The organism is Streptomyces sp. NPDC008163 (assembly GCF_042956885.1).
Lineage (GTDB): Bacteria > Actinomycetota > Actinomycetes > Streptomycetales > Streptomycetaceae > Streptomyces > Streptomyces drozdowiczii_A.
Genome location: NZ_JBIBHG010000015.1, coordinates 73,142 through 130,812, shown reverse-complemented (window position 1 = coordinate 130,812; position 57,671 = coordinate 73,142). Strand labels below are relative to the sequence as shown.

The 57,671-nt window shown below is 70.8% G+C and carries 44 protein-coding genes and 1 pseudogene (2 of these 45 running past the window's edge); 35 read left to right on the top strand and 10 right to left on the bottom strand.

Annotation, left to right across the window (positions count from 1 at the left end; translation table 11 throughout):
* Positions 1-505, bottom strand: partial view of a trypsin-like serine peptidase gene (locus tag ACFZAT_RS29055; protein WP_391268500.1) — the 5' end (the start) only. 728 nt of this gene lie to the left of the window's left edge; only the first 505 of its 1,233 coding nucleotides appear in the window; its start codon is at positions 503-505; the stop codon falls past the left edge of the window.
* Between the two features lie 326 nt (positions 506-831).
* Between ACFZAT_RS29055 and ACFZAT_RS29050 the strand changes: the two genes are divergently transcribed.
* From ACFZAT_RS29050 to ACFZAT_RS29030, 5 genes are read left to right on the top strand one after another with little or no spacing between them, the layout of a single operon-like run.
* On the top strand, positions 832-2,211 hold the full coding sequence (locus ACFZAT_RS29050) for a diaminobutyrate--2-oxoglutarate transaminase family protein (RefSeq protein WP_391268499.1): 1,380 nt from the start codon (positions 832-834) through the stop codon (positions 2,209-2,211).
* Between the two features lie 28 nt (positions 2,212-2,239).
* A complete protein-coding gene (locus ACFZAT_RS29045) occupies positions 2,240-4,174 on the top strand; it encodes an IucA/IucC family protein (RefSeq protein WP_391268498.1) in 1,935 nt (644 codons plus the stop codon).
* Between the two features lie 42 nt (positions 4,175-4,216).
* A complete protein-coding gene (locus tag ACFZAT_RS29040; protein ID WP_391268497.1) occupies positions 4,217-4,864 on the top strand; it encodes a GNAT family N-acetyltransferase in 648 nt (215 codons plus the stop codon).
* A 60-nt stretch (positions 4,865-4,924) separates the two neighbouring features.
* Positions 4,925-6,760, top strand: coding sequence for an IucA/IucC family protein (locus ACFZAT_RS29035; protein WP_391268496.1), 1,836 nt, complete (start codon positions 4,925-4,927; stop codon positions 6,758-6,760).
* A gap of 50 nt (positions 6,761-6,810) precedes the next feature.
* A complete protein-coding gene (locus tag ACFZAT_RS29030) occupies positions 6,811-8,781 on the top strand; it encodes a helicase C-terminal domain-containing protein (protein ID WP_391268495.1) in 1,971 nt (656 codons plus the stop codon).
* A 99-nt stretch (positions 8,782-8,880) separates the two neighbouring features.
* Here the strand turns inward: ACFZAT_RS29030 and lexA are convergent, their stop codons facing one another.
* On the bottom strand, positions 8,881-9,675 hold the full coding sequence (gene lexA, locus ACFZAT_RS29025; protein WP_026171816.1) for a transcriptional repressor LexA: 795 nt from the start codon (positions 9,673-9,675) through the stop codon (positions 8,881-8,883).
* Positions 9,676-10,191: 516 nt separating this feature from the next.
* On the opposite strand from lexA, the gene nrdR reads away from it, so the two are divergent.
* Positions 10,192-10,704 (top strand): transcriptional regulator NrdR, encoded by a 513-nt coding sequence (gene nrdR / locus ACFZAT_RS29020; protein ID WP_328902755.1) that lies wholly within the window; start codon positions 10,192-10,194, stop codon positions 10,702-10,704.
* 164 nt (positions 10,705-10,868) lie between these two features.
* On the top strand, positions 10,869-13,772 hold the full coding sequence (locus ACFZAT_RS29015; RefSeq protein WP_391268494.1) for a vitamin B12-dependent ribonucleotide reductase: 2,904 nt from the start codon (positions 10,869-10,871) through the stop codon (positions 13,770-13,772).
* A 142-nt stretch (positions 13,773-13,914) separates the two neighbouring features.
* Here the strand turns inward: ACFZAT_RS29015 and ACFZAT_RS29010 are convergent, their stop codons facing one another.
* Positions 13,915-14,451, bottom strand: a complete 537-nt coding sequence (locus tag ACFZAT_RS29010) for a TerD family protein (protein WP_391268493.1) — start codon at positions 14,449-14,451, stop codon at positions 13,915-13,917.
* A 191-nt stretch (positions 14,452-14,642) separates the two neighbouring features.
* Between ACFZAT_RS29010 and ACFZAT_RS29005 the strand changes: the two genes are divergently transcribed.
* The 4 genes from ACFZAT_RS29005 (at position 14,643) to ACFZAT_RS28990 (ending at position 19,163) form a co-directional block, all read left to right on the top strand.
* Positions 14,643-15,248 carry a DUF4937 domain-containing protein gene (locus ACFZAT_RS29005; protein WP_391268492.1) on the top strand — a complete coding sequence of 202 codons (606 nt, stop codon included), beginning with the start codon at positions 14,643-14,645 and terminating at the stop codon, positions 15,246-15,248.
* 89 nt (positions 15,249-15,337) lie between these two features.
* The gene (locus tag ACFZAT_RS29000) at positions 15,338-15,997 is read left to right on the top strand and encodes a histidine phosphatase family protein (protein WP_391268491.1); all 660 of its coding nucleotides are present in this window, start codon (positions 15,338-15,340) and stop codon (positions 15,995-15,997) included.
* A 10-nt stretch (positions 15,998-16,007) separates the two neighbouring features.
* Positions 16,008-16,910: an ADP-ribosylglycohydrolase family protein gene (locus ACFZAT_RS28995; RefSeq protein ID WP_391268490.1), complete on the top strand. Its 903-nt coding sequence runs from the start codon at positions 16,008-16,010 to the stop codon at positions 16,908-16,910.
* 756 nt (positions 16,911-17,666) lie between these two features.
* The gene (locus ACFZAT_RS28990; protein ID WP_391268543.1) at positions 17,667-19,163 is read left to right on the top strand and encodes a DUF4153 domain-containing protein; all 1,497 of its coding nucleotides are present in this window, start codon (positions 17,667-17,669) and stop codon (positions 19,161-19,163) included.
* A 126-nt stretch (positions 19,164-19,289) separates the two neighbouring features.
* Here ACFZAT_RS28990 and ACFZAT_RS28985 read toward each other — a convergent pair.
* Positions 19,290-19,724 (bottom strand): annotated as a pseudogene (locus ACFZAT_RS28985) (MFS transporter); the annotation flags it as partial.
* Between ACFZAT_RS28985 and ACFZAT_RS28980 the strand changes: the two are divergent.
* The 3 genes from ACFZAT_RS28980 to ACFZAT_RS28970 all read left to right on the top strand — a co-directional run bounded on the left by ACFZAT_RS28980 (position 19,699) and on the right by ACFZAT_RS28970 (position 21,567).
* Positions 19,699-20,061, top strand: a complete 363-nt coding sequence (locus ACFZAT_RS28980) for a TetR/AcrR family transcriptional regulator C-terminal ligand-binding domain-containing protein (protein WP_391268489.1) — start codon at positions 19,699-19,701, stop codon at positions 20,059-20,061. The pseudogene ACFZAT_RS28985 and the gene ACFZAT_RS28980 sit on opposite strands and share 26 nt — an antisense overlap.
* Positions 20,062-20,178: 117 nt before the next feature.
* On the top strand, positions 20,179-20,889 hold the full coding sequence (locus ACFZAT_RS28975; protein ID WP_391268488.1) for a ribonuclease HII: 711 nt from the start codon (positions 20,179-20,181) through the stop codon (positions 20,887-20,889).
* 60 nt (positions 20,890-20,949) lie between these two features.
* Positions 20,950-21,567 carry a hypothetical protein gene (locus ACFZAT_RS28970; RefSeq protein WP_391268487.1) on the top strand — a complete coding sequence of 206 codons (618 nt, stop codon included), beginning with the start codon at positions 20,950-20,952 and terminating at the stop codon, positions 21,565-21,567.
* A gap of 60 nt (positions 21,568-21,627) precedes the next feature.
* Here the strand turns inward: ACFZAT_RS28970 and ACFZAT_RS28965 are convergent, their stop codons facing one another.
* Together ACFZAT_RS28965 and ACFZAT_RS28960 are read right to left on the bottom strand one after the other, a co-directional pair.
* Positions 21,628-22,257, bottom strand: a complete 630-nt coding sequence (locus ACFZAT_RS28965) for a hypothetical protein (protein ID WP_391268486.1) — start codon at positions 22,255-22,257, stop codon at positions 21,628-21,630.
* Between the two features lie 227 nt (positions 22,258-22,484).
* A complete protein-coding gene (locus tag ACFZAT_RS28960) occupies positions 22,485-24,656 on the bottom strand; it encodes a RecQ family ATP-dependent DNA helicase (protein WP_391268485.1) in 2,172 nt (723 codons plus the stop codon).
* Positions 24,657-24,766: 110 nt separating this feature from the next.
* Here ACFZAT_RS28960 and ACFZAT_RS28955 point away from each other — a divergent pair, with 110 nt between their 5' ends.
* From ACFZAT_RS28955 to ACFZAT_RS28930, 6 genes are all read left to right on the top strand, one after another.
* Positions 24,767-26,071, top strand: coding sequence for a DUF4192 family protein (locus ACFZAT_RS28955; RefSeq protein WP_391268484.1), 1,305 nt, complete (start codon positions 24,767-24,769; stop codon positions 26,069-26,071).
* A gap of 173 nt (positions 26,072-26,244) precedes the next feature.
* Positions 26,245-27,009 carry an NUDIX domain-containing protein gene (locus tag ACFZAT_RS28950; RefSeq protein WP_391268483.1) on the top strand — a complete coding sequence of 255 codons (765 nt, stop codon included), beginning with the start codon at positions 26,245-26,247 and terminating at the stop codon, positions 27,007-27,009.
* A 348-nt stretch (positions 27,010-27,357) separates the two neighbouring features.
* Positions 27,358-29,217, top strand: a complete 1,860-nt coding sequence (locus tag ACFZAT_RS28945; protein ID WP_391268482.1) for an ATP-binding cassette domain-containing protein — start codon at positions 27,358-27,360, stop codon at positions 29,215-29,217.
* Between the two features lie 181 nt (positions 29,218-29,398).
* The gene (locus ACFZAT_RS28940) at positions 29,399-30,268 is read left to right on the top strand and encodes an FCD domain-containing protein (protein WP_391268481.1); all 870 of its coding nucleotides are present in this window, start codon (positions 29,399-29,401) and stop codon (positions 30,266-30,268) included.
* A gap of 321 nt (positions 30,269-30,589) precedes the next feature.
* The gene (locus ACFZAT_RS28935) at positions 30,590-32,137 is read left to right on the top strand and encodes an RNA polymerase sigma factor (RefSeq protein WP_391268480.1); all 1,548 of its coding nucleotides are present in this window, start codon (positions 30,590-30,592) and stop codon (positions 32,135-32,137) included.
* Positions 32,138-32,302: 165 nt separating this feature from the next.
* On the top strand, positions 32,303-33,133 hold the full coding sequence (locus tag ACFZAT_RS28930) for a trypsin-like serine protease (protein ID WP_391268479.1): 831 nt from the start codon (positions 32,303-32,305) through the stop codon (positions 33,131-33,133).
* 104 nt (positions 33,134-33,237) lie between these two features.
* Here ACFZAT_RS28930 and ACFZAT_RS28925 read toward each other — a convergent pair whose 3' ends face one another.
* A complete protein-coding gene (locus ACFZAT_RS28925; RefSeq protein WP_018105354.1) occupies positions 33,238-33,468 on the bottom strand; it encodes a hypothetical protein in 231 nt (76 codons plus the stop codon).
* A gap of 435 nt (positions 33,469-33,903) precedes the next feature.
* Between ACFZAT_RS28925 and ACFZAT_RS28920 the strand changes: the two genes are divergently transcribed.
* From ACFZAT_RS28920 to ACFZAT_RS28890, 7 genes are all read left to right on the top strand, one after another.
* A complete protein-coding gene (locus ACFZAT_RS28920; RefSeq protein ID WP_391268478.1) occupies positions 33,904-36,024 on the top strand; it encodes a DNA gyrase subunit B in 2,121 nt (706 codons plus the stop codon).
* Positions 36,025-36,195: 171 nt separating this feature from the next.
* Entirely contained in the window at positions 36,196-36,714 is a 519-nt protein-coding gene (locus ACFZAT_RS28915; protein WP_391268477.1) for a DUF1453 domain-containing protein, read from the top strand.
* A complete protein-coding gene (locus ACFZAT_RS28910; protein WP_391268476.1) occupies positions 36,711-37,874 on the top strand; it encodes a histidine kinase in 1,164 nt (387 codons plus the stop codon). Before ACFZAT_RS28915 ends, ACFZAT_RS28910 begins: the two co-directional genes overlap by 4 nt.
* A complete protein-coding gene (locus ACFZAT_RS28905; RefSeq protein WP_391268475.1) occupies positions 37,871-38,545 on the top strand; it encodes a response regulator in 675 nt (224 codons plus the stop codon). Before ACFZAT_RS28910 ends, ACFZAT_RS28905 begins: the two co-directional genes overlap by 4 nt.
* 131 nt (positions 38,546-38,676) lie before the next feature.
* A complete protein-coding gene (locus ACFZAT_RS28900) occupies positions 38,677-39,120 on the top strand; it encodes a DUF485 domain-containing protein (RefSeq protein WP_391268542.1) in 444 nt (147 codons plus the stop codon).
* Entirely contained in the window at positions 39,117-40,709 is a 1,593-nt protein-coding gene (locus ACFZAT_RS28895; RefSeq protein WP_391268474.1) for a cation acetate symporter, read from the top strand. Before ACFZAT_RS28900 ends, ACFZAT_RS28895 begins: the two co-directional genes overlap by 4 nt.
* Positions 40,710-41,143: 434 nt before the next feature.
* Positions 41,144-42,163: a substrate-binding domain-containing protein gene (locus tag ACFZAT_RS28890; protein WP_391268473.1), complete on the top strand. Its 1,020-nt coding sequence runs from the start codon at positions 41,144-41,146 to the stop codon at positions 42,161-42,163.
* A gap of 40 nt (positions 42,164-42,203) precedes the next feature.
* Here the strand turns inward: ACFZAT_RS28890 and ACFZAT_RS28885 are convergent, their stop codons facing one another.
* Positions 42,204-43,475, bottom strand: a complete 1,272-nt coding sequence (locus ACFZAT_RS28885) for a citrate/2-methylcitrate synthase (RefSeq protein ID WP_391268472.1) — start codon at positions 43,473-43,475, stop codon at positions 42,204-42,206.
* 135 nt (positions 43,476-43,610) lie between these two features.
* On the opposite strand from ACFZAT_RS28885, the gene ACFZAT_RS28880 reads away from it, so the two are divergent.
* Together ACFZAT_RS28880 and ACFZAT_RS28875 are read left to right on the top strand one after the other, a co-directional pair.
* On the top strand, positions 43,611-44,771 hold the full coding sequence (locus ACFZAT_RS28880) for a citrate synthase (protein ID WP_391268471.1): 1,161 nt from the start codon (positions 43,611-43,613) through the stop codon (positions 44,769-44,771).
* Between the two features lie 19 nt (positions 44,772-44,790).
* Positions 44,791-45,891, top strand: coding sequence for a GTP-binding protein (locus ACFZAT_RS28875; protein WP_391268470.1), 1,101 nt, complete (start codon positions 44,791-44,793; stop codon positions 45,889-45,891).
* A gap of 27 nt (positions 45,892-45,918) precedes the next feature.
* On the opposite strand, the gene ACFZAT_RS28870 is transcribed toward ACFZAT_RS28875, so the two are convergent.
* A complete protein-coding gene (locus ACFZAT_RS28870) occupies positions 45,919-48,366 on the bottom strand; it encodes a DNA topoisomerase (ATP-hydrolyzing) (protein ID WP_391268469.1) in 2,448 nt (815 codons plus the stop codon).
* Positions 48,367-48,677: 311 nt separating this feature from the next.
* Between ACFZAT_RS28870 and ACFZAT_RS28865 the strand changes: the two genes are divergently transcribed.
* The 4 genes from ACFZAT_RS28865 (at position 48,678) to ACFZAT_RS28850 (ending at position 53,670) form a co-directional block, all read left to right on the top strand.
* Positions 48,678-50,048, top strand: a complete 1,371-nt coding sequence (locus ACFZAT_RS28865; RefSeq protein WP_391268468.1) for an insulinase family protein — start codon at positions 48,678-48,680, stop codon at positions 50,046-50,048.
* 26 nt (positions 50,049-50,074) lie between these two features.
* Positions 50,075-51,457, top strand: coding sequence for an insulinase family protein (locus tag ACFZAT_RS28860; RefSeq protein WP_391268467.1), 1,383 nt, complete (start codon positions 50,075-50,077; stop codon positions 51,455-51,457).
* A 439-nt stretch (positions 51,458-51,896) separates the two neighbouring features.
* The gene (locus ACFZAT_RS28855) at positions 51,897-52,754 is read left to right on the top strand and encodes a peptidoglycan DD-metalloendopeptidase family protein (RefSeq protein ID WP_391268466.1); all 858 of its coding nucleotides are present in this window, start codon (positions 51,897-51,899) and stop codon (positions 52,752-52,754) included.
* 211 nt (positions 52,755-52,965) lie between these two features.
* On the top strand, positions 52,966-53,670 hold the full coding sequence (locus tag ACFZAT_RS28850) for an FCD domain-containing protein (protein WP_391268465.1): 705 nt from the start codon (positions 52,966-52,968) through the stop codon (positions 53,668-53,670).
* A gap of 183 nt (positions 53,671-53,853) precedes the next feature.
* On the opposite strand, the gene ACFZAT_RS28845 is transcribed toward ACFZAT_RS28850, so the two are convergent.
* Positions 53,854-54,135 carry an HPr family phosphocarrier protein gene (locus ACFZAT_RS28845; protein WP_018105371.1) on the bottom strand — a complete coding sequence of 94 codons (282 nt, stop codon included), beginning with the start codon at positions 54,133-54,135 and terminating at the stop codon, positions 53,854-53,856.
* A gap of 174 nt (positions 54,136-54,309) precedes the next feature.
* Between ACFZAT_RS28845 and ACFZAT_RS28840 the strand changes: the two genes are divergently transcribed.
* On the top strand, positions 54,310-57,183 hold the full coding sequence (locus ACFZAT_RS28840; RefSeq protein ID WP_391268464.1) for a GNAT family N-acetyltransferase: 2,874 nt from the start codon (positions 54,310-54,312) through the stop codon (positions 57,181-57,183).
* A gap of 90 nt (positions 57,184-57,273) precedes the next feature.
* Positions 57,274-57,671, top strand: partial view of a DUF5998 family protein gene (locus tag ACFZAT_RS28835; protein ID WP_018105373.1) — the 5' portion only. Its footprint extends 199 nt past the window's final position; the window shows 398 of its 597 coding nt (coding positions 1-398); the start codon lies at positions 57,274-57,276; its stop codon lies off the right edge, out of view.

Genomic DNA, 57,671 nt, shown 5'->3' with positions numbered 1-57,671 from the left:
AGAACAGCTTGCCCGACTCCGGCGCGTTGTCGTGGTACTGCGTCTGCACGCCCACGGCCCGGACCGGAGAGGGCGTCGGGTCCGTCACGCCCTCGTCGCCCGAGATGTCGTTGTCGACCGGCTTCTCCGGCGGCTTGTCGGCGTCCTGCATGCGGTCCGGGTCCCAGAGACCCGCGATGATCGGGTTGATGTAGTCCTTGGCCTCACGCAGCCATGTGTCCTTGTCCCAGTTCTTCCACTCGCCGTTCTTCCACTTGTCGATGTCGATCCCGTGTTCCTTGAGCCGGTCCTTCAGATCGTCCGGGACGGCGATCTTGCTGTCCGACGTCGCACCGGCCGACGCACTGCTGCTCGGCTCGGAGTTCGCGTCGTCCTCGGTCGGCCCGCAGGCGGTCGCCGTGAGCGCGAGGACGGCGGTGAACGCGGCGGTGACGAGCACGGGGGAGGAGGCGCGACGCGCACTCCTGCCACGGCGTGTGGTGGTTCCTGGTCGAACGAGACGCATCTGCTGATCCCCCTGGGACTTCGTAACTCAACGCTTCGGTACTGCACTTGTGTCCGGCGCGCCGCAAGGTCCGCCGAACGGGCAGGGAGCAGCGCGGTCTTCGGGACGTGCCCGAGCCCGGCGCGGCCCCCACTATGCCGGTGCCGCTGTCGGCGGTGCGCGGCAGGGTTGCGCTCCGCAAGGATCTTCGGATTACCCGTGATCCTTTGCCCCCTCGATCGTTGGTACGCGTGGGGGGCACGGAGACAGCGTTCACCCTCGCAGGCCGTCCTTGCGAAATCGTACTGACGTGCAACGCAACTGTTACAGCGGGAGGATCAAGAGCCGTGGCCGTGACCGAACCAGCTCCGGCGCCACCCCTGGCCGCCCACGAAGGCATCCTGCGCCGTCAGTCGCTGCGTGAATCGGCCGCCCGCACCTACGCCAGGTCGCTGCCGATCGTGCCGGTGCGGGCCCGGGGACTGACCATCGAGGGTGCGGACGGGCGGCGCTACCTCGACTGCCTTTCCGGAGCGGGAACGTTGGCGCTCGGCCACAACCACCCCGTTGTCCTGGAGGCGATCAAGAAGGTCCTCGACTCCGGGGCCCCGCTGCACGTGCTGGATCTGGCCACCCCGGTCAAGGACGCCTTCGTCACCGAGCTGTTCAGCACGCTGCCGCGGCAGTTCGCCGACAACGCCCGGGTCCAGTTCTGCGGACCCGCCGGTACGGACGCGGTCGAGGCGGCGTTCAAGCTGGTCCGCGCCGCCACCGGCCGCAGCGGCCTGCTCGCCTTCACCGGCGCCTACCACGGCATGACGGCGGGCGCCCTCGCGGCGTCGGGCGGCGCCGAGGACGTACGGGTGACCAGGCTGCCCTTCCCGCAGGACTACCGCTGCCCCTTCGGCATCGGCGGCGAGGCCGGTGCGCGGACCGCCGCCCACTGGACCGAGAACCTGCTGGACGACCCCAAGAGCGGCACGCCCGCACCCGCCGGGATGATCCTCGAACCGGTCCAGGGCGAGGGCGGGGTCAACCCCGCGCCGGACGGCTGGATGCGCCGGATGCGCGAGATCACCGAGACCAGGTCCATCCCGCTGATCGCCGACGAGGTCCAGACCGGCGTCGGCCGGACCGGCGCCTTCTGGGCCGTCGAGCACAGCGGCATCGCGCCCGACGTCATGGTGCTCTCCAAGGCCATCGGCGGCTCCCTCCCACTCGCCGTGATCGTCTACCGCTCGGAGCTCGACACCTGGCAGCCCGGCGCCCACGCGGGCACCTTCCGCGGCAACCAGCTCGCCATGGCGGCCGGCACGGCCACCCTCGCGTACGTCCGCGAGAACGGCCTCGCCGAAAGGGCCGGCGTCCTCGGCGGCCGCATGCTGGCGAGCCTCAGGTCGCTCGCCGCCGACCATCCGTGCGTCGGGGACGTCCGGGGGAGGGGCCTCATGATCGGTGTCGAGATCGTGGACCCCGAAGCCCGCCCCCAGGGCACCGGCACCGAACCGCCGCCGGACCCGGTCCTCGCCGCCGCCGTCCAGCAGGAGTGCCTGAGCCGAGGGCTCATCGTCGAACTCGGCGGCCGGTACTCCACCGTCGTACGCCTGCTGCCGCCCCTCACGCTCACCGACGAACAGGCGACAGCGGTGGTCGACCGCCTCGCCGACGCCCTGGCAGCGGCAGAGCGCTCACCGCACCGCCGCCTGCCGACCGGATCGCTCCGCTGACCACGGACACCAGCACAGGAAGACCGCCGTGAACCCCACCCCCGCGCCCGAGGCCGACGGCCCTCCCCCCAGCCACCTCCCCGAGTCGGACGCCCCCGGCGGGCTCGCCGTCGAGGAGACGACGACCGTGCCGCGCCAGAAGGAGACCCCGCACGACCTGTGGCACGCGTCGCGGTCCGCTTCCCCGGCGCGGACCGACGTACACCAGCAGGACCCGGCGGCAGCCGCCCCCGACGACCCGGCCGCCGACCCCCTCGACCATCCCGATCCGCTCCGCGCCGCCGACGCGGCCGGCATCGAGAACCTGCTGCGCTGCTGGGTCCGGGAGAACGACCTGCCCCAGCCGGCCGGGGAGACCCTGCGCGTCCCGCTCCCCGCGAGCGGCACCGCCCTGCTCGTCCCCGTCCGCCACTGGTCCGCCACCGGCTGGCACCGCTTCGCGCCCCCCTCCCTGGAACAGGCACCGGCCGCCGCGCCCACCGCCGACGCGGTCACCGTGGCCGTCCTGCTCGGCCGGGAGGCCGGCCACCACGACGGAGCCGACATGGCCGGCCGGGTCGCCGACTCGGTACGGCGCACCGCCGCGTTCATCGAGGAGCGGCGCCACCGGCCCGTCGCGCCCGATGAGGCGGACCTCTTCCTCACCGCGGAACAGTCACTCCTCCTCGGCCACCCCCTGCATCCTTCGCCCAAGAGCAGGGAAGGGCTCACCGACGCCGAAGCGCGCCTCTACTCGCCCGAGCTCCACGGTTCGTTCCCACTCCACTGGATGGCCGCCGACCGCTCCGTGCTGGTCACCGACTCCGCGTGGACCGACCAGGGCCGCCCCGTGCCCGCCGCCGACCTCGTCGCCCGGCACGCCCCGGGTCTGGCCTTCCCCGAACACACCGCGCCCCTTCCCCTCCACCCCTGGCAGGCCCGCGAGCTGCGGAGCAGGCCCGAGGTCGCCGCCCTGCTCGACGCCGGCCTCCTGCACGACCTCGGCCCGTACGGCGCCCCCTGGCACCCCACCTCGTCGGTGCGCACCGTGCACCGGCCGGACACCGACCTGATGCTGAAGCTCTCCCTCGGCGTCCGGATCACCAACTCCCGCCGGGAGAACCTCCGTAAGGAGCTCCACCGGGGCGTCGAGGTCCACCGGCTGCTCCGAACCGGCCTCGCCCGCGAGTGGCACGCGGCGCACCCCGGCTTCGACATCGTGCGCGACCCCGCCTGGCTCGCCGTGGACACCCCGGACGGCGCGCCCGTGCAGGGCCTCGACGTCATGCTCCGGCACAACCCCTTCAGCCGGTACGACGACGCCGTCTGCATCGCCGGACTCACCGCTCCACGCCCCTGGCCCGGCCGGACCGGGCTGTACTCGCGCCTCGCCGACGTGGTCCACCGCCTCGCCGCGGCCACCGGGCGGACGACGACCGCGGTGGCCGCCGAGTGGTTCCTGCGCTACCTGGAGCGCGTCGTCCACCCGGTGCTCTGGCTCGACGCCCACGCCGGGGTCGCGCTCGAAGCCCACCAGCAGAACACCCTCGTACTGCTGGACGCGGACGGCTGGCCCACCGGCGGCCGTTACCGTGACAATCAGGGCTACTACTTCCGGGACTCGCACCGCGCCGCGCTCGACCAGAGGCTCCCCGGCATCGGATCGGTCAGCGACACCTTCGTCTCCGACGCCGTCACCGACGAACGCTTCGCCTACTACCTCGGCATCAACAACGTATTCGGACTCATCGGGGCGTTCGGCTCCCAGGGGCTCGCCGACGAGCAGATGCTCATCGACGCCTTCCGGCGCTTCCTGAAGTCGGCGTGCGAACTGGGCTCGCCGTTCCCCGTCCACCTGCTCGAAAACCCGCGCCTGCGCTGCAAGGCGAACATGCTGACCCGCCTGCACGGACTGGACGAACTCGTCGGCCCGGTCGACACCCAGTCCGTCTACGTCACCATCACCAACCCCCTGCACGGCTGAGGGCCGGGGGCGAAGAGCCGATCGCCGAAAGCGCTACCGAACGTGCCGCCGAAGGCGCCGCCGGGAGCATCGCCGAAAGCTGAGAGAGGAGCGCCACCCGTGTCTCCCTCCGACGCGCCCGCCGGTCCCGGCCTCCGGGCGGACTGGGCCCCCGTCCCCACACCGGCCGGGGAGTTCCAGCTCGTGCCCGTCCGCCCGGAGCGCGATCTTCCGGTCCTCACCCGCTGGATGAACGACCCGGTCGTCGCCGCCTTCTGGGAGCTGGCCGGCGACGAGAGCGTCACCGCCCGGCACCTCGCCCCGCAGCTCGCCGACGACAGCCACAGCACCCCGTGCATCGGGGTGCTGTCCGGCATGCCCATGAGCTACTGGGAGCTGTACCGCGCCGACCTCGACCCGCTCGCCCGTCACTACCCGGCCCGGCCGCACGACATGGGCGTCCACCTCCTCATCGGTGAGGGCCGCGACCGGGGCCGGGGCACCGGCACGACGCTGCTGCGCGCCGTGACCGGTCTGGTGCTCGACCACGTCCCCCTCTGCACACGGGTCGTGGCCGAGCCCGACGTCCGTAACGCCCCGTCCGTCTCCGCGTTCCTCCGCGCCGGATTCCGCATCTCCGCCGAGATCGAACTCCCGGAGAAGCGGGCCGCGCTGATGGTCCGCGACCGAGCCCACGGCAGCCGGCCATGACCGCACCCCCGACCCGTCCGCACCGCTCGAACCCCATCGGTTCCCACCCGAGGAGTCCCCGTGCCCACATACCCCGCGCACCACGACGCAACGGAGCCGCCCGCACTGCTCACCACCCCGGAGCTCAACCGGGACGCCTGGGACCGGGCCGCCTCCCGGATGCTCGCGAAGATGCTCGGTGAATTCGCTTACGAAGAAGTCATCGAGCCGGCTCCGCGAACCGCCGGCGGCAGCACGTACACCCTCCCGCTGGACGACGGCGGCAGCCTCTCCTTCACCGCCCGGCGCGGCGTGTACGGGAGCTGGCGCGTCGATCCCGGATCGATCCGCGCGCAGGGCCCCGACCCCTCGACGGGCAGCGTCCCGTTCCGTGACCCACTGCTTTTCGTGACCCGGGCCCGCCGCCTCCTCGGCCTGGACGGCGCCACCCTCGGCCACCTCCTCCGCGAGCTGACCACCACGCTCGCCGCGGACGCCCGCCTCGACCACACCGCGCTCACCGCCGCCGAACTCGCCGGTCTCGGCTACGCGGAGCTGGAGGGCCACCAGACCGGCCATCCCTGGATCGTCGCCAACAAGGGACGGCTGGGCTTCTCCGCCACCGACGCCGCCCGCTACACCCCCGAGGCCCGCGAGCCCGTCCGGCTGCCCTGGCTCGCCGTCTCCCACCGGATCGCCGAGTACCGGGGCGTCCCCGCGCTTTCCACCCCGGACAAGCTCTACACCCAGGAGCTCGACCCGCCCGTCCGCGCGGCCTTCGCCGACAGCCTGCGGGCACGCGGCCTGGACCCGGACGGCTATCACTACCTGCCGGTCCACCCCTGGCAGTGGGACGAGTGGATCCTGCCGCTGTTCGCGCCGGCCATCGCCGCCGGAGACATCGTGCCGCTGCCCGCCGACCCGGACGTACGGCTGCCGCAGCAGTCCATCCGCACCTTCGCCAACCTCGCACGGCCCGACCGGCACACGGTCAAGCTGCCGCTGTCGGTCCTCAACACCCTGGTCTGGCGCGGGCTGCCCACCGAGCGCACCATCGCCGCGCCCGCCGTCACCGGCTGGGTGCTGGGACTGCGCGACAACGACCCGTTCCTGCGCGACACCTGCGGCGTGATCCTCCTCGGTGAGGTCGCCTCGGTCACTGTCGAGCACCCGCTGTACGACCACCTCCCCGAGGCGCCGTACCAGTTCAAGGAGATCCTCGGGGCGATCTGGCGCGAGCCGCTGCCGCCGCGCCTGGCCCCGGGGGAGCGGGCCCGTACCCTCGCCTCCCTGCTCCACACCGACCCGGAGGGACGCGCCTTCACCGCAGAGCTGGTCGAACGCTCCGGTCTGGCCCCCACCGTCTGGCTGACCCGGCTCTTCGCCGCCCTGCTGCCACCGCTGCTGCACTTCCTCTACCGCTACGGCACCGTCTTCTCCCCGCACGGCGAGAACGCGATCGTGGTCTTCGACGAGCAGAACGTGCCCGTCCGCCTCGCGATCAAGGACTTCGTGGACGACGTCAACGTCAGCGCGCAGCCGCTGCCCGAGCACGACACCATGCCGGCGGACGTGCGCCACGTCCTGCTGACCGAGGAACCGGCCTTCCTCACCCAGTTCATCCACTCCGGGCTCTTCACCGGGGTCTTCAGGTTTCTCTCCCCGCTCTGCGAGGAACAGCTCGGCGTCCCCGAGGGCGAATTCTGGTCACTCGTCCGGGCGGAGATCCTCCGCTACCACGCCCGCTTCCCCGAGCTGAAGGAGCGGTTCGAGATGTTCGACATGCTCACCCCGCGCATCGACCGCCTCTGTCTGAACCGGAACCGCCTGCATCTGGACGGCTACCGCGACCGGCCCGTACGCCCGCATGCGGCGGTTCACGGCAGTGTGGCCAACCCGCTCCACCTCCCCGAGTGAGGCCGGGAGTGCCCGTCGATGTCACTGGCGCCCCGTAGGCTGGCCCGGCTATGACGAAGCCATCCCTCCCCGAGCTCCTGCACGCCGCCGTCACCGCCGTCGGCGGTACGGAGAGGCCCGGCCAGGCCGCCATGGCCGCCGCCGTCGCCGAGGCCGTAGACGACCAATCCCACCTGCTCGTCCAGGCCGGCACGGGGACGGGCAAGTCGCTCGGCTACCTGGTGCCGGCCCTGGCGCACGGCGAGCGCGTCGTCGTGGCCACGGCGACGCTGGCCCTCCAGCGCCAGCTCGTGGAACGCGATCTGCCGCGTACGGTCGCCGCGCTGCATCCGCTGCTGCGCCGCCGCCCCCAGTTCGCCATGCTCAAGGGCCGGTCGAACTACCTCTGCCTGCACCGGCTCCACGAGGGCGTGCCGCAGGACGAGGAGGAGGGCCTGTTCGACCAGTTCGAGGCCGCCGCCCCGTCCAGCAGGCTCGGGCAGGACCTGCTGCGCATGCGCGACTGGGCCGACGAGACGGAGACCGGCGACCGGGACGACCTCACGCCCGGGGTCTCGGACCGGGCCTGGGCACAGATCTCGGTCTCCTCGCGGGAGTGCCTGGGCGCGAGCAAGTGCGCGTACGGGGCGGAGTGCTTCGCCGAGCAGGCCAGGGAGCGCGCCAAGCTCGCCGATGTGGTGGTCACCAATCACGCGCTCCTCGCGATCGACGCCATCGAGGGCGCCCCGGTGCTCCCGCAGCACGAGGTGCTGATCGTGGACGAGGCCCACGAGCTGGTCTCGCGGGTCACCGGCGTGGCCACCGGCGAGCTCACCCCCGGCCAGGTCAACCGCGCGGTGCGCCGTGCCGCGAAGCTGGTCAACGAGAAGGCGGCCGACGCGCTGCAGACCGCTTCCGAGGGCTTCGAGCGGGTCATGGAGCTGGCGCTCCCCGGCCGCCTGGAGGAGGTGCCGGAAGACCTGGGGTACGCGCTGATGGCCCTGCGGGACGCCGCGCGCACGGTGATCTCGGCGATCGGCGCCACGCGGGACAAGTCCGTCCAGGACGAGGACGCGGTCCGCAAACAGGCGCTGGCCTCGGTGGAGTCCGTCCACGCCGTCGCCGAGCGCATCACGGAGGGCTCCGAGTACGACGTCGTCTGGTACGAGCGCCACGACCGGTTCGGCGCCTCGGTGCGCGTCGCCCCGCTCTCCGTCTCCGGGCTGCTGCGCGAGAAGCTGTTCGCCGAGCGCTCCGTCGTGCTCACCTCCGCCACGCTCAAGCTGGGCGGCGACTTCAACGGCGTGGGTGCCTCCCTGGGCCTCGCTCCGGAGGGGACGGCCGGCGAGGACGTCCCGCAGTGGAAGGGCCTGGACGTCGGCTCCCCGTTCGACTACCCGAAGCAGGGCATCCTCTACGTCGCACGGCATCTGGCGACTCCCGGCCGCGAGGGCTCCCGCACGGACATGCTGGACGAGCTGTCCGAGCTCATCGAGGCGGCCGGCGGGCGCACGCTGGGGCTGTTCTCCTCCATGCGGGCGGCCAAGGCGGCGGCCGAGGAACTGCGCGAACGGCTGGACAAGCCGATCCTGCTCCAGGGCGAGGAGACCCTGGGCGAGCTGATCAAGAATTTCGCCGCCGACCCGGAGACCTGCCTCTTCGGCACGCTGTCGCTGTGGCAGGGCGTGGACGTGCCGGGGACGAGCTGCCAGCTGGTGGTCATGGACCGGATTCCGTTCCCCCGGCCGGACGACCCGCTGATGAGCGCGCGCCAGAAGGCGGTCGAGGAGGCCGGGGGCAACGGCTTCATGGCGGTGGCGGCCACCCATGCCGCGCTGCTGATGGCGCAGGGCGCCGGCCGTCTCGTGCGGGCCACGGGGGACAAGGGTGTCGTCGCGGTGCTCGACCCGCGCCTGGCCAACGCGCGCTACGGCAGCTATCTGCGGGCCTCGCTCCCCGACTTCTGGTACACCACCGACCGTAACCAGGCCCGCCGCTCGCTCGCCGCGATCGACGCGGCGGCCAAGGCGGACGGGCGGTAGCCCCTCGGGGGCGTACGGACAGGTATACGAAAAGGGGCCCCTGGGCCGACGCGAAGCCGGACCGGGGCCCCTTCTCCCAGAGAGTGTGAGGTGCGGGTCTCAGACCCTGCGCAGCACCGCGACCACCTTGCCGAGGATCGTCGCCTCGTCACCGGGGATCGGCTGGTACGCGGCGTTGTGCGGGAGCAGCCAGACGTGGCCGTCCTCGCGCTTGAAGCGCTTCACCGTGGCCTCGCCGTCGAGCATGGCGGCCACGATGTCGCCGTTCTCCGCGACGGGCTGGCGGCGCACGGTGACCCAGTCGCCGTCACAGATCGCCGCCTCGATCATCGAGTCACCGACGACCTTCAGCACGAAGAGCTCGCCATCCCCCACCAGCTGCCGGGGGAGCGGGAAGACGTCCTCGACGGACTCCTCGGCGAGGATCGGCCCACCGGCGGCGATCCGGCCCACCAGCGGCACGTACGAGGCGGCGGGCTTGCCCGTGGTGTCCGTCGGCTGCGTGCTCGGCTGGTCCGAGCCGCGCACCTCGTACGCCCGGGGGCGGTGCGGGTCGCGGCGCAGGAAGCCCTTGCGCTCCAGCGCCATCAGCTGATGGGCGACAGAGGAGGTGCTGGAGAGGCCCACCGCCTGACCGATCTCCCGCATCGACGGCGGATAGCCACGCCGCTGCACGGAGTCCCGGATGACCTCGATCACCCGCCGCTGCCGGTCCGTGAGCCCCGAGCTGTCCGCCCGGATTCCGGGAGGTCGTCCGGGGAGCGAGCGCGCTGGGCGCCCGGGCTCCGGGCCCTCCGTGTTCGTGACTGAGTCATTCATGGCATGCACCGGCTCGAGTCGGCTCTGGGAGCGGTCCTGGGCAGTGATGATGGCACTGTCTGCGGTGGTGGTCACGTCGGCGGCCCCTCTCGAATGGTCTCCCTGGCTGCACAACGGTAGTAGCTTTCGAAAGGTTGCGCCAAACACACGTTCGAGTGAAAAACGAATAAAAGACTGTCGGGGTTCCACCTCCGGGTGTATGAGGCCGCCTACAGTGCGCGACGAGCGGGTGTCGCCGAGAGGGGTGCCGCCCGCCCCGGCGATGTCCGCGGCCGCCTCCGGACCGTAGCGCGGCACTCTGTGTGGGGCCCTCCCGGGGTGGCTGCCCGGTCGTCCGCCGTCCGGGTGCTTCCCGTACCCTCTTGGTCGGCCTTACGCTGCCTTCCGGCCGCCCTCCGGCGCGACACGCGCGTAGGGCCGAATGCGCGGCCGGACCCAAGATCTAGTGGTTGGATACTTCCGACCGCCCCGAATGTAGTGGTCCCCCGTCTATCGGGGGTGCGGTCATCGCCTATGCTTGAGACCGCTTCGAAGGCCCTGAACCGGCCTGAAGAGGCTATTCAGTCGTGCTGTGAAGGAGGGTTGGGAGCCATGCACTGCCCCTTCTGCAGGCACCCCGACAGCCGGGTCGTCGACAGTCGCACCACCGACGACGGGACCTCGATCCGCCGGCGCCGCCAGTGCCCCGACTGTTCCCGCCGCTTCACCACGGTGGAGACTTGTTCACTCATGGTGGTCAAGCGCAGCGGGGTCACCGAGCCCTTCAGCCGCACCAAGGTCATCTCGGGTGTACGCAAGGCGTGTCAGGGACGGCCCGTCACCGAGGACGCCCTCGCCAAGCTGGGCCAGCGGGTCGAGGAGGCGGTGCGCGCGACCGGCAGCGCCGAGCTGACCACGCACGACGTGGGCCTGGCGATTCTCGGCCCTCTGCAGGAACTCGACCTCGTCGCCTACCTGCGCTTCGCGTCCGTGTACCGGGCGTTCGACAGCCTCGAAGACTTCGAGGCCGCCATCACGGAACTCCGTGAGCGGCGGCCCCGCGCGGAATCATGCGGGAGCGGCGAGACCCTTGAGGTCCCCGCCCCCGCCGTCGCCGCCGACTGAGCGGCAGCCGCCGGCCGCGCCGATCCGGGGATCGCGCGGGCCGGCACCTGGACCTTGCTCCGGGCGACGTATGACGAATGCGGCGGCCGAAGCATCAGACACACACTGTGCCCGGGGAAGTTCTCGGCACTTCAGGGCGTTTTTGCCCACATATGGGAGGCGGCATGACAGAGACGGCGAGCGGCCCGGCACGAGGTGCCCGCAACAAGGGGACCAAGTCGACTGCGTCCAAGCAGGGCCTGCGTATCGAGCGCATCCACACCACCCCCGGCGTGCATCCGTACGACGAGGTGACCTGGGAGCGCCGTGACGTCGTCATGACCAACTGGCGCGACGGCTCGATCAACTTCGAGCAGCGTGGCGTCGAGTTCCCCGACTTCTGGTCGGTGAACGCGGTCAACATCGTCACCAGTAAGTACTTCCGGGGCGCCGTGGGCACTCCGCAGCGCGAGACCGGTCTCAAGCAGCTGATCGACCGGATCGTCAAGACGTACCGGAAGGCCGGCGAGGACTACCAGTACTTCGCCTCCCCCGCCGACGCGGAGATCTTCGAGCACGAGCTGGCGTACGCCCTCCTGCACCAGATCTTCAGCTTCAACTCCCCGGTGTGGTTCAACGTCGGTACGCCCCAGCCGCAGCAGGTCTCCGCCTGCTTCATCCTGGCCGTCGACGACTCCATGGAGTCGATCCTCGACTGGTACAAGGAAGAGGGCATGATCTTCAAGGGCGGCTCCGGGGCCGGCCTGAACCTCTCCCGTATCCGTTCCTCCAAGGAACTCCTCTCCTCCGGTGGCAACGCCTCCGGACCCGTCTCCTTCATGCGGGGCGCCGACGCCTCCGCCGGAACGATCAAGTCCGGTGGCGCCACCCGCCGTGCGGCCAAGATGGTGATCCTCGACGTCGACCACCCCGACATCGAGAACTTCATCGAGACCAAGGTGAAGGAGGAGGAGAAGATCCGCGCCCTGCGCGACGCGGGCTTCGACATGGACCTGGGCGGCGACGACATCACGTCCGTCCAGTACCAGAACGCCAACAACTCGGTCCGCGTGAACGACGAGTTCATGAAGGCAGTCGAGTCCGGCGGCAAGTTCGGGCTGCGTGCCCGGATGACCGGCGACGTCATCGAAGAGGTCGAGGCCAAGTCCCTCTTCCGCAAGATGGCCGAGGCCGCCTGGGCCTGCGCCGACCCGGGCATCCAGTACGACGACACGATCAACCACTGGCACACCTGCCCCGAGTCCGGCCGGATCAACGGCTCGAACCCGTGCAGCGAGTACATGCACCTGGACAACACCTCGTGCAACCTCGCCTCGCTGAACCTGATGAAGTTCCTCAAGGACGACGGCAAGGGCAACCAGTCCTTCGAGTCCGAGCGCTTCGCCAAGGTCGTCGAGCTGGTCATCACCGCGATGGACATCTCCATCTGCTTCGCCGACTTCCCGACCGAGAAGATCGGCGAGAACACCCGCGCCTTCCGCCAGCTCGGCATCGGCTACGCCAACCTCGGCGCCCTGCTGATGGCGACCGGCCACGCGTACGACAGCGACGGCGGCCGCGCGCTCGCCGGCGCCATCACCTCGCTGATGACGGGCACCTCGTACAAGCGCTCCGCCGAGCTGGCCGCAGTCGTCGGCCCGTACGACGGCTACGCCCGCAACGCCGAGCCGCACCAGCGCGTCATGAAGCAGCACGCCGACGCCAACGCCGTGGCCGTGCACGCCGACGACCTGGACAACCCGATCTGGGCCGCCGCGACCGAGGCGTGGCAGGACGTGATCCGGCTCGGCGCGAAGAACGGTTTCCGTAACGCGCAGGCGTCGGTCATCGCGCCCACCGGCACCATCGGTCTCGCCATGTCCTGCGACACCACCGGTCTTGAGCCCGACCTCGCCCTGGTCAAGTTCAAGAAGCTGGTCGGCGGCGGCTCGATGCAGATCGTCAACGGCACCGTCCCGCAGGCCCTGCGCCGCCTGGGGTACCAGGAGGAGCAGATCGAGGCGATCGTCGCCCACATCGCCGAGCACGGCAATGTGATCGACGCCCCCGGCCTGAAGACCGAGCACTACGAGGTCTTCGACTGCGCGATGGGCGAGCGGTCCATCTCCGCGATGGGTCACGTGCGCATGATGGCGGCCATCCAGCCGTGGATCTCCGGCGCGCTCTCCAAGACGGTGAACCTGCCGGAGTCGGCCACCGTCGAGGACGTCGAGGAGGTCTATTTCGAGGCGTGGAAGATGGGCGTCAAGGCGCTCGCGATCTACCGCGACAACTGCAAGGTCGGCCAGCCCCTCTCCGCCAAGACCAAGGAGAAGGAGAAGGAGGCCGTCACGGCCAAGGCCGAGGACACCATCCGTACCGCGGTGGAGAAGGTGGTCGAGTACCGCCCGGTCCGCAAGCGTCTGCCCAAGGGCCGGCCCGGCATCACCACCTCCTTCACGGTGGGCGGCGCCGAGGGGTACATGACGGCCAACTCCTACCCGGACGACGGCCTGGGCGAGGTCTTCCTGAAGATGTCCAAGCAGGGTTCGACCCTCGCGGGCATGATGGACGCCTTCTCCATCGCGGTCTCGGTCGGCCTGCAGTACGGCGTCCCGCTGGAGACGTACGTCTCGAAGTTCACCAACATGCGCTTCGAGCCGGCCGGCATGACGGACGACCCGGACGTGCGGATGGCGCAGTCGATCGTGGACTACATCTTCCGCCGCCTGGCGCTCGACTTCCTGCCCTTCGAGACCCGCTCGGCCCTCGGTATCCACTCCGCCGAGGAGCGGCAGCGCCACCTCGACACCGGTTCCTACGAGCCGACGTTCGAGGAGGAGCAGCTGGAGGCCGAGACCCTCGCCCAGACCGCCCCGGTGCGGACGGAGACGCTGAAGGCGGTCGCCCCGGTCCAGGAGACCGCGAAGGCCGAGCCGAGGACGGCGCACACCTCGGCCGAGCTGGTCGAGATGCAGCTCGGCATCAGCGCGGACGCCCCGCTCTGCTTCTCCTGCGGTACGAAGATGCAGCGCGCCGGCTCCTGCTACATCTGCGAGGGCTGCGGCTCCACCAGCGGTTGCAGCTGATCGTTGAACGATGAGTGCGGGCAGGTCCTCCTCGGAGGACCTGCCCGCACTGCTGTAGTGCCGTGACGCGGCTAGGGCCTGTCCCCTAGGGGGCGTCTTGCCGATCATGGCCGAGGTCCGCCCCTGATCGATAAGACACCCCCTAGGCGCCGAACGCGCGGCCGCCCATCGCCGCGGCGAACTCCTCGGGGTCGCCGTCGAAGCCCCGGATCGTGCTGTGGAAGTGCCAGCCGCCGGATTCGTCCCGTACGAATTCGGCCACGACGGCCGCGGTGGCGCCGCCCACGGCGGAGAAGTCGTCCTCCGCGAGCGTCGCATAGCCCTCGCGGACCTGGACCCCGGTGTTCTCTATGTCGCCGAACGTCCTGCGGCCGTCGCGCTGCTGGATGGCGACGCCGACGACGACCCGGGCGTAGGCGTCGGACAGCCGGTCCAGTTCCAGTGTCATCACCTCGTCGTAGCCGAGCCCCTGACCCGTCCTGCTGTCCCGGTCGAGGATGATCGTGCCGTCGGGCGCCCGGCTGTCGAAGTGGACGAGGTACGCCGGACTGCCGTACGGCTCGTCCGCGAGGTAGGTCGCCGCGATGATGTCGAGGTCGTTGGGAGCCTCGCCCTGGTCGCTGGGATCCCATTTGATCCGCACTTCGACCTTGTCGAGATCCTTGTTGGGGGTGCTCATCGGGCTTCCTTCCTGCGTGCGGGGACGGCGCTCCGGTTCCGTCACCCGATCATGTCCGCAACGTGCCCCGGAACCAACCGGATTGGGGACGAGCGGCTGAAACGGGCCAGGATCGAGCGGGAGACGGCCGGTTCCGGTGGACTCCGTGGGAGCGTGACCCACGCCACGTCCGACGGCCGTACGATGGCGCTGTGCTGGTCAAGTGGATTCGCTGCAGTGTGTCGGACCGTCGGGGATTCGAACAGGGGCAGCGGAAGTGGGCGGGGCTGCTGGGTGAGCCGGGGTTCAGGGGGCAGGGCGGCGGCTGGAGCCGCGTCCGGCCGGAGGTGGCGCACGTCTTCGCCTTCTGGGAGAACCGGGTCTTCTACGACTCCTTCATGGCGCGCGGCCACGACGCTCTGGCCGCGGCGCAGTCCGGCACATATCAGGACCTCCAGGTGAAGCTCTTCGAGTACCGCTTCGACGTGAAGACGGGCTTCGAGCCCCGCTTCACGGACGCGGACGTGCTCAGGGTGGCCCACAGCCGGGTCCACGAGGACCGGGTCGAACACTTCGCACTGATGCAGCAGCGGGTGTGGAATCCGGCGATGGCGGGATCGCCGGGGATGCTGCGGGGGGTCTTCGGCGAGGCGCCCGGGCACGAGTTCCTGGTCCTGTCGATGTGGCAGTCCAGCGCGGAACGCGGCAAGTACCGGCCGGACAGTGTGGACCGGCTCTCACAGCGCGCGGGTACGGAGGAGGACGTGGCGGCGCTGGCGGGCGACGTGGTGCAACTCGAACCGTCCTGGACGGTGTGACGGCCCCGAGTGGCGGGTAGGGCGGCGACATGCCCCGACGATTTCCGGACAGGTGCTCGAATGGCGGCGACTCGATCTAGTGTCGTTGTATGGCACGACCGCAACGAATCGTTCTTGTCCGGCACGGTGAGTCCGAGGGCAACGCCGACGACACCGTGTACGAGCGCGAACCCGACCATGCCCTGAGGCTCACCCCCACCGGGCTGCGCCAGGCCCGCGAGGCGGGGGAGCGGTTGCGCGGGCTGTTCGGGGAGGAGCGGGTCAGCGTGTACGTCTCTCCCTACCGGCGCACCCACGAGACGTTCGCGTCCCTCGGCCTGGACGCCGGGCGGGTGCGGGTCCGCGAAGAGCCCCGGCTGCGCGAGCAGGACTGGGGGAACTGGCAGGACCGCGACGACGTCAGGCTGCAGAAGGCCTACCGGGACGCCTACGGGCACTTCTTCTACCGCTTCGCGCAGGGCGAGTCCGGGGCGGACGTGTACGACCGGGTCGGCGCTTTCCTGGAGAGCCTGCACCGCAGCTTCGAGGCCCCCGACCACCCGCCGAACGTCCTGCTGGTCACCCACGGTCTGACCATGCGGCTCTTCTGCATGCGCTGGTTCCACTGGACCGTGGCCGAATTCGAGTCGCTCTCCAACCCCGGAAACGGGGAATCACGGACGCTGGTGCTCGGCAGCGACGGGCGGTACACGCTCGACCGGCCCTTCGCGCGCTGGCGTACCCCTGAGCCGTACGGCATCTGCGGATAGAGTGGAAGCGATGACCGAATCCGCTTCCGACCAGCGCATTGAACGCACACTGGCCAGCCTGCGCGGCCTGTCCGTGGGAGACGCCCTGGGCTCCCAGTTCTTCGTGCCCGCCAACTATCCGCTCCTGAAGGACCGCGCCCTGCCGGCCGGGCCCTGGCAATGGACCGACGACACGGAGATGGCCTGCTCCGTCGTGGCCGTACTCCAAGAACACGACCGCATCGACCAGGACGCCCTGGCCCGGTCCTTCGCGCACCACCACGACTTCGACCGGGGATACGGCCCCGCCGTGAACCGCATGCTGCGTCTGGTCCGCGAGGGCGGCGACTGGCGCGAACTCGCCTCCTCCCTGTTCAACGGGCAGGGCTCCTGGGGCAATGGCTCCTCGATGCGCATCGCGCCGCTCGGCGCCTGGTACGCGGACGACCCGGAGCAGGCCACGCATCAGGCGGAGATCTCCTCGTACACGACGCACCAGCACCGGGAGGCCGTCGTGGGCGCGATGGCTGTCGCGGCGGCCGCGGCGCTCGTCGCCTCACCGGCCGGGCCGCCCGCCCCGGAGGACCTGCTGGACGGCGTCGTCGCGCTCGTCCCGCGCAGCGCCGTCGGTGCCGGGCTGCGGCGGGCGCGGGACATGCTCGACTACAAGGACGCGGGCACCGTCGCGGCGGTTCTCGGCAACGGCCGCCGCACCAGTGCGCACGACACCGTCCCCTTCGCCCTGTGGTCGGCGGCGCGGAGCCTCGGCGACTTCGAAGAGGCGTTCTGGGTGACGGCCCAAGCCGGCGGCGACGTCGACACGACCTGCGCCATCGTCGGCGGAGTGCTCGCGGCAAGCTCCGCAGGCGCCCCTCCCGCGCACTGGACGGCCCGGACGGAGTCGCTGCCGGACTGGATGTCCCCCGCTAACTGACCCGGCGGGTGCGGCTGCAGGCCGCAGGGCGCAGGGCGCTTCAAGCGTCCCTTCAAGTGTCACGGTCCTGCCACAGCACGCCCTCGCCCGGCTGGCGGCCGTGACACGGGGTTACTCTTTCGGCCACGCCGCCCTCGGTGATCATGACGACGGGTGCGCACCGAATGAGACGCCGGGGGGCCGCGCGCTGCCCAGGGCTCGCGTGAGCGGACCCCGGTGGGGAGGGGTCCCGTGTCCGAAACACCGCCAGATTCACCCCGGCCCGAGCCCGCGCCGGACGAGCCCACGCCATCCCGGCCCACGCCATCCCGGCCCACGCCGGACGAGAACGCCCCCGAGGAGACCGGGAGCGACCGGTCCCAGCCGAAGCGGGGAGTTCCCGAGCAGGCCGGCAGCAGGCAGGCCGAGCCGGACCGGAGCGTTCCCGAGGAGGCAGGCAGCGCGCAGGCCGAGCCGAAGCAGGAGGCTCCTGGGCAGGCCGGGAGCGGCCGGTCCCAGCCGAAGCAGGGGGTTCCCGGGCAGGCCGGCAGCGGGCGGGGCGCGCCGGGGATCTACGCCTCGGGGGTGCGGGGCAAGCAGATACCTGTGGGGGCCGCCGCCCCCGGATCCGTAGGCAAACGGGAAATGGGAGGCGGTACGGCGTCGATGCCCGAGCCCCCCAAGATCCCCGCCTACGCGGCGCAGCGCCCCGGTGGGCAGAGGCAGGCGAGCCCTTGGGGCCCGCCGCCGCCCTCGGTCACGACGCGGCTCCGAGCGATGAAGCCCGGGCCCGTCCAGACCGGTACCCTCTGGGCCGCCCTCGCGACGACCCTGCTCAGCATGGCTCTGCTGGGCGACGGCATCGGGCTGAATCTGCTCATCGTGGCGCTGCCTGCCTCGGCCGGCGCGTACATCTCCGCCAGGGCGGCAGGCCGCACGCTCCGCCCCTGGACCGCCGTGTGGGCAATTGGCGGGCTGGCGCTCCTGGCCGTTCCAGCGCTCCGGGATGCCGGCTGGCCCACCTTCCTCGCGATGGTGTCCGCTCTGGCACTCGGTTCGCTGGCGCTGCACGGCAGTCGGAGCTGGCTCGGGGTGTTCCTGGGGTCCCTCGGCGTGTTCACCTCCGTGTTCGAATCGGTGGGCTGGGGGGTCCGGGGCGTGCGTGAGCGCATGTCGGGGTCCCGCGGCCGGTTCGGTGTCGTGTTCCGGTCCGTAGTCGTGGCCATCGTCCTCGTGATCGTGTTCGGCGCGCTCTTCGCGAGTGCCGACGCCGCTTTCGCGGACCTGCTGGGCAACCTCACCCCGGATGTGTCGGTCGGTGACGGTCCCTGGCGGATCCTCCTGGGCCTCCTCGGTCTGATCGGCGCCCTCGCCGCTGCCTACACCGCCGCCGCCCCGGTCCGATGGGACGGGGTGACCGTAAGGCCGGGCAAGGCGCGCGGGCGGTTGGAGTGGGCTCTCCCGCTGGTCGTCCTGAACCTCCTCTTCGCGGCGTTCCTCACCATCCAGCTCACGGTGCTGCTCGGCGGATACGACAAGGTGATGGCCGAGACGGATCTCAGCTACTCCGAGTACGCCCGCCAGGGCTTCTGGCAACTGCTCTGGGCCACGGTGCTCACGCTCGGCGTCATCGCGCTCGCGCTTCGCTGGGCCCCGCGCGGCGGCGCCCGCGACCGCACCCTGGTCCGCTCTGTGCTCGGCACGCTGTGCTTCCTCACCCTCGTCGTGGTCGCCTCGGCCCTGCGGCGCATGGACCTTTACGTCGACGCGTACGGCCTGACCAGGCTTCGGATCTCCGTGGCGGCTGTGGAACTCTGGCTCGGTGTGGTCCTCGTACTGATCATGGCGGCCGGCGTCTTCGGCCCCCGCCTGCTGCCGCGTGCCGTCGCGGCCAGCGCGGCCGTCGGCGTACTGGCCTTCGGTCTCGTCTCGCCCGACGGGCTCATCGCCGAGCAGAACGTCCAGCGATACCGCAACGATCATTCGATCGACATCGAATACCTCAAGGGTCTGTCGGCCGACGCCGTACCCGCTCTCGACACCCTTCCCGAGCCCCTGCGCTCCTGTGCGCTGCAGGACATCCAGCGCACGCTTCGCAACTCCGACGAGCCCTGGTACGCGACGAGCTGGGGCGAAGTCCGAGCCCGCGACATCCTCGGCGACTGGGATCCCGGCTACCGCGCACTCGACTGCCGAGGGCTGAGCACGGGCGACAACGGCGACGAGCGCGGCGGTGGGACGGACGACGTGTACGACCCCTACGACCCGTACTGACCGTCTTGTCATCGGGCGCCTGCGGGCTGCCGTTCGTAGCTCCGCCCATGTCGATCGCGCGGACCGTTCTTCACGGGGAGAGCGGTCCGCGGCGAGCCTTCCCCTCTGCGCCGAGATCCCCGCGGGTCAGGCCGCCGGCCCTCCGGCGGCGGCCTTACCACTCAGGGCGTCCAGGTCGCTCTTGCGTACCCGGATGATCAGCAACGCGGTCAGCAGGGCGAGAGCGGCCATGGCCACTGCGGCGAGGAAGGCGGTGGATATCCCTTGGGCGAGCACCGCGTGTCCCCAGCCGCCCGGCAGCTCGTGGCTCTTGGCGAACTGCGCCTTCTGGTCAGGTGACGCCTGTGCCAGGAAGGCGGGTATCTGCTTCTCCGCCTCGTTGCGACTGGCGGTTCCGAAGACCGTGACCAGGATGGACAGCCCCAGCGAACCACCCACCTGCTGGCTCGCGTTGAGCAGACTCGAAGCCGCACCGGCTTCGTGCTGGGCGACTCCGGAGACCGCCGTCAGCGTGAGCGTCACGAAGTTGAGCCCCATGCCGAAGCTGAATACCAACATCGGCATGGGGCTCAACGGCGAATATCCGCAGGGGTGTGATCGGCTCCTTGGCCCGCATCTCCACGAGCACGAAGGCGACGCCGGGACGGCCGAGCGCTTCCAGTCGGTGATCCTCGATGGCGTGATCCGGCCGTCCACCGACCTCATCAGGGAAGTGGTGGGCCGAGGAGTCGAGCGAGGCGAGGTCCGTCCAGGGGCCATGACGGAGCCGGCCTTCGACGTCATTTTCGCGATGATGATGTATCGCACCAAGGTGTGCGGCAGCGAGTGGGACGACGCGGAGATCGAGGCGCTCATCGATCAGGGCGCCGTGCCGTTCTTCCGCTCCGGTTCTCACTGAGAGCCCTGCCCGGAGCCGTGGGTCGCGCGCCGTCCGGCGAGCGACCGCCGGGGCGAGCTCGCGAGGGGCGCCCCGGGGTGTTCCTGGCGTCCCCTTCGGCGTACGCTGACAGACGCCATGCCGTACGAACCACCCACGCACACCGTCGAGCGCTCACTGCGCGCCACCACCGGTGCCAAGATCGTCGCCGGTGTCGACGAGGTCGGACGCGGAGCGTGGGCGGGACCTGTCACGGTGTGCGCCGCGGTCACGGGTCTCCGCAGGCCTCCCGCCGGACTCACCGACTCCAAGCTGATCAGCCCCAAGCGGCGTGCGGAGCTCGCTCCGCTGCTGGAGAGCTGGGTCACCGCGTACGGCCTCGGTGACGCCTCTCCCCAGGAGATCGACGAGCTGGGCATGACCGCCGCGCTCCGGCTCGCGGCCGTACGCGCCCTGGAGGCGCTGCCGGTCCGTCCCGACGCGGTGATCCTGGACGGCAAACACGACTACCTGGGCAGTCCCTGGCAGGTCCGTACCGTCATCAAGGGGGATCAGTCCTCCATCGCGGTGGCCGCGGCATCGGTGATCGCGAAGGTCCGCCGGGACGCCATGATGGCTGAACTCGCCGCGCGGAACGGTGAGTACGCGGACTTCGCGTTCGAGGCCAACGCCGGCTATCCGTCCCCCGTGCACAGGGCCGCACTCGAGGAGCGTGGGCCCACCGCCCACCACCGTCTCTCGTGGTCCTACCTCGACGCGCTGCCCCGGTGGCAGCACTTGAAGAAGGTCCGTTTCTCCGCAGAGGCGGCCGCACTGGAAAGCGGGGGCCAGCTCGGCTTCGACTTCTGATCGCGCATATGTGCCCACCCGCCGATGCCCGCGGTATCGGCGTTTGATAGACAACCACCCATGCCTCTCATCCCCGAGGAGCCTCAGATTCACGAGAGCGCCCAGGGTCCCCGCGCCACTCCGGCCACCGGCCGCGCCGCGTCGACCCCTCGTCCCGTACCCGGTCCGCGTTCAGCGGCCACGCCGCGCCCCGGTCGTCCGGTGCCCGGCCCGCGGCCTGCGCCCCCGGCGCAGCGCCGGCACTCCACCTCCGACAGGCCCCAGGCGGCGCCGTCGGAGAATCGTTCCGCACCGCAGCTCCAGGTCATTCCCGCCTCGGCCGAAGGGGCGCTCGACGCCGCCGACGAGGCGGTGGATCTGCTGCTCGACTCCGGTCGCGCCCCCGGCGAGCTCCTGGTGCTGACCACGGGCGGCCAGCACCCGTGGGCGACCCACGAGCTCTCCTTCGGTGAGGCCGCCTACTGGGCCCAGCACGAAGCGGGTGACGACGTCTTCTTCGCCGCGGCCGCGGCGGTCGACCAGGTCAAGCCCCGGCCCGTGGTGATCGTCGCCGTCAACGGCCCGGCCGACGACGCGTCCGCGCGGGCGCTGACCCAGGCACGGGAGTCCGCGGGCGTGCTGCTGATCGTCTGCGGCGACCCGCAGCGGATCAACGCCGCGCTCGGCGCCGGCGTCTGAGCATCAGCGCCGGCGGTCCGGCCGTCCGCGAGGGCTGCCGGACCGCCGAAGCGTGCTCGGTCAGCGTGCGGCGGAACGGTGCAGTGCCTGCGCCGCTCCGCCGCCGGTCCGCGACGGAACCTGCTCGGAATCCAGGGCGGTATCGGCGAGGGCCGAAGGCTGCGACATGGAGTTCGGCCGACGGCCGCCCCTGCCCTCGCCCAGCACCTGCCAGCCACTCCGTGTCAGCGTGATGTACGCGCCGCACCGCAGCCCATGCAATGTGCAGGCGTCGCGCAGCCCCCACATCCACGCTCCGTCCTCCTCCGTCCAACGCTCGTCGCCTTCACGGCAGTAGAGGAGGACGGCGGTGCGGACGGGCGTACGGCGCCGCAGATCGTGCGGGATCACTCTGCGCAGGTGCGCCAGCAGGGAGTTCCGGAACTCCCAGCCGTCGGCCGTCACCGAGCGGCGGGCGAATGAGGCGCTTGCCGTCAGGCGCTCCTCGTGGTCCAGAACGGCGACCACCGCGGTGGCCGGCGTCGGCCGGTGCCTGGCGTGCAGACCGCTCACCACCTCACGCGGGCTGCGCAGCAGGGGTATTCCGGCCGCTGCCCACTCGGCCGGTTCGAGCATCCTGGCAAGGCGGTTGGCGGAGTCGGCGGTTGCCGACATCGAAGTGGCTGCGGACGGAGCGAATCCGAAGGTCACGGTCCTCCCTTCGCATACGCGCCCACGATGCGGGCAGGGTCGGGTGAGGGCGCGCCGCGGCACAGCCCTTTCGGGCCCGCGAATGAACCGTGCGGGGAGCGAGTCCAATTCTTCCTGGCGTATCGGCAGGCGGCAACGAGCAATTGGCGAGGCTGACGGTATTCAGCCGGAATGACACGGATATCCCTGCTATCCCTGCCCAGTCCGGCCCCACCTGACGCCTCCCGTCACGCCTGAACAGCGAGGACCAGCGGAAACACCGCGTCTGCTCCGGCCCGACGCAGCAGGCGCGCTGCCACGGCGAGTGTCCAGCCGGTGTCCGAAAGATCGTCCACCAGCAGTATGGGTCCGTCCACAGCCGCCACCGCCTCGGCGAGTTCGGGCGCGACGACCAGCCTCTCGTGCAGAGCACGGACCCGCTGCGCACTGTTGGTCTGCGACATCCGGACGGCATCGGCGTCCGGAGCCAGGGCGACGCACCCCAGCAGGGGCATCCGTCCCACTTCTGCGATGTGCCTGCCGAGCGATTCGATGAGCTGGGGTTTGCGGTCCGAGGTAACGGTGACGACACCGACCGGGCGCGGAACGGGATCGACGGCCCCCGGAGCCCAGCCCCCGGGACCCTTCGCCCAGTCGGCGAGCACGGTCACCACGGCATCGGCCACGTCACTCGGCACCGGGGCGTCGGGTGCCTGAGCCGCCAGAAGCGGGCGCAGTCTGTTGCCCCACCCGATGTCGGTGAGCCGTCCCAGCGCCCGGCCGGTGCCGGAGAGCTCCGTCGCCGGAATCCTGCCCTTGAGATCGACGCCCACCGACGCGAGCGCGGTCGGCCACATCTTGCGGGGCTCCACCTCCACACCGGCCCTGCGGAGCTCGCCCTTGGCAGTGTCCAGAGCGGCGTCGGAGACTCCCGCACCGAACCGGGCGCCGGCACAGTTGTCGCAACGCCCGCACGCGGTGGCCGCCTCGTCGTCGAGCTGGCGGCGCAGGAACTCCATGCGGCAGCCGTCCGTCGTGGCGTAATCGCGCATGGCCTGCTGCTCGGCGGCGCGCTGGCGGGCCACCCACGCATAGCGTTCGGCGTCGTAGATCCAGGGCGCTCCCGTCGTGGTCCATCCGCCCTTCACCCGCCTGACCGCCCCGTCGACGTCAAGGACCTTGAGCATGCTTTCCAGTCGTGCGCGACGCAGGTCGACCAGCGGCTCCAGGGCGGGCAGCGAGAGGGGCCGCCCGGCCTGGTCCAGCGCGTCGAGGGTGCGCCTGACCTGCTCCTCCGGCGGAAAGCCGACCGATGCGAAGTACTGCCAGATCGCCTCGTCCTCCTTGCCCGGCAGCAGCAGTACCTCGGCATGTTCGACACCGCGTCCGGCGCGGCCCACCTGCTGGTAGTAGGCGATGGGGGAGGACGGCGACCCGAGGTGGACGACGAAGCCGAGGTCGGGCTTGTCGAAGCCCATGCCGAGCGCGGAGGTCGCCACCAGCGCCTTGAGACGGTTGGCCAGCAGATCGTCCTCCGCCTGCTGCCGTTCCGCGTTCTCGGTGCGGCCGGTGTAGGAGGCGACGGTGTGCCCGCACTGGCGGAGATACGCGGTGATCTCCTCGGCGGCCGCGACCGTCAGCGTGTAGATGATTCCGGAGCCCGGAAGCTCCTTGAGATGGTCCCCGAGCCATGCCAGGCGGTGGGCTGCGTTGGGCAGTCGCAGCACGCTGAGGCTCAGGCTCTGGCGGTCCAGCGAGCCCCTCAGCACGAGCGCGTCCGCTCCGGCACCGGTACCCAGCTGCTCCGCCACGTCGGCGGTGACCCGGGCGTTCGCCGTGGCGGTGGTGGCGAGCACCGGGACACCGGCGGGAAGGTCGGCGAGCATCGTCCGCAGCCGACGGTAGTCGGGCCGGAAGTCGTGGCCCCAGTCGGAGATGCAGTGCGCCTCGTCCACGACGAGCAGCCCGGTGGTCGCGGCGAGCTGGGGAAGCACGTGGTCGCGGAAGTCCGGGTTGTTGAGGCGCTCGGGGCTGACCAGCAGGACGTCGACCTCACCGGCGGCCACCTCGGCCTGCACGGTGTCCCACTCCTCCGTGTTGGACGAATTGATCGTGCGCGCGCTGATGCCGGCGCGCGCTGCCGCCGCGACCTGGTTGCGCATCAGTGCCAGCAGCGGCGAGACGATGACCGTCGGCCCGGCGCCCCGGGTGCGCAGAAGTGAGGTGGCGACGAAGTACACGGCGGACTTCCCCCAGCCCGTGCGCTGGACGACCAGTGCTCGACGCTTGTCCGCGACGAGTGCCTCGATGGCCCGCCACTGGTCCTCGCGCAGCCGCGCGGTGCCGGAGGCGTCTCCGACGAGTCGGGCCAGTACGGAATCGGCCGAAGCCCTGAGCTCTGCGCGGTCTGCGTTGGTCATGCCCCCATGCAACCCGATGGATCCGACAACCGCGAACAGCCGATTACCCCCTGTGGATAAGTTATCCACAGGGGGTGGCAAAATTTAGTGGTCCGCGAGACGGTCTGGCCATGAACAAGCACCCCGAATCAATCGGTCCCTCCGAGGAACAGCAGATCACCCTGCGAGGCCCGGCCGAGCTGGCCGACGCTCTCCCCTATCTCATGGGTTTCCACCCGAGCGACAGCGTGGTCATGGTCGCCCTGCACGGTGGCCGAGGCCGGTTCGGAGCCAGGCTCAGGCTCGGCATCCCGCAGTCCCCGCTGGAGTGGCCGACGGTCGCCGACCAGCTCGCCGAGTGCCTGATCAAGGGAAGTGAGAGGCGTGACGCCCGGCCCGACGCCATCGTCGTCTTCCTCTGCCAGGACCCGGTGGACGGCGAGACGGGCAATCAGACCATGGAGCGTTTGCGGCCGTTCGCCCAGCAGCTGCGTACGGCATGCGGAGCGCTGGACGTGCCCGTCCTCGAAGTGCTGTGCATCTCGGGCAACCGCTTCTGGTCCTACGTCTGCCCCGATGCCCGCTGCTGCCCGGCAGAAGGCAACCTGCTGGCCATGCCCGGCACCTCGGTGATGGCGGCGGCAGCCACCTATGCCGGCATTCAGGTGCGGGGTTCGCTGCGCGAGATGGAGGCGAGGCTCGCCCCTCTCACTCGCACATCGGGCGCCGCCCAGCTGCGTGCCCTGGACGCGATGAGCAGCGCGATGGTGCCCCTGCTGCTCGACCAGGAACGCCGCCAGGAGCTCGGCGGCGACATGCTGAAGCTCGCCGCCCGTCTGATCGACCGCCTCGGGAAGGCGCCTGCGACGGCGCCATCCCTCACGGACATCAACGACGACAGGCTGATCAGCGACGAGGAGGCCGCGTCGATGATTCTCGGTCTTCAGGACAGGGAGACCCGCGACAGGGCTGCGGAGTGGATGGAAGGCCCGAAAGCGTACGTTGCCTTGAGGCTCTGGCGAGCGCTGGCCCGCCGTTGCGTCGCCCCCTACGAGGAACACGCCGCAGCCCCTCTCACTCTGGCGGGCTGGGTCTCCTGGTCGACCGGCGACGAGCCGGCGGCGCGCGTCGCGCTGGGGCTCGCCCTGCGCCTCGATCCGCATTACACCTTCGCGCAACTGCTGCACGAGGCGTGCAACCAAGGGCTCGACCCGGAGACACTGCGGCGCTGCCTGCGTGGCGAGCGCAGCGAGCGAGCGGCCCGGCAGCACCGGCGTGCGGAACGGGTCGCGGGGGCCCGTCCCGCACGGGTGAGGCCGGCCGGGCGCTCCAAGACGCGTCCCGGCTCCACTCGGCCCGGTTCCGGCACGGCGGACAGGCGGCGCCCGGCTCGGCCCGGCGTGCAAGGGCGCCGGGGGACCGGGGCCGGCCGCTGAGACCAGTGCGGCGCCGGGCCCCGGCGCCGCACGCGGGGCCGGTCGGACGCCTCGCATCGGCACAGGGATGCCCTGCCCGCGGTCTTCCGGACGCCGTCGAGCGGGCTCCGGAAGCCGTTGAAGAGTAACCGTAAGGGAGTGTTTATCGTCAGGAAGACGACTATGATCGCGGCATGCCGCCCTACGACCCGTCGACTTTTCCGCCCTTCGCCGTCACCGTCGACCTGGTGGTGCTCACGGTGCGTCGGCACGCCCTCTGTGCGCTGGTGGTACGCCGAGGTGAGACCCCGTTCCAGGGCAGGTGGGCCCTGCCGGGTGGTTTCGTCAGGGCCGACGAGGATCTCGGCGCCGCAGCGGCGCGCGAGCTTGTCGAGGAGACCGGCCTGTGCGCGCAGGATCCGGCCGCCCCGGCCGTAGGCAACGGTGCCCATCTGGAACAGCTGGCGACGTACGGGGATCCCGCCCGGGATCCGAGGATGAGGGTCGTCAGCGTCGCCCATCTCGCACTGGCCCCCGACCTGCCCGCTCCCAGGGCGGGCGGCGACGCGAACAGCGCGCGATGGGCGCCTGTCGAGGACGTGCTCGGCCCCGAGGGCGGCTACGCCCCGGACGGTGAGCATCAGGCGCCGTTGGCCTTCGACCACGCCAAGATCCTCGCCGACGGGGTCGAGCGGGCCAGGTCCAAGATCGAGTACTCCTCGCTGGCCACTGCTTTCTGTCCGCCCGCCTTCACCGTTGGCGAACTGCGCCGGGTGTACGAGGCGGTGTGGGGCGTGGTGCTGGATCCGAGGAACTTCCACCGCAAGGTGACGGGTACGCCGGGCTTCCTGGTGCCCACCGGAGGGACGACCACCCGGCAGGGAGGCCGCCCGGCCCAACTCTTCCGGTCGGGCACTGCGACGGTGCTCAACCCCCCGATGCTGAGGCCCGAGGTCTAGGGGGTGTCTTGTCGATCAGGGTCGGATCAGGCCGCGGCGTCTGGTGCGGTGCATCGCAAGGCGCCGGAGCGTCTCGGCTGGGGTCTCCCCTGCTCGAACGGAGTTGAGAGCTTGGGGAAGGAGCTATTGGGGCGTTTCGGCAACGCCGCGAGGTGCCGTGCCAGGCGTCGCGGACCCGGCCATGATCGGCAAGACGCCCCCTAGGGCCTGGCCTTCCGGGGTGAGGCCCGGGGGCGCCGCGCACCCCGCCTTGCGCAAAAAGTCCAATATGTCGGGTTATCGTGCTGCGGTACTCACGCGCCGCCGGGCGGCTCCGCCTCCGCCGTCCCATTTCCTGCGAGAGAAGCGATGCTCCAGGCCATCGGACTCACCAGCACCCCTTCCCGTGGACAAACCCTCGCCGTGGACGACCTCACCTTCGACGCGGAGCCGGGGTGCGTCACCGCACTGCTGGGGGCGCCGGGTTCCGGAAAGACCGCGGCGCTTCGGTTGATGCTCGAACTGGAGCCTGGCCGCGGGGTCACCTACTTCCGGGGCAGGCCGCTGCATCGCGTTCCGAACCCGGCCGGCGAGGTGGGGGTGGTGCTGGGCGATGTGCCCGGTCACCCCGCGCGCACCGTTCGAGGGCAGCTCCGCATGCTCTGCGCCGCTGCGGGCGTACCTGTCTCCAGGGCCGACGAACTGCTCGACGTGGTGGGTCTTGCCGGTCTGAGGGATCATCGCATCGCCACGCTCTCCCTGGGCATGGATCGTCGGCTCGCGCTCGCCTGCGCGTTGCTCGGGGATCCGCACACGCTCCTTCTGGACGATCCGGCGGAGGGGCTGGGGGCGAGGGAGGCCGACTGGCTGCACGGGATGCTGCGTTCGCACGCCGAGCGGGGCGGGACCGTGCTCTTCGCGACCAGGGACCCCAAGGAGGCCGCCCGCTCGGCGGGCCATGTGGTCACCCTCGACGGTGGGCGTGTGGTCGCCGACCAGGACGGGACGGCCTTTTCCCGTACTCGGCTGCGACCTCGTGTGGCGGTCCGCTCCCCGCAGGCCGCCCGCCTCGCCGCGATCGTCAGCCGGGAAGCGCGTGCTGCCCGGCGCCCGGTGGAGGTCGTCGCCGAGGCGGCCGGTAACCGGCTCTCCGTGTACGGCAGCAGCTGCGCCGAAGTGGGCGACGCCGCATTCCGGCACGGGCTGCCCGTTCACCAGCTCGCCGACGAAGTGGGTGACATGCTCCCCGTACGCGCGACCGATGCCCCGGCCGGTCGCGCCTCCGGCATGGCCGATGCCGGTGCCGTCCTCGCGGCCCAGGGTGAGCGAGCCGCGCCCCGCCCGGCCGGAGCCGATGTCCGCACAGCGTCATCGCGGAGAGCTGCCGGTGGCAACGCCGGCACCTCTGCCCGCCCCGCGCGGGGCCAGTGCCCGCCGCCGATCAGGCGGCGCCCGGCCCGCGGCCCGCTGCGGCCGGTGCGCTACGAACTGCGCCGCTTGTTCGGTGTACGGACGACGACCATGATCCTGGCCGCCGTTCTGGTCGCTTCCGTGGGTCTCTCCGTACTGCTCGCCCGTGACGCCCGCACCCCGCTTGTCCATGTGATCGCCGCCTGGCCATCGCTGCTGCCGCTTCCGCCCGCCGCACTCGGGGCCGGGCTTCTCGGGGCGCTCTCCTTCGGAGACGAGTTCCGCTACCCGGCACTCGCGGCCGGGCGGGGGCGTGTGCCCCGCAGACTCGGGTTGCTCCTCGCCAAACTGGTGGTGTCAGGAGGAGTCGCTCTCCTGCTGGCGTCGCTCGTCGTGCTCGGTTCGGCCGCGACCCTGCGCGTCGTCTACGGCGGAAGCCTGCTCGACGTCCCCTCGAACGTGGTGTCGCTGGCGGTGAGCTGGTCCGCCCTGACCATTGGTTGCGCCTGGGCAGGGCTGCTGGCCGCCGGGATCTTCCGGGTGACGTCCGCAGGCCTCGCCGCGGTGCTCGCCGTACCCGTGCTGATGGTGCCGCTCGTCGAGCGAATGCCGAAGGCGGCGAGCACACGTTCGATGGCTGGGCTTCCGAGCCGGCTGCGGGACCTGGCATGGCTCCAGTGGCCGGGGGCGGCGGACCGGTGGATTCTGGCCGGCGTACGGATCGTGGCACATCCCGTGGGCGCGGCTCTGACACTGTCCCTGTCGGTCCTGACCTGTGCGTTTCTGCTCACCAGCCTTCGCGGGAGGGTGCGTTGGTGAGCGAGCGGCACGGCAGGAGACGATGCTTCCGTAACCCCTGCAGCGAAACGTCCTGTTTATACCAGTAAGGCGTCAATTGAGGGGCGGGTGCCGATCACCCTTTCGTGTGCTTTTCAGCAAAGACCTCAAGGGGTGGAGGGGACCCGCCGACAAAGGATGCGTGAGTACCCTTGCGCACACCATGATGACCACCGCCCGCTCCGCCGATTCCGGCCTCGCCGGCCCGGGTGAACTCGACCGTTACTCGTACGCGGAGTCGCCGGCCGGCGAGCGCGCCGCCGCGCGCTCCTGGGACGGTGCCGAGGCCGAACTCGGCCGGGTGGGCCGACGGGGCTCGGCCAGCCGTGGCCGCGGGCTCCATGGCCAACTCGTCCAGCAGTTGGGGCAGATGATCGTCTCCGGTGACCTCGGTGCGGACCGCCCCCTGGTGCCCGAAGAGATCGGCCAGCGTTTCGAGGTTTCCAGGACCGTAGTGCGGGAATCGCTGCGCGTGCTGGAGGCGAAGGGCCTGGTCAGTGCCCGCCCCAATGTCGGTACCCGGGTGCGGCCGGTCAGTGACTGGAATCTGCTCGATCCCGACATCATCGAATGGCGCGCCTTCGGCCCGCAGCGTGATGACCAGCGCCGTGAGCTGGGTGATCTCAGGTGGACGATCGAGCCGCTTGCCGCCCGCCTTGCCGCAGGGCATGGGCGTGAGGATCTTCAGCAGCGCCTGGTCGACATGGTCGAGATCATGGGGCACGCGCTCGGGCAGGGCGACATGATCACGTGCGCCCGTGCCGACGCCGAATTCCACGCCCTGCTGATCCAGGCCGCGGGCAACCGCATGCTGGAGCACCTTTCGGGGATCGTCTCCGCGGCTCTGCAGGTGTCCGGCGGGCCGGCCACCGCGTGCGATCGGCCCAGCGAGGCATCGCTAGCCCTGCACGCGCGCATCGTGGATGCCCTCGCGTCCGGTGACTCGGCGGGTGCCGAGTCGGCCATGCGCCAGTTGCTGGTCGGGCACCACGAGACGGAACGCGTGGTGCCGGCGCCGCGCGAGCAGCACTGACTGGGGCGCGGGCAGGGTATACGCCCCCCGTGCCGCCGGACCCTGAGGTCCGGCGGCACGGGGCGGAGAGATGTCGCCTTGGTCGTGTTCATCGCAAATGGGGTGTGACTCGGGCCACGCGGAACGGCCGTAACACTCCTTGAAACAGCGCGATGACTTAAGAGGTGACCGTCGCAGAAGGAATACAGCAGCCGCCCAAGGCGCTGTGCAGTTCTGAGGCCAAGCCCGCGCCGTCGGTGCATTCCCCGCCCGTCGGTCGTCGGTTCCAGCCCTCTCCCGGGCCGGGCCGGAAGCCGTTTCCATCGTTCCGAGAGGTTGTTCGTGTCGGCCAGCACATCCCGTACGCTCCCGCCGGAGATCGCCGAGTCCGAATCTGTGATGGCGCTCATTGAGCGGGGAAAGGCTGATGGGCAGATCGCCGGCGACGACGTGCGTCGGGCCTTCGAGGCTGACCAGATTCCGCCAACCCAGTGGAAGAACGTTCTGCGCAGCCTCAACCAGATCCTCGAGGAAGAGGGTGTGACGCTGATGGTCAGTGCCGCGGAGCCGTCGAAGCGCGCCCGCAAGAGCGTTGCAGCGAAGAGCCCGGCCAAGCGCACCGCCACCAAGACCGTCGCGGCCAAGACGACGGTGACGCGGACTGTGGCGGCGCCCGCTGCCCCGTCCGCGGAGCCCGCGGACCCGGCGGCCGAGGAGGCTCCCGCGGCCGCGCCCGCGAAGAAGGCCGCAGCCAAGAAGACGGCCGCCAAGAAGACCGCCGTGAAGAAGACGGCGGCCAAGAAGACGGCTGCCAAGAAGGCCGGCAAGCAGGACGAGGAGATCCTCGACGGCGACGACGTCGTCGAAGAGGTCAAGGCCGGCAAGGGCGAGGAAGAGGAGGGCGAGGGCGAGAACAAGGGCTTCGTCCTCTCCGACGACGACGAGGACGACGCGCCCGCGCAGCAGGTCGCCGTCGCCGGTGCCACCGCCGACCCGGTCAAGGACTACCTCAAGCAGATCGGTAAGGTCCCGCTCCTCAACGCCGAGCAGGAGGTCGAGCTCGCCAAGCGCATCGAGGCGGGTCTCTTCGCCGAGGACAAGCTGGCGAACTCCGACAAGCTCGCCCCCAAGCTCAAGCGCGAGCTGGAGATCATCGCCGAGGACGGCCGCCGCGCCAAGAACCACCTGCTGGAGGCCAACCTCCGTCTCGTGGTGTCGCTGGCCAAGCGCTACACCGGTCGCGGCATGCTTTTCCTGGACCTGATCCAGGAAGGCAACCTCGGCCTGATCCGCGCGGTGGAGAAGTTCGACTACACCAAGGGCTACAAGTTCTCCACGTACGCCACCTGGTGGATTCGTCAGGCGATCACCCGCGCCATGGCCGACCAGGCACGCACCATCCGTATCCCGGTGCACATGGTCGAGGTCATCAACAAGCTCGCCCGTGTCCAGCGCCAGATGCTCCAGGACCTGGGCCGCGAGCCCACTCCGGAGGAGCTGGCCAAGGAACTCGACATGACCCCCGAGAAGGTCATCGAGGTCCAGAAGTACGGCCGTGAGCCGATCTCCCTCCACACCCCGCTGGGTGAGGACGGGGACAGCGAGTTCGGTGACCTGATCGAGGACTCCGAGGCGGTCGTCCCGGCCGACGCGGTGAGCTTCACGCTCCTCCAGGAACAGCTCCACTCGGTACTGGACACGCTGTCCGAACGTGAGGCGGGCGTGGTCTCCATGCGCTTCGGCCTCACCGACGGGCAGCCGAAGACGCTGGACGAGATCGGCAAGGTCTACGGAGTGACGCGAGAGCGCATCCGTCAGATCGAGTCCAAGACCATGTCCAAGCTGCGCCACCCGTCGCGCTCGCAGGTTCTGCGCGACTACCTCGACTAGGCCGCAGCGGCGTCACCACGTAGTGCGGGCCCGGATCCCCCCTGGGATCCGGGCCCGCACTACGTGGCGTACCGATTTCCAGGTGAGGTGCGCGGCGGAGGTGCGCATCAGTGTCGCTGGAATGACTCTGGGTAGGCATGGTCCATCACAGAGTCAGGAGTACGCATGTCCCGCACTGTCGTCCGCACCTTGACCGGGGCGCTCGCCCTTGCCGCCACCACGGTTGTGATACCGCTCGCCTCTCCCGCTGCGGCGGTCGCCGACAGCATCGTCATCGGCGGCCAACCGGCTCACGTGGCGGACAGTCCCTGGGTGGTGGCGCTGTCCAGCCGTGACCGGTTCGGGGGTACCCGGGCCGGTCAGTTCTGTGGCGGCGTCGTGGTGGAGCCGAAGAAGGTGCTCACCGCTGCCCACTGCCTGAGCCGTGAGGCGCTGGGCACCGACGTGGACCAGGTGAGCGATCTGCGGATCATTTCCGGTCGGGATGAGTTGAACGGCACGGGTGGCAAGGAGATCCCGGTCAGCAGTACGTGGGTGAACCCCGGGTTCGACGCCAACACCAACAGCGGGGACGTCGCGGTGCTCACCCTCTCCGAGGCACTGCCCGAAGGAAGCACGATTCCCCTGGCCGAGGCCGGTGACTCGGCGTACCGGGCGGGTACTCCCGCGGTCGTGTACGGGTGGGGTGACACCACGGGATACGGCGACTACGCGTCGTCGCTCAGGTCCGCCCAGGTGGACATCCTGCCCGACAGCTCGTGCGAGCAGGCATACCCGGGCGGCAGCACCGGTACGTACGACGCCTCATCGATGCTCTGCGCGGGCGAACCCGAGGGTGGGTACGACGCGTGCCAAGGAGACAGCGGAGGGCCTCTGGTGGCCCAGGGGCGGCTCGTGGGGCTGGTGTCGTGGGGCAACGGCTGCGGTCGCGCCGGCAGCCCCGGTGTCTATACGCGGATCTCCGCCGCCATCGGCTGGATGGCGAACGCCGGCTGACCGGCGCGGGCTCCGCAGGTACGAGAACGGGCGGCTTCCCTCACGGGGAGGCCGCCCGTCGGCCGGTCGGGACCGGCCCCTGGCTCGTCGTGGATGCAGAGGTGTCAGTGTTCCTCTTCGGCGGCTTGGGCCTGCACGGCCGTCAGCCGGTCCGTCTCATCCTGTATTTCCGCGGCGATCTTCTTGAGTTCCGGCTCGAACTTGCGACCGTGGTGGGCGCAGAAGAGCAGTTCACCGCCACTGATGAGTACGACGCGCAGATATGCCTGGGCGCCGCAACGGTCACAGCGGTCTGCTGCGGTCAGCGGGCTCGCGGGGGTCAGAACAGTAGTCACGTCGCCTCTTCTCTAGCTCGACGAGCTGTCGTACCAGGGTCAACATCCAACCAGGCCGAAAACGTTCCCGCTCGTGGCTTTTCTTCGAAACTTCTTCTCGGTATGGCTGTCTGTTGCCGGTTCGCGGCGAATGTGCCGTATTGCGTGGCGCTACGGTTTCGCGTTGCTTGGCTTGGGTCGGTCCGGGCCGGCTGGCTTGCCGGGTTGTTCATGAGGACGTGCCCGGAGCCTAAATGGTTCATGCCTGGAAGGGAACGTGATGTGCACGTCACCCCTACGAGGGGATCGAACATGCATGCGAGCCTGGTTTAGGGTGAGGTTCTTCTAGGGTGGCGTTTCACCCGCTCTACCAGGCATCGGTACCCTCACAGCGGCACCGAAGCCGAGCCCGTGACCCACAGGGCCCCAAATGAAATTCAGCGAGGAGCGAACCGCGTGACCGCCGATACGTCCGTGCCGTCCACTGCGCTGCTGACCGGAGCAGACCGAGACGGTTCCAACTACACCGCGCGGCACCTGCTCGTACTCGAGGGGCTCGAAGCGGTTCGCAAGCGCCCGGGCATGTACATCGGGTCCACCGACAGCCGCGGTCTGATGCACTGCCTCTGGGAGATCATCGACAACTCCGTCGACGAGGCCCTCGGCGGCTACTGCGATCACATCGAGGTCGTACTGCACGACGACAACTCCGTCGAGGTCCGGGACAACGGCCGGGGCATCCCGATCGATGTCGAGCCCAAGACGGGCCTTTCCGGCGTCGAGGTCGTCATGACCAAGCTGCACGCCGGAGGCAAGTTCGGCGGCGGCTCCTACGCCGCGTCCGGCGGGCTGCACGGCGTCGGCGCCTCCGTGGTCAACGCCCTCTCCGCCAGGCTCGACGTCGAGGTCGACCGCAACAGCGCGACCCACTCGATCAGCTTCCGGCGCGGTGTCCCGGGGATCTTCACCGAGCAGGGCCCGGACAGCCCGTTCGACCCGGCCAACGGACTGCGCAAGGGCAAGCGCGTCCCGAAGACGCGCACCGGCACACGGGTGCGGTACTGGGCCGACCGGCAGATCTTCCTCAAGGATGCCAAGCTCGGTCTGGAGACGCTCCACCAGCGGGCCCGCCAGACGGCCTTCCTCGTCCCCGGCCTGACCATCGTCGTACGCGACGAGCGCGGCCTGGACGGTTCGGGCAAGACGGAGGAGACCTTCCGCTTCGACGGAGGCATCAGCGAATTCTGTGAATACCTGGCCCAGGACAAGGCCGTCTGTGACGTGCTGCGTCTGACCGGGCAGGGCACGTTCAAGGAGACCGTCCCGGTCCTGGACGATCGCGGACACATGACGGCTACCGAGGTCACCCGTGAGCTGGGCGTGGACATCGCGCTGCGCTGGGGCACCGGGTACGAGACCAATGTGAAGTCCTTCGTCAACATCATCGCCACCCCCAAGGGCGGCACCCACGTGACCGGTTTCGAGCGCTCATTGACCAAGACGGTCAATGAGGTGCTGCGTTCCGCGAAGCTGCTGCGCGTGGCCGAGGACGACATCGTCAAGGACGATGCCCTCGAGGGCCTCACCGCGGTCGTGACCGTACGCCTGGCGGAGCCGCAGTTCGAAGGCCAGACGAAGGAGGTGCTCGGCACCTCTGCGGCCAACCGGATCGTCGCCAATGTCGTGGCCAAGGAGCTCAAGGCGTTCCTGACCTCCACCAAGCGGGACGCGAAGGCGCAGGCCAGGGCTGTTCTCGACAAGGCGGTGGCGGCTGCTCGCACCCGGATCGCGGCCCGCCAGCACAAGGACGCCCAGCGCCGCAAGACGGCGCTTGAGTCGTCATCGCTGCCGGCGAAGCTCGCCGACTGCCGCAGCGACGACGTTGAGCGCAGCGAGCTGTTCATCGTGGAGGGCGACTCCGCGCTCGGCACGGCGAAGCTCGCCCGGAACAGCGAGTTCCAGGCGCTCCTGCCGATCCGCGGCAAGATCCTCAACGTTCAGAAGGCGTCGGTTTCCGACATGCTGAAGAACGCCGAGTGCGGTGCGATCATCCAGGTCATAGGAGCCGGTTCCGGGCGTACCTTCGACATCGACGCCGCGCGGTACGGCAAGATCGTTCTGCTGGTCGACGCCGATGTCGACGGCGCCCACATCCGGATCCTGCTGCTGACGCTCTTCCAGCGGTACATGCGGCCGATGGTCGAGGCGGGCCGGGTCTTCGCCGCCGTGCCGCCGCTGCACCGGATCGAACTTGTCCAGCCCAAGAAGGGCCAGGACAAGTACATCTACACCTACTCGGACAACGAGCTGCGCCAGCGGCTGCTGGAGCTCCAGCGCAAGAACATCCGGTACAAGGACTCGATCCAGCGCTACAAGGGGCTGGGCGAGATGGACGCCGACCAGCTGGCGGAGACGACGATGGACCCCCGTCACCGCACGCTGCGGCGGATCAACATCGGTGATCTGGAGTCCAGCGAGAAGGTCTTCGACCTGCTGATGGGCAACGAAGTGGCCCCGCGCAAGGAGTTCATCACCAGTTCGGCGGCGACGCTGGACCGCTCGCGCATCGACGTCTGAGCGTCGCTCCGGGGCCCGGCCGGCGTTCCGGCGACGGCTGGTCCCGGATGTCGTCTCCACCCGTGGGTGGAGACGACATCTCCACCCATGATCCACCCGGGAGCCGATCTACTCGGCGAGGCTCTTCCGTAGCTTCGGAGATGCAGAACTTCTCGCATCTCGGAGGCGCCCATGTCCGGGCTCGTCAATGCCCTGGTGATCATCGCGGTCATCGTCCTCGTCGTGGTCCGCCAGTGCTCGGCGCAACGGATCTCCGGCGGCCGCCGCTGGTGGGTGCTCCCCGGCGTTCTGTGCTTCATGGCCCTGAGGGAGCCCGGACTTCTCGACCCCCACCATCGGATAACCTCGGCCCTTGTCCTGGGCGCCGAGCTCCTCGTCGGTCTGGTCACGGGTGCCGGATGGGCGTGGACATCCCGTGTCTGGCGCGCCGAGGACGGCTCCCTGTGGAGCAAGGGGACCAGGTCCACGGCTCTGGTCTGGGTCTGCGGACTGGCCCTGCGGGCGGCTCTGTACGGCGTCGCGGCGGTGCTGGGCGTGCGTCAGGGCACCCCCGCGCTCATGGTGGCTCTCGCGGCGACTCTGCTGGTCCGGGAAGGGCTGCTGGCACGCCGGGTCGCAGCGATATCCGGGCCGCGCAGTGGGCTCGTCGGCGGTGCCGCGGTGCGGCAGGAGTGGAAGGACCGCGTGTGACACCCGATGCCTGGACGAGCTGGCCGTCGAGGGAGGCGCTCGCCCGGGACACCCGCAGACGCTCGCACAGCGTGATCGCCTGGTCCGTGCGGGCCGGCCTGCTCACTCTGATGCTGTGGGGGACCTTCACCAACGGGCTGTTCGGTCCCTGGGAGATCGCCGTCGGGCTGATCGGGGTGCTCGTCTGCGCACTGCTCGCTGTCGCCTTCTTCCGGACGAGTCTCGACAACCGCCTGTGGCCGTCGCTCGGTCTGCTCGGGATGCTCATGCTGGCCGGATTCGGGGCGGGGCAGGCGGGGGCGACGGTGCCCGCGACGGTGCTCTGGTGCGCCTGCGCCGTCGCCGCTCTGGAGCGGCTGCCCCTGGTGGCGGGAGTGCCGGCGACAGCGGTGGCCCTCGGCGCCTATGTTGTGGTCGATACCGAGGACTGGCCGACCACCGCGGTGACCACGGTCGGCCTCTGCCTCGCCGGGTACGTGCTCCGGCTGGACGCCGAGGCCCGTGGCAGTGCGCAACGGCTGCTCACCCAGGAACGGGCGGCCCTGGTCGCGGAGGCGGAGAGGGCCGCGCTGGACGAGCGTGCCAGGATCGCCCGGGAGATCCACGATGTGCTGGCGCACAGCCTCTCCGCGCAGCTGGTGCATCTGGAGGCCGCGCGCCTGCTGATCGAGAGAGAGCCCGCCGGGGAGTTCAGGGATCAGGTTCTGCAACGGGTGGTCGCTGCCCGGTCGATGGCCCGGGAGGGCCTCTCCGAGACCCGTCAGGCGCTTTCCGCGCTACGGGGCGAGGTGTCACCTGTGGAGGACTTCCTGAGGCAGCTGGCGACGGATGAGCCGGCCGAGATCAGGGTCGAGGGGGAGCGGCGCGCACTGACCGCCCAGGCGTCGCAAGCGGTCCGCCGGGTGGCGCAGGAGGCCCTGACCAACGTGCGCAAGCACGCGCCCGGAGCCAGGGTGCGGCTCCGGCTGGAGTACCAGCCCGACTTCGTCGTGCTGGAGGTCAAGGACTCGGGAGGGCGGAGTCCGGAAGGGGACCTGGCTGTCAGCGGCTCCGGATACGGTCTGCTCGGGATGCGGGAGCGGGCCGAGTTGCTGGGCGGCACGCTGGAGGCAGGTCCGGGCAAGGAGGGGTTCGTGGTGAGTCTGCGGGTGCCCGCGTGACGGCGCGGGTGGTGGTGGCCGACGACCAGGCGGTGGTACGGGAGGGCATCGTCATGCTGCTCGGCCTGCTGCCCGGCATCGAGGTGGTCGGATCGGCGAAGGACGGGGAGGAAGCGGTCGCGCAGGTGGCCGAGCACGCGCCGGACGTGGTGCTGATGGACCTGCGGATGCCCCGCTGCGACGGGGTGGAGGCGACCCGGCGTATCCGTGAGGAGTTCCCCGGCACGCAGGTCGTGGTGCTCACGACCTTCGCGGACGACGACTCCCTGTTCCCCGCGCTCAGGGCGGGCGCACGGGGATATCTCACCAAGGACGCCGGGGGCGACGAGATCGTGAGGGCCGTCCACGCTGTGCTCTCGGGTGAGGCGGGGCTCTCGCCGACGGTGCAGCGCCGGCTCCTGGAGCAGGTGACCGAGGGGCCACTCGGGACCGGTGGTGGTGAGCCGGAGCCGCCTGACGGGATGACTCCCCGGGAGGCCGAGGTGCTGGTCCTGATCGCCGAGGGGATGTCCAACGCGGACATCGCCCGCGCCCTCCACATCTCTCAGGCCACGGTGAAGAGCCACATCAACAACCTCTTCGCCAAGGCGGGCCTGCGCGACCGGGCTCAGGCGGTGCGCTATGCGTACATGCGGGGGATGGTGCGCCCACCCGGGAGATCCTTCACCTGAAGAGGTGAAGTCTCACGAATGAAGTGCCCTGGATCTTCCCCATCTGACCATTCTTGGATATGCGGCCGAAGTGGTCCGTGGACAAGGGGAGTTGTTCGGTGGAGAAGGAAGCAGGGCGCGAGTCCGCGGCGATGCGGCTCGACGACCCGTGGGACGACGCGCTGACCTCCGGATGGGGGGAGCCGGGCGGCGCGGCCGGCACCACGTCCGCCGCGGTGCCCGGGCCGACCGCACCACGCGGTGGCCACAGCGCGGCCGACATCTATCTGGAGGTGCAGCGCAGCGAGGCGTTCCAGGAGGTGCGCCGTCGCTACCGGCGCTTCGTCGTACCCGCCACCGCGGCCTTCTTCGTCTGGTACCTCGCCTATGTCGTCACCGCGGTCACCGCGCCCGGGCTGATGGCGCGCCCGGTGGCCGGGGCGGTCAATGTGGCGATGGTGGTGGGGCTCGGCCAGTTCCTGACGACGTTCCTGCTCACCGGGGCGTACGCCCGGCACGCGCGGCTGCGCAGAGACCGGGCGGCGCTCGATCTGCGTTGGGAGACGCAGGAGATGACACGGGGGGCCGGGCGTTGAGCGGCGACCACCAGACCCTGGCGCTGCTGTTGTTCAGCGCCTTCATCGCGGTCACCCTGGGCATCACCACGTGGGTGAGCCGCAACAGGCACGGCTCGGCTGAGGAGTTCTACGCGGGCGGCCGACTGTTCTCGCCCATGGAGAACGGTTTCGCCATCGCGGGCGACTACATGTCCGCCGCATCCTTCCTGGGCATCTCCGGGCTGATCGCCCTCTTCGGCTACGACGGCATGCTGTACTCGGTCGGCTTCCTGGTCGCCTGGCTCGTCGTTCTGCTGCTCGTCGCCGAACTCGTGCGCAACTGCGGCCGGTTCACGCTCGCCGACGTGGTCGCGGCCCGGATGTCGGAGCGCCCGGTCCGCATCGCCGCGGGGACGTCGTCGGTCACCGTGTCCGTGCTCTATCTGGTGGCGCAGATGGTCGGCGCCGGCAGTCTGGTGGCGCTGCTTCTCGGCGGTACGAGTGGTGCCGCGCGTTCCTGGACCGTCGTCGGTGTCGGAGCGCTCATGGTCGTGTACGTCTCGCTCGGCGGGATGCGTGCCACCACCTGGATCCAGATCGTCAAGGCCGTTCTGCTGATGGCGGGCACCGTGGTGCTCACCGTGCTCGTGCTGGTCCACTTCCACGGGAACTTCAACGCGTTGCTCAACTCCGCCGCCGACCGCAGCGGGTACGGCAAGGACTTCCTCTCGCCCGGTCTCCGGTACGGCGGGAGCTGGACGGCGCGCATCGACTTCATCAGCCTCGGCCTCGCCCTGGTGCTGGGCACGGCGGGGCTGCCGCACATCCTGTCCCGCTTCTACACCGTTCCCACCGCCCGCGCCGCCCGTCGGTCCGTCGTCTGGTCCATCGGCCTCATCGGCAGCTTCTACCTGATGACCATCGTGCTGGGGTTCGGGGCTGCCGCCCTGGTCGGCTCGGCCGCCGTACGGGAGTCGAATGCCGCGGGGAACACGGCGGTGCCGTTGCTGGCCATGGTGCTGGGCGGGGGAGAGGGCTCCACCGGGGGGACGATCCTGTTCGCCGTGGTCGCCGCCGTCGCCTTCGCGACCATTCTGGCCGTCGTCGCCGGGATCACCCTCGCCTCGTCGGCGTCCGTCGCCCACGATCTCTACGCCTCGCTCAAGCGGCCCGGCACCAAGCAGCGCAGCGAGGTGGCCGTCGCCCGGGTGGCGGCGGCGGGCATCGGCGTGGCCGCCATCGGGCTGGGCCTGCTCGCCCAGGATCTCAACGTCGCGTTCCTGGTGGGGCTCGCGTTCGCCGTCGCCGCGTCGGCCAATCTCCCGGTCCTGCTCTACTCGCTGTTCTGGCGGAACTTCACCACGCGCGGGGCGGTCTGGTCCGTCTACGGCGGGCTGATCCCCGCCGTGCTGCTCGTGGTGCTCTCCCCGGTCGTTTCCGGCAGTCCCAGCGCACTCTTCCCCGGTGTCGACTTCCAGGTCTTCCCCTTGGAGAATCCCGGCCTGGTCTCCATTCCACTGGGCTTCCTCGCCGGCTGGGTCGGGACCGTCACCGCGAACGAACCACCGGACGCGGCGAAGCACGCGGAGATCGAGGTGCGTGCGATGACCGGGGCCGGGGCGGTCTGAGCCGCAGGCCCGGACCGGCAGACACCATCCGTGCAGAACACGCACTCCTCCCAGAACGGAAGCCAGTTCAGGACGCGGTGGCGCACGCCGAGAGCACGCACCTGACGCCGCCCGGCCCCGCCCTCCGGGCGGACGACGGCAATGTGACGACAGGGCCTAGCGGCCTCCTGCGGCCCCGGCAGGACGTCCACGAACACCGCCGTACCGCCGTTGGCCAGGGACAGGTGCCGGCCGTCGCCTCCTTCGAACTCGTTCATGTCTTTGAGGGTATGGGCAGTTCGACTCATGCCCCGAGGGGTGCCTGGGCCGGGCGGTGACGGGTACGGTGGCGCCGGTGAGGGCGTGGAGCGGCGGCCCGCTGGGACTTGCTGAAATTCGTCTCTGATTCCGCCCCCACGCAATCTGCTTGCGTTTCTTGCGCTAATCTTGCGCGTATGACGCGACGACTTGCTCAGGTGGCACAGAAGGTTGGAGTCAGCGAGGCCACGGTCAGCCGGGTGCTCAACGGCAAGCCGGGCGTTTCCGACGCCACGCGGCAGGCCGTCCTCTCCGCGCTGGACGTCCTCGGTTACGAGCGCCCGACCCAGCTGCGCGGTGAACGGGCCCGCCTGGTCGGCCTCGTCCTGCCCGAACTGCAGAACCCGATCTTCCCCGCCTTCGCCGAGGTCGTCGGCGGCGCGCTCGCCCAGCAGGGCCTCACGCCGGTCCTCTGCACCCAGACCAAGGGGGGCGTGTCCGAGGCCGACTACGTCGAGCTGCTTCTGCAGCAGCAGGTCTCCGGCGTGGTCTTCGCCGGTGGTCTCTATGCCCAGGCCGATGCCCCGCACGACCACTACAAGGTGCTGGCCGACCGCAAGATCCCCGTCGTTCTGATCAACGCGGCCATTGCCCATCTCGGCTTCCCCTGCGTCTCCTGCGACGACTCCGTGGCCGTCGAGCAGGCGTGGCGCCATCTGGTGTCACTGGGCCACGAGCGCATCGGCCTGGTCCTCGGCCCCTCGGACCACATGCCCTCGCAGCGCAAGCTGGCCGCCGCCCGCGTGCTCGCCAAGGAGTCCGGCACGACCATCCCGGACGAGTGGGTGACCCGGGCGATGTTCTCACTGGAGGGCGGGCAGGCCGCCGCCGCGCGGCTGCTGGACGAGGGCGTCACCGGCTTCATCTGCGCCAGCGACCCGCTGGCCCTCGGAGCCGTGCGCGCGGCGCGGCGACGGGGCCTGTCGGTGCCCGACGACGTGTCCGTCGTGGGATACGACGACTCGGCCTTCATGAACTGCACCGAGCCCCCGCTCACCACCGTCCGGCAGCCGATCGAGGCCATGGGGCGGGCCGCCGTGGAGTTGCTCTCCGTGCAGATCGGCGGTCGCGCGGTGCCGTCGGACGAACTCCTCTTCGAACCGGAGCTGGTCGTCCGGGGTTCCACGGCCCAGCCTCCGCGTACGACTTCCCGCTGACCGTCGGGATTTTGCACCCCGGAAGCTGCCAATTGCGTACTTACGGGGACGGGAGTGGCTGAGGCGGCCGAGGGCCGGTGTAGTGCCCGCTGGGGCGCATCCGCAGCGGGCGTTCGCCGTACTCCTCCAGCGCATGCGCGATCCACCCCGCCGTACGGGAGATCGCGAACACCGTCTCCCCGGCCTCCGCGCGCATGCCCGAGGCGACCGAGAGCACGGCGAGGGCCAGGTCGACGTTGGCATGCAGAGGGACGTCCCGCGCGGTAGTCGCGACCACATCGCGGGCGGCGGCCAGCGCCGGTCCGGCCTCCGGAACCCGTTCGAGCAGGCCGAACAGCGTACGGGCGCGGGGGTCCTCGTCCGTGTACAGCCGGTGCCCGAGTCCCGGCACCCGGCGGCCGGCCCGCAGATGGTCCGCCACCACCGGCGCCGCGCCCCCGCGCTCCAGGACCTCGGCCAGCATGCGGTGGGCCAGACCGCTCGCCGCTCCGTGCAAGGGCCCTTCCAGCACGCCCAGCCCCGCCGACACCACCGCGTACGGATGCGCCCGAGCGGATGCGGCGACCCTGGCCGCCAGCGTAGAGGCGGCCAGATCGTGGTCGATCAGCAGCGCGAGCGCGGTGTCCAGCGCGGCGAGTGACGGTTCGTCGGGTCGATGAGCGGTGAGTTTCGGCCACAGTTGGGCAGCCAGACCGGAGAGCGCGACGGGTTCGCCCGGATCCACCGCGCCGTGCTCGCGGCCACCAGCCGTCGGCAGTGCCGCGACCAGCGTCGGGATCAGGCTGCGCGCACCGCCGAGCACGCTCTCGCGCGACAGGTCGAAGCGCAGCGGGTCGGCGGCAGCGGCGGCCACCACGGCCACTCGGAGCCGGTCCGTCGGTCCGCAGTGCACCGGTAGCGCTCCGACCGCCCGCCGGGCCGCCTCCACCGCTTGCCCCGGGGCCGTGAAGCGGACGCCCGCGCGCAGCTCACCGGTCCACAGCCACTCGGCGACCTCCTCGTACGAATGGCACTCGGCCAGCTCCGTCGCGTCCACGCCCCGGAAGTAGTAGTGGTTGTCGGTGATGAGGGTGATGCCCGTGCGGACGGCCGGCTCGCCCGTGGCGGGAGCCGTCTCCCTGCGCCCCGTGCGCCGGGCCAGCGCGTCGACCTCCGCCGCGTCGAACGTACTGCCGCGTCCGCCCGGCACCCGGCTGCTGCTCAGCTGGCCTCGGCTGACATACGCGTACACGGTCTCGGGCTTCACCCCGAGACGCTCGGCCGTCTCCCGCGTTGTGAGCCGCTGTCCGTCCGCCTCTGATCGCTCCGTCATGCCGCCACCGTATCCATATGCCGACCTCGGTATCCATGTATTCATGTTGATCGAATCAACATTGACAGAAATACAGTCATGCATGGACAGTCGAATCAACATCAAGGAGTCACCCGACCGTCCACGGAGGAAGCAATGACGACCATGACCGGCGGAACACCGCTCGATGTCCCCCGAGGTCTCGCGGGTGTCGTCGTGACCGATACGGCGCTCGGGGACGTCCGCGGCCGCGAGGGCTTCTACCACTACCGCCAGTACTCGGCGGTCGAGCTGGCGCAGGCCCGCAGCTTCGAGGACGTCTGGTATCTCATGACCGAGGGCGAGCTGCCCGGCCCGGTCGCCCGCGCCGACTTCGCCGCCCGCACGGCCGCCCTGCGCGTACTGCCCGATGCCGTACGCGACGCGCTGCCCGCCATAGCGCGTGCGAGCGCGGTGTCCGGACCGCTGTCCGGGCTGCGCACGACGCTCTCCCTGCTCGGCGCGTCGGCCGGATTCCGGCCGGTGTACGACATCGACGCGGACCGGCGCCGGGCCGACGCCCTGGCGGTCTGCGCCGCCGTCCCCACCGTGCTGACCGCCCTGCACCGCCTCGGCCAGGGCCTCGAACCCGTCGAGCCACGCGCCGACCTGCCGCACGCGGCCAACTACCTGTACATGCTGACCGGTTCTGTCCCGGACGAGGGGCGGGCCAGGGCGGTCGAGCAGTATCTGATCTCCACCGTGGACCACGGCTTCAACGCCTCGACGTTCACCGGACGGGTCGTCGCGTCGACCGGAGCGGATGTCGCCGCCTGCCTGGTGGCCGCTGTCGGAGCCCTTTCCGGCCCCCTGCACGGCGGCGCCCCCAGCCGCGCCCTGGACACGCTCGACGCGATCGGCACCCCCGACCGCATCGACGGCTGGATCCGCGAACGGGTCCTCGCCGGCGACCGGATCATGGGCTTCGGCCACCCGGTCTACCGCACCGAGGACCCCCGCTCCCGCATGCTGCGGTCCGTCGCCCAGGGCTTCGGCGGTCCGCTCGTGGACTTCGCTGTCGAGGTGGAACGCCAGGTGGAGGCGATCCTCGCCGAGCTGAAGCCGGGGCGCGAGCTGCACACCAACGTGGAGTTCTACGCCGGGGTCGTCATGGAGCTGTGCGGACTGCCGCGCGAGATGTTCACGCCCACCTTCTGCACGGCGCGGGTCGTGGGCTGGAGCGCCAATATCCTGGAGCAGGCGGAGGACTCGAAGATCATCCGCCCGGCGGCCCGCTACGTCGGTCCGCCCCCGCCCCAGCCGGTCCCGGCAGTCTGACCCCGCAGGAAGGCCCCCGTTGAGCCCGTCGTCGCCCCACCACCCCCGTATCCCGGTCATCGTCCTCGCGGGATTCCTGGGATCCGGCAAGACGACGCTGCTCAACCACCTCCTGCTCCACCGTGCGGGCAACCGGATCGGCGTGATCGTCAACGACTTCGGGGCCATCGAGATCGACGCCATGACGGTCTCCGGACAGGTCGGGTCCACCGTGTCGCTGGGCGGCGGCTGCCTGTGCTGCGCGGTCGACGCGAGCGAACTGGACACCTACCTGGAGACCCTGACCCGGCCCTCCGCCCGGCTCGACGTCATCGTCATCGAGGCGAGCGGCCTCGCCGAGCCGCAGGAGCTCGTCCGCATGATCCTCGCCAGCGACAACCCGCACATCGTGTACGGGGGACTGGTCGAGGTGGTCGACGCCGCCGAGTTCGAGGCGACCCGGGAGCGTCATCCGGAGATCGGCCGCCATCTAGCGGTGGCCGATCTCGTCGTGCTCAACAAGACGGACCGGGCCGGGAACGAGGAGTGTGCCCGCGTCCGGAAGGCTGTCGCGGAGACCGGCAGTACCGCGGTGGTCATCCCCGCCGCGTTCGGACGCATCGACCCCGAGCTGCTCTTCGACCCGGCGCTGCGGCCCGAGGCCGAGGAGAAGGCCCGTCAGCTCACCTTCGAGGACCTCTACCTGCAGGAGCGCGCGGCGGAGGACGCCGAGGGCCACGGGGGCCATCTGCACACCGCGTACGAGAGCGTCGACTTCGACTCCGACGTGCCGATGGACCCCCGCAGGCTGATGACGTTCCTCGACTCACGGCCCGAGGGGCTGTACCGCATCAAGGGGTACGTCGACTTCGGCGCGGGCGACCCCGGCAACGTCTACGGGGTGCATGCCGTCGGCAGGTTCCTGCGGTTCACCCCCAGGCCCTGGACGCGCGGCGAACCGAAGCGGACCCAACTCGTCCTGATCGGCTCCGGCATCGACGCACCGGCCCTGCGCGAGGAACTTGAACGCTGCGCAGTCACGGAGGGCCCGGCCGGGGAAACGCGGCAGGACGCCGCACACGAGCGAGCCATGTGGGGCGTCCTGCGTTACGTACAACAGCCCGGCGACGACGAGGCGTAGGGCGCCCCCGCCGCCGGGCCGGACGCCCTACGCCGGGCCGGCGATCACCGCGACCGGGCTCTCCAGCGGCGTCCCCGAACCGTCGCGCCGCGGGTCGGGCTCGGGCAGTGAGGCCGGAGCACCGTTCTTCTGCGCCGCCCTGGCCGGCAGCGCGCCCGCCCAGGCGAAGACCAGCACGTCCTCGCCCTTGAGGAACCGCTGGCAGCGCACCCCACCGGTCGCCCGGCCCTTGCGCGGATACTGGTCGAACGGGGTGAGCTTGCAGGTCAGGACCGAGTCGTCCAGCGTGCCGTGCGAACCGGCGACCGTGAACACCGCGGCGTCCACCGCCGGGTCCACGACCGCGAACGAGAGCACCCGGGCACCGGCCCCCAGCTTGACGCCCGCCATCCCGCCGGCCGGTCGCCCCTGCGGGCGCACCTGCGCGGCCGGATAGCGCAGGAGCTGCGCGTCCGAGGTGATGAAGACGAGGTCCTCCTCACCCGTCCGCAGCTCCACCGCACCGACGATCCGGTCGCCGTCCTTGAGGGTGATGACCTCCAGCTCGTCCTTGTTGGCCGGGTAGTCCGGCACGACGCGCTTGACGACGCCCTGCAGCGTGCCGATGGCGAGACCCGGTGACGCCTCGTCCAGCGTGGTGAGGCAGACGACCTCCTCGTCCGCCTCCAGCGTGAGGAACTCGCCGACCGTCGCCCCGCCCGACAGGTTGGGCGCCGCGTGCGTGTCCGGCAGCTGGGGGAGATCGATCACCGCGAGCCGCAGCAGCCGTCCGCTGGACGTCACCACCCCGACGTCACCGCGAGCGGTCGCCGCCACCGCCGAGACGATCACATCGTGCTTGGACCGTTTGCCGTCGCCGACGACGATCGGTTCGTCGTTGACCGTACGGGCCAGCAGGCCCGTCGAAGAGAGCAGCACCCGGCACGGGTCGTCCGCCACCTCCAGCGGCACCGACGCGACCTGCGAACCGGCCGACTCCAGCAGCACCGTACGCCGGGCCGTGCCGAACTTCTTCGCGACCGCTGCCAGTTCCGCCGAGACCAGCTTGCGCAGCTCGGTGTCCGATTCCAGGATCGTCGTCAGCTCGGCGATCTCGGCGTCCAGCCGGTCCCGCTCGCTCTCCAGCTCGATCCGGTCGAAGCGGGTGAGCCGCCGCAGCGGCGTGTCCAGGATGTACTGCGTCTGGATCTCGCTCAGCGAGAAGCGCTCCATGAGCCGCTCCTTCGCCTGCGCCGAATTGTCGCTGGACCGGATGAGCCGGATGACCTCGTCGATGTCGACCAGCGCGACGAGCAGGCCCTCGACCAGATGCAGCCGGTTGCGGCGCTTGGTCCGGCGGAACTCGCTGCGCCGGCGGACCACGTCGAAGCGGTGGTCGAGATAGACCTCCAGCAGCTCCTTCAGCCCCAGCGTGAGCGGCTGGCCGTCGACCAGCGCCACGTTGTTGATGCCGAAGGACTCCTCCATCGGCGTCAGCTTGTAGAGCTGCTCCAGCACCGCCTCCGGCACGAAGCCGTTCTTGATCTCGATGACCAGGCGCAGGCCGTGCGAACGGTCCGTGAGGTCCTTGACGTCCGCGATGCCCTGCAGCTTCTTCGCCGAGACCAGGTCCTTGATCTTGGAGATGACCTTCTCGGGGCCGACGGTGAAGGGCAGTTCGGTGACGACGAGGCCCTTGCGGCGCGGCGTGACGTTCTCCACGGCGACCGTGGCCCGGATCTTGAACGAGCCGCGGCCGTTGGCGTACGCGTCCTTGATGCCGCCGAGGCCCACGATCCGCCCGCCCGTCGGCAGGTCGGGACCGGGGACGTACCGCATCAGCGTCTCCAGGTCCGCGCCCGGATGCTTGATCAGATGCCGGGCCGCGGCGATGACCTCGCCCAGGTTGTGCGGCGGCATGTTGGTCGCCATGCCGACCGCGATCCCGGTCGTGCCGTTGACCAGGAGGTTGGGGTACGCCGCCGGGAGGACGACCGGCTCCTGCTCCTGACCGTCGTAGTTCGACTGGAAGGCGACCGTCTCCTCGTCGATCGACTCCGTCATCAGCGAGGTCGCGTCGGCCATCCGGCACTCGGTGTACCGCATGGCGGCCGGCGGGTCGTCGTTGCCCAGGGAGCCGAAGTTCCCGTGCCCGTCGACGAGGGGGAGTCGCATGGAGAACGGCTGGGCCATGCGCACCAGCGCGTCGTAGATCGACGCGTCGCCGTGCGGGTGCAGCTTGCCCATGACCTCGCCGACGACCCGGGCGCACTTCACGAAGCCGCGGTCCGGGCGCAGGCCCATCTCGTTCATCTGGTACACGATGCGGCGGTGCACCGGCTTCATGCCGTCACGGGCGTCCGGGAGGGCACGTGAGTAGATCACCGAGTACGCGTACTCGAGGAAGGAGCCCTGCATTTCGTCGACGACGTCGATGTCGAGGATCTTCTCCTCGAAGTCGACCGGCGGCGGGGTCTTCGTGCTGCGGCGGGCCATCGCTGCTGCGACTCCTTCACGGATTTCGAGCGGGCAACCTCAGGTTCCCTCAGGTTCTGACGCGGTCCATTGTGGACCGCCGCACTGACAACCCCGACCTCGACCCGTCCCAAAGGGCCCGCGCCGTCCGTCCCGAGGGGGCGGAGGACCACCTTCCGGGGAATTTCGCTCGCAGCTTCGCCGCACGGGAACTTCGGCAGGTGCCGGTTCGCTTGCATACAGTGGCGGGTGTCTTGAAGCAACCTTTCGAAGCAGCCTCCCGCAGCTGCTTCTTCAAAGGGACATCCAGTAGCGCGATCGAAGGGACGTACATGCCCATGGGTCACACGGCCACAGCCCAGGCCGGCTCCGGCGGCTTGACAGCGACCGAGCACCGTCTGGCCAACGGCCTGCGCGTGGTGCTCTCCGAGGACCATCTGACCCCGGTCGCGGCGGTGTGCCTCTGGTACGACGTCGGCTCACGCCACGAGGTCAAGGGCCGTACGGGCCTGGCCCACCTCTTCGAGCACCTGATGTTCCAGGGCTCCGGCCAGGTCAAGGGGAACGGACACTTCGAGCTGGTGCAGGGCGCCGGCGGCTCGCTCAACGGCACCACCAGTTTCGAGCGGACCAACTACTTCGAGACGATGCCCACGCACCAGCTGGAGCTGGCCCTGTGGCTCGAAGCCGACCGGATGGGCTCGCTGCTCGCCGCGCTCGACGAGGAGTCCATGGAGAACCAGCGCGACGTCGTCAAGAACGAGCGCCGCCAGCGCTACGACAACGTCCCGTACGGCACCGCGTTCGAGCGGCTGACCGCGCTGGCCTACCCCGAGGGCCACCCGTACCACCACACCCCGATCGGCTCCATGGCCGACCTGGACGCGGCGACCCTGGAGGACGCCCGCGCCTTCTTCCGTACGTACTACGCGCCCAACAACGCGGTGCTGTCGGTCGTCGGCGACATCGACCCCGAGCAGACCCTCGCCTGGATCGAGAAGTACTTCGGCTCCATCCCTTCCCACGACGGCAAGCAGCCGCCGCGCGACGGTTCGCTGCCCACGATCATGGGCGGCCAGCTGCGCGAGGAGGTACGCGAGGAGGTGCCGGCGCGCGCCCTGATGGCCGCCTACCGGCTGCCCCACGACGGCACCCGAGAGTGCGACGCCGCGGATCTCGCCCTGACCGTGCTCGGCGGCGGCGAGTCGTCCCGGCTGCACAACCGCCTGGTCCGGCGCGACCGTACGGCCGTGGCCGCCGGGTTCGGACTGCTCCGGCTCGCCGGGGCGCCCTCCCTGGGCTGGCTGGACGTCAAGACGTCCGGCGGCGTGGAAGTGACGGAGATCGAGGCCGCCGTGGACGAGGAGCTGGCCCGGTTCGCCGAGGAGGGGCCGACGGCCGAGGAGATGGAGCGCGCCCAGGCCCAGTTGGAGCGCGAATGGCTCGACCGCCTCGGTACGGTCGCGGGCCGCGCCGACGAACTGTGCCGGTATGCCGTGCTGTTCGGCGACCCGCAGCTCGCACTGTCCGCCGTGAACCGGGTGCTCGACGTCACGGCCGAGGAGGTCAAGGCCGCCGCGCGGGCGCAGCTGCGGCCCGACAACCGGGCGGTCCTGGTCTATGAACCGGTCGAGCCCGCCGAGGCCGACGAAGAGGCCGACGCCGCCACCGACACCGACGCGCACGAAGGGGCGGACCAGTGACCGACGCTGCCGCGACTGAAGTTTCGATGCAGTTCCACCCCCAGCCCGTTCCCGGCGTGGCCCGGCCCTGGGCCTTCCCGGCGCCCGAGCGCGGCTCGCTGCCCAACGGCCTCACCGTGCTGCGCTGCCACCGCCCCGGCCAGCAGGTCGTCGCCGTCGAGATCTTCCTCGCCGCCCCCCTGGACGCCGAGCCCGAGGGACTGGACGGCGTGGCCACGATCATGTCGCGGGCCCTGTCCGAGGGCACCGACAAGCAGAGCGCCGAGGAGTTCGCCGCCGAGCTGGAGCGGTGCGGCGCCACCTTCGACGCCCACGCCGACCACCCGGGCGTCCGCGTCTCCCTGGAGGTCCCGGCCTCCCGCCTGGCCAAGGCGCTCGGCCTGGTCGCCGAGGCGCTGCGGGCGCCGGCCTTCGCCGACAGCGAGATCGAGCGCCTGGTGAGCAACCGGCTGGACGAGATCCCGCACGAGCAGGCCAACCCGGCCCGCCGGGCGGCAAAGCAGCTCTCCAAGGAGCTCTTCCCGGCGACGGCCCGCATGTCGCGCCCGCGCCTGGGGACCGAGGAGACCATCCAGCGAATCGACGCCGCGGCCGTGCGCGCCTTCTACGACGCGCACATCCGCCCCTCCACCGCGACCGCCGTGGTCGTCGGCGACCTCACCGGCATCGACCTGGACGCGCTGCTCGCCGAGACCCTCGGCGACTGGTCGGGGAACACCGCCGAGCCCCGCCCCGTCCCGCCGATCACGGCCGACGACACAGGCCGCGTGATCATCGTGGACCGCCCCGGCGCGGTGCAGACGCAGCTGCTGATCGGCCGCATCGGCGCCGACCGCCACGACAGCGTGTGGCCCGCCCAGGTCCTCGGCACCTACTGCCTGGGCGGCACGCTGACCTCCCGGCTCGACCGGGTGCTGCGCGAGGAGAAGGGCTACACCTACGGCGTGCGGGCCTTCGCCCAGGTGCTCCGCTCCGGCGCCGCCGACTCCGGCTCGGGTGCGACGGGCGCCGCGATGCTCGCCATCAGCGGTTCCGTGGACACGGAATCCACCGGACCGGCGCTGGACGACCTGTGGAAGGTCCTGCGGACGCTGGCCGCCGAGGGCCTGACGGACGCCGAGCGCGAAACGGCCGTGCAGAACCTCGTGGGCGTCGCCCCCCTGAAGTTCGAGACGGCGGCCTCCGTGGCGAGCACCCTCGCCGACCAGGTCGAGCAGCACCTCCCGGACGACTACCAGGCGACGCTGTACGCCCGCCTCGCCGAGACCGGCACTGTCGAGGCGACCGCGGCCGTGGTCAACGCCTTCCCGGTGGACCGGCTGGTCACGGTCCTGGTCGGTGACGCCTCGCGCATCGAGGAGCCGGTCAGGGCACTCGGCATCGGAGAGGTGTCGGTCGTCACGGGCTGACCGGTCGCCCCGCCCGCCGAACAGGCGACGAGGAGGGTCCGGCGCACGGTCGCGCCGGACCCTCCTCCTGCGACTCATCCCTTTTCCCCACTTCCACACCCTTTGGGCATGAAGATGCCGATCGGACCTGTGGGATGCGCTACAAAGCCCGGTGTCCGTTTGGTGACGGGAAGTCCGTCCGTTTAGCGTCGGGTCCGCTGTCCGCCACTCGTACGCGTCCGTGACGTACCGGGCAGCCATCGCCGAGTCCCCGTCGGGCGCGAGCCCGGGGAGCCGGGGACCCACAGTCCCTGGGGTGAATCGGATGCCCGCGCTCCGTCTGGGGCGAGGCGTCCGTAGGAGACCTTCCTGCTCCGAACCCTCCCCCAAGGCCTCAAGGGCCAGGGGGTGCCCCCTGCTGACCCGGTAGGCGAGAAGGAAGGAAAGGACCAGCCACCCCATGGCGTTCACCCGTGCCACCGGGAAGCACCGTGCCCCGAGCCGCCTGACGCGCGCCGGCGCCAAGGCCGTCGGCGTCGCGACGCTCGCCGCCGGCGGTGTCATCGGCTCCCTGGCCTCCCCGGCACTCGCCGCGGACACCGGGACGGCCCCCGCCGCCACCGAGACCGGCCTCTCCCAGCTCCTCGCCATCGAGAACACCCTCGCCGACCGGATCGACGCCCAGGCCACCGCGCAGCAGCACCAGGCCGAGGCCGCCGAGAAGAAGGCGGCGGCCAAGGCGAAGGCCGCGGCCAAGGCGAAGGCCGCGGCCAAGAAGAAGGCCGAGGCCGCGAAGAAGAAGGCCGCCGAGAAGGCCGCCAAGGCCAAGGAAGCGGCCAAGGCGAAGGCCAAAGCCGCCCGCGAGGCGTCCGCCCGCGCCGGCCGCTCCACCGCCCGCACCGCGCTCGGCTCGTCCTACCGGCTGCCCGTCGCCGGCTCGTACGTGACCACCGGGTACAAGTCCAGCGGCTCGCTCTGGTCGTCCGGCAGCCACTCCGGCATCGACTTCCATGCCGCGTCCGGCAGCTCCGTCGTCGCCGTCGGCGCCGGCACGGTCGTGGAGGCCGGCTGGGGCGGGGCGTACGGCAACAACATCGTGCTCCGGATGGCGGACGGTACTTACACCCAGTACGGCCACCTCTCCTCGATCGGCGTCTCCGTCGGCCAGAGCGTCGGAGCCGGCCAGCAGATCGGACTCTCCGGCTCGACCGGCAACTCCACCGGCCCGCACCTCCACTTCGAGGCCCGCACCACACCCTCCTACGGCTCCGACATGGACCCGGTCGCCTATCTGCGCGCCCACGGCGTCAACGTCTGACCCGTCACAGGCTCCCCACCGAAGGCCCCGGCATCCCGCCGGGGCCTTCGCCGTTCCCGTACCTTCCCGCACACCTTCCGGCCGCCCGGCCGCGACCAAAAGATATTCATGAATTCCCGCCCGGCATCGGAAATGCGAGCGCATTGCAATAGAGTCACGGCAGAGGTGTCGATCGGCCGCTGTTCGCGGGGATTGAGGCGGAGGTTCGGACATGCGTGTTCCGGCGCATTCGGTATGCACGGCAATCCGTGACGACATCGTCTCCGGTGTCTTCGAACGCGGCAGCCGACTCACCGAGGAGGTGCTCGCACGGCGGTACGGGGTTTCCCGCGTCCCGGTACGGGAAGCGCTGCGCACCCTGGAGTCGGAGGGCTTCGTCGTCACCCGGAGACACGCCGGAGCCTGCGTCGCGGAGCCCTCGGAGCAGGAGGCCGCCGACCTCCTGGAGGTCCGCATGCTCCTGGAGCCGCTGAGCGCCGCCCGCGCGGCCCAGCGCCGGACGGACGCCCACCTCAAGGTGTTGCGCGGCCTGGTCAGGCTCGGTCAGGAGCGGGCCCGCCGGGGGGAGGGCGAGGACCTGCGCTCCCTGGCCGGCTGGTTCCACGAGACGATGGCCCAGGCATCCGGCAGCCCCGGCCTCATCGCCCTGCTCACCCAGCTCCGCCACAAGATCGCCTGGATGTACGCGGTCGAGCAGCCGGCCCGTCCGGCCGAGGCCTGGGCCGAACACGGCGCCCTCGTGGACGCCGTGGCGCGCGGGGACGCGGAGCGGGCGCGGGCCCTGGCCGCGCAGCTCGCCGAACGCCACGGAGCCGCGCACCGGCTCCGCCGCGCCGCCCGCCCCGCCACCGTGCCCCGGGCCGGCCGCGTGAGGGCTTCGCAACATGCCGTAAACACCGCGAGCGGCCGGAATTAACAAAGGGCGCGTACAAATAAAGAAAGGCGCGTGTAAAAAACCGGAAAAGGCGCGGCCCGTTCAACGGCCGCCTATTCGGTCCGGGCCGTCATGGCTTCGGCCCGCGCATGTAAAAGCCGCGGCGCCCCATGCAGGGGGCCGCGGCTTTCCCGTGGGAATTCCGGCGGTGTCGGCCGCTCGGGCTCAGACGGTCTCCGGAAGCTCCTCGAGGCCCTCGGCGACCAGCTTCGCCAGGCGGTCCAGAGCGGCCTCGGCGTTGTCCGCGTCGGACGCGAGCACGATCTCCTCGCCGCCCTGGGCGCCGAGACCGAGCACCGCGAGCATGGATGCCGCGTTCACCGGGTTGCCGTCCGCCTTGGCGATGGTGACGGGGACGCCGGAGGCCGTGGCGGCACGGACGAAGATGGAAGCGGGGCGGGCGTGCAGGCCCTCGGCCCAACCGACGTTTACGCGGCGCTCAGCCATGGTTCTGCCCTTCAAGAATCAACGGTTGTCTAGACCAGTGTCTCATGTGGTGCGCGATGCTCCGGGCAGACCCGCGGGGCCCTCCCGGGCGCCGCGCCCACGGTCGTCCGGAGACCTCAGACTGCCCCGGCCCCGGCACCCCCGCGACCCGTGCGACGGCCGTAGGCTTTCCTCATGCAGCCCTCTCCGGAGCAGAGTCCGCATCACGCCTACCCCGATCACTGGGAGGCGGACGTGGTGCTCCGCGACGGCGGTACCGCGCGGATCAGGCCGATCACCACCGACGACGCCGAGCGTCTGGTCAGCTTCTACGAGCAGGTCTCCGACGAGTCGAAGTACTACCGCTTCTTCGCGCCCTACCCCCGGCTCTCCGCCAAGGACGTCCACCGCTTCACCCATCACGACTACGTCGACAGGGTGGGTCTGGCCGTCACGGTGGGCGGCGAATTCATCGCCACCGTCCGCTACGACCGGATCGACGCGACCGGCCGCCCCGCCTCGGCCCCCGCCGACGAGGCCGAGGTCGCCTTCCTCGTCCAGGACGCCCATCAGGGTCGGGGCGTGGCCTCGACCCTGCTGGAACACATCGCGGCCGTCGCCCGCGAACGCGGCATCCGGCGCTTCGCCGCCGAGGTGCTGCCCGCCAACACCAAGATGATCAAGGTGTTCCGGGACGCCGGATACACCCAGCAGCGCAGCTTCGAGGACGGCTCGGTCCACCTCACCCTGGACCTCGAACCCACCGCCGAATCCCTCGCCGTCCAGCGCGCCCGCGAACAGCGCGCCGAGGCCAAGTCGGTGCAACGGTTGCTCGCCCCCGGCTCCGTCGCGGTCATCGGCGTCGGCCGCACCCCGGGCGGCGTCGGCCGCACGGTCCTGCGCAACCTGCTCGGCGCGGGGTTCACCGGCCGCGTCCACGCGGTGAACAGCGCCCTCTCCGCGGACCAGGGGACCATCGACGGGGTCCCCGCGCACCGCTCCCTCGGCGAGATCGGCGAGCCGGTCGACCTCGCGGTGGTCGCCGTGCCCGCCGACCGGGTCCCGGAAGCCGTCGCGGACTGCGGCGAACACGGCGTCCAAGGCCTGGTGGTCCTCTCCGCCGGTTACGCCGAGTGGGGTGCCGAGGGCCGCGAGCGCCAGCGGGAACTGGTGCGCCAGGCCCGTTCGTACGGCATGCGGATCATCGGGCCCAACGCCTTCGGCATCATCAACAACTCCGAGGCGGTCCGGCTCAACGCCTCGCTCGCCCCGGACCGGCCCGCCTCCGGGCGCATCGGCCTTTTCACCCAGTCCGGCGCCATCGGCATCGCCCTGCTCTCCGGGCTCTACCGGCGCGGCGCGGGGCTCTCCACCTTCATCTCGGCCGGCAACCGCGCCGACATCTCCGGCAACGACTTCCTCCAGTACTGGTACGAGGACCCGGACACCGATGTCGCCCTGCTCTACCTGGAGTCGTTGGGCAACCCCCGCAAGTTCACCCGCCTCGCCCGCCGCACCGCCGCCGTGAAGCCGGTGGTCGTGGTCAAGGGCGCCCGGCACAGCGGCTCGACCCCGCCCGGCCACGCCGTCCCGGTCAGCCGCATCCCCGACTCCACGGTCTCCGCACTGATGCGACAGGCGGGCGTCATCCGCGTCGACACGGTCACGGAGATGGTCGACGCCGGGCTGCTCCTCGCCGACCAGCCGCTCCCGGCGGGCGGACGTGTCGCGATCCTCGGCAACTCGGAATCCCTCGGGCTGCTCACGTACGACGCGTGCCTGGCCGAGGGGCTGCGCCCGCGCCCGCCCATCGACCTGACCACCTCGGCCACCCCGCAGGACTTCCGGGACGCGTTGTCGGCGGCGCTGGCCGACGGGGCGTGCGACGCCGTGATCGTGACGGCGATCCCCTGGGTCGGCGAGAACGGCGAGGCGGAGTCGGGCGACGGCGAGGTCCTGGCCACCGCCCTGCACGCGGCGGCCGCCGCCGGCCCCGCCAAGCCGGTCGCCGTGGTCCACGTCGAGATCGGCGGCCTCGCGGAGGCGCTGTCCGCCGCCACCAGCACGGTGGCGCAGCCACGCACGGCCCCCCAGCCGCTGGTGGCGGCGCAGACCGCACCCACGGAGGCCCCCGCCCCCGCGCACGGCACCGGTACCCCCGGTGCCGACACCCCCGAAAGGGCGCGTCCCGTCGGCCGCATCCCCGCCTATCCCGCCGCCGAGCGCGCCGTACGAGCGCTCGCCGAGGCCGTCCGGTACGCGCAGTGGCGGCGCCAGGCAGCGGTGCCCGGCAAGGTGCCCGACTTCCTCGACGACACCATCGACACCCAGGGTGCCGCCGCCCGCATCGACGCCCTGCTCGGTGCCGACCCCGACCCGCGCGGCGTACCGCTCGGCCACGACGAGGCCCGCGAACTGCTCGCCTGCTACGGCATCGCCGTGCGCCCCACGCTGCCCGCCCCCGGCCCGGAGGAGGCCGTGGCCGCCGCCGCCCGGCTCGGTTACCCGGTGGCCCTCAAGACGACCGCACCCCATCTGCGCCACCGGGCCGACCTCGGCGGCGTACGCCTGGACCTCGACAGCGAGGCGGCCCTGCGGCGTGCGTACGGCGACCTCACCGAACTGCTCGGCAAGCCGGCGGAGCTGCGGCCCGTCGTCCAGGCCATGGCGCCGCGCGGCGTCGACACCGTCGTCCGGGCCACGATCGACCCGGCCGCCGGGGCCGTGCTCTCCTTCGGTCTCGCCGGGGCGCCCTCCGAGCTGCTCGGCGACACCGCCCACCGCCTGGTCCCGGCCACCGACCGCGACGCCGCCGAGCTGATCCGGTCCATCCGCGCGGCCCCCGTCCTGTTCGGCTGGCGCGGTGCGGCGCCGGTGGACACCGCCGCGCTTGAAGAGCTGCTGCTGCGGGTCTCCCGGCTGGTCGACGACCATCCCGAGGTGGTCTCCATCGCCCTGGAACCGGTCGTCGTCGCCCCGCAGGGCCTCTCGGTGCTCGGGGCGAGCGTCCGCCTCTCGCCGCCCCCGGCCCGCAACGACCTGGGCCCGCGCCGCCTGTCCAACTACTGACCCACTCCCCACTCGCGTCCCCCCGGACCGGCCGGGGCGGGGCTCCGGCGGCGTCCCCGGCAGCCATCCGGCCCCCGTAGGATGGTTCTCATGGCTAAGACCGGTACGACGACCCAGGGGCTGCGCGCGGCGATCGAGCGCAGCGGCTATTACCCGGCCCTCGTGGCCGAGGCGGTGGAGGCCGCCGTGGGGGGTGAGCCGGTCGCTTCGTACCTGGTGCACCAGGAGACGACCTTCGACTCCAACGAGGTGCGCCGGCATGTCACGGTGCTGGTGCTCACGGACACCCGCTTCATCGTCAGCCACACCGACGAGCAGAACGCGGACACCAGCTCCCCGTCGCCGTACGCCACCACTTCGACGGAGTCGGTCAAGCTGGACCGGATCTCCTCGGTCGTGGTCAGCCGCGTCGTCGCCAATCCGGAGAAGTACGTTCCGGGCACGCTGCCCCGCGAGGTCGTCCTGACCATCGGCTGGGGCGCGGTCTC

Coding starts and splice junctions, on each gene's coding strand:
- ACFZAT_RS28885 (WP_391268472.1), bottom strand. CDS start 43,475: ATGACGGAGCGATCAGAGGCGGACGGACAGCGGCTCACAACGCGGGAG.
- ACFZAT_RS28980 (WP_391268489.1), top strand. CDS start 19,699: ATGCCGAAGCTGAATACCAACATCGGCATGGGGCTCAACGGCGAATAT.
- ACFZAT_RS29030 (WP_391268495.1), top strand. CDS start 6,811: ATGACGAAGCCATCCCTCCCCGAGCTCCTGCACGCCGCCGTCACCGCC.
- ACFZAT_RS28955 (WP_391268484.1), top strand. CDS start 24,767: ATGAACAAGCACCCCGAATCAATCGGTCCCTCCGAGGAACAGCAGATC.
- ACFZAT_RS28865 (WP_391268468.1), top strand. CDS start 48,678: ATGCCCATGGGTCACACGGCCACAGCCCAGGCCGGCTCCGGCGGCTTG.
- ACFZAT_RS28870 (WP_391268469.1), bottom strand. CDS start 48,366: ATGGCCCGCCGCAGCACGAAGACCCCGCCGCCGGTCGACTTCGAGGAG.
- ACFZAT_RS28960 (WP_391268485.1), bottom strand. CDS start 24,656: ATGACCAACGCAGACCGCGCAGAGCTCAGGGCTTCGGCCGATTCCGTA.
- ACFZAT_RS28945 (WP_391268482.1), top strand. CDS start 27,358: ATGCTCCAGGCCATCGGACTCACCAGCACCCCTTCCCGTGGACAAACC.
- ACFZAT_RS28860 (WP_391268467.1), top strand. CDS start 50,075: ATGCAGTTCCACCCCCAGCCCGTTCCCGGCGTGGCCCGGCCCTGGGCC.
- ACFZAT_RS28990 (WP_391268543.1), top strand. CDS start 17,667: ATGAAGCCCGGGCCCGTCCAGACCGGTACCCTCTGGGCCGCCCTCGCG.
- ACFZAT_RS28890 (WP_391268473.1), top strand. CDS start 41,144: ATGACGCGACGACTTGCTCAGGTGGCACAGAAGGTTGGAGTCAGCGAG.
- ACFZAT_RS28950 (WP_391268483.1), top strand. CDS start 26,245: ATGCCGCCCTACGACCCGTCGACTTTTCCGCCCTTCGCCGTCACCGTC.
- ACFZAT_RS29010 (WP_391268493.1), bottom strand. CDS start 14,451: ATGAGCACCCCCAACAAGGATCTCGACAAGGTCGAAGTGCGGATCAAA.
- ACFZAT_RS28840 (WP_391268464.1), top strand. CDS start 54,310: ATGCAGCCCTCTCCGGAGCAGAGTCCGCATCACGCCTACCCCGATCAC.
- ACFZAT_RS28900 (WP_391268542.1), top strand. CDS start 38,677: ATGCGGCTCGACGACCCGTGGGACGACGCGCTGACCTCCGGATGGGGG.
- ACFZAT_RS28940 (WP_391268481.1), top strand. CDS start 29,399: ATGATGACCACCGCCCGCTCCGCCGATTCCGGCCTCGCCGGCCCGGGT.
- ACFZAT_RS28845 (WP_018105371.1), bottom strand. CDS start 54,135: ATGGCTGAGCGCCGCGTAAACGTCGGTTGGGCCGAGGGCCTGCACGCC.
- ACFZAT_RS28995 (WP_391268490.1), top strand. CDS start 16,008: ATGACCGAATCCGCTTCCGACCAGCGCATTGAACGCACACTGGCCAGC.
- ACFZAT_RS28930 (WP_391268479.1), top strand. CDS start 32,303: ATGTCCCGCACTGTCGTCCGCACCTTGACCGGGGCGCTCGCCCTTGCC.
- ACFZAT_RS28850 (WP_391268465.1), top strand. CDS start 52,966: ATGCGTGTTCCGGCGCATTCGGTATGCACGGCAATCCGTGACGACATC.
- ACFZAT_RS28915 (WP_391268477.1), top strand. CDS start 36,196: ATGTCCGGGCTCGTCAATGCCCTGGTGATCATCGCGGTCATCGTCCTC.
- nrdR (WP_328902755.1), top strand. CDS start 10,192: ATGCACTGCCCCTTCTGCAGGCACCCCGACAGCCGGGTCGTCGACAGT.
- ACFZAT_RS29015 (WP_391268494.1), top strand. CDS start 10,869: ATGACAGAGACGGCGAGCGGCCCGGCACGAGGTGCCCGCAACAAGGGG.
- ACFZAT_RS29000 (WP_391268491.1), top strand. CDS start 15,338: ATGGCACGACCGCAACGAATCGTTCTTGTCCGGCACGGTGAGTCCGAG.
- ACFZAT_RS28855 (WP_391268466.1), top strand. CDS start 51,897: ATGGCGTTCACCCGTGCCACCGGGAAGCACCGTGCCCCGAGCCGCCTG.
- ACFZAT_RS28880 (WP_391268471.1), top strand. CDS start 43,611: ATGACGACCATGACCGGCGGAACACCGCTCGATGTCCCCCGAGGTCTC.
- ACFZAT_RS28970 (WP_391268487.1), top strand. CDS start 20,950: ATGCCTCTCATCCCCGAGGAGCCTCAGATTCACGAGAGCGCCCAGGGT.
- ACFZAT_RS28975 (WP_391268488.1), top strand. CDS start 20,179: ATGCCGTACGAACCACCCACGCACACCGTCGAGCGCTCACTGCGCGCC.